The following is a 56,048-nucleotide window of genomic DNA, read 5'->3' as shown; positions in this document are numbered from 1 at the left end:
GGCGCGCAAGCTGTTCGTGTTCTCGATCTTCACCATCACCGCGCTCAGCGTGATGATGTCCCTGGATTTCCAAGTGCCGAAAGAGCTGTTGCTGACCTACGCTCACTGAGTGGTCTTGCAGTAAAAAAGCCCCGCCTTCGAAAGTCGCGCGGGGTTTTTTATTGAGCGCTGCGTTATCGTTGACGTTTTTCGCGAGCGAGCGCGCTCCTACCTCCCAATTCTACAAATGCAGGAAGCAATGCAATGAGTAAAAAAGCCGTAATGGTCTTCAGTGGCGGGCAGGATTCGACCACCTGCCTGATCCAGGCCCTGCCGCTGTATGACGAAGTGCACTGCATTACCTTTGATTACGGCCAGCGCCATGTGGCAGAAATCGAAGTGGCCCAGAAATTGGCCAAGCAGTTGGGTGCCACTGTGCACAAAGTGATGGATGTGTCCCTGCTCAATGAGCTGGCAATCAGCAGCCTTACCCGTGACAACATTCCGGTGCCGACCGTGAACAGCTCGGGTGAAAGCCTGCCGAGCACCTTTGTGCCGGGGCGCAACATCCTGTTCCTGACCCTGGCTGCGATCTACGCCTACCAAGTCAAGGCCGAGACCGTCATCACCGGCGTGTGCGAAACCGACTTCTCTGGCTACCCCGATTGCCGGGATGAGTTTGTCAAAGCGCTGAACCAGGCCCTCAAGCTGGGCATGGAATACGACGTGCGCCTGGACACGCCGTTGATGTGGCTGAACAAGGCCGAGACCTGGGCCCTGGCCGATTACCACGGCCAACTGGAGCTGGTGCGCGAGCAGACGCTGACCTGCTACAACGGCATCATCGGTACCGGCTGCGGTGAGTGTGATGCGTGCAACCTGCGCGCTCGGGGCTTGAATGACTACCTGCAGAACAAGACACCTGTCATGCAGAGCCTCAAGCACAAGTTGCAACTCAAATAACCCTTGTAGGAGCGAGCTTGCTCGCGAAAAACCTGAGAGCGCCGCGTTCCACCAGATGCGCTGCGTGATCGTTGACGTTCTTCGCGAGCAAGCTCGCTCCTACAGGATTATTGATAGCGTTTGAACAATGAGCGTGCGCCATAGGCAGGCAGGATGTTGAAGAACGCAAAGCCGACTTTGATCGCGATTTGCACGTAAATCATGCTGAGGATATCGCTGGTCTGCATCGCGCCGTAGAAGGCAATGAAGCAGAACAGGAAGCTGTCGATAATCACCGCGAAGAACGTACTGAGGAATATCCGCAAGTACAGGTACCTGGAGTTAGTCAGCTCCTTGATCTTGCACAGCAGGTAGGAGTTTATATTCTCCGACACCAGAAACGACACCGAAGAGGCCACCAGCACCGACGACACTTGCAGGATCACGTCGGTATAAGGCCCATCCAGCTTCCAGCCCGGCAGCCCCGGCAGGAACGTCGAGCCATACAGCAGGATGATAATCATCGCGTTGCTGGCAAATGCAAACAGAATGGCCCGCCTGGCCAGGCGCAAGCCGAAATTCTCGTTGAGCAAGTCCACGATCAAAAAGGTCAGCGGGTACAGGAACGTGCCCGGCGTGACGATGATGCCCAACGACTCCAGGTAAATCGGCTTGGTCGCGGCAATGCTGGTGAAGATATAGAAGGTGAACAGCAGCAAGTTCAGGATGATGTAGATCATCCAGGAGTTTTCATTGCGGTCGTTTATCTCGTAAGCGGTCAGTGCTCCGCCTTGGGAATAGAACTTCTTGTACAGGTTCTTGATTTCCATCTTGTTGAAGTTGTCCATCATTTCACTGCTGAGCACTTCACTCAGCTTGATCTTGAGGACCTTGCCCGTGGCGATCACCATGATCACCGCCAGGCGCTTGTCGTTTTCAAAGCCCAGCAACTTGTATTTGCTGTTTTCAACGGCGCCCTCAGACGTTGTCATTGAAGCGCTCCTCAAGGATGTCGCCGATGACACACAAACGCTCTGAGTTCCCACAGGGTTCGAGGGTGATGAACAGCTTCTTGGTGGCGCGGTCGTACACCAGCTTTTCTTTATCGTCGCTCGACGAGCCTTTCTGCACGATCAGCAAGTCCCCCGGTTCATTGAGGCCCGGAATTCCGTGCTCAAGGCGCACGCCGATCAAATTGCAGGCGCTGCCGAAGTAGTACGTCAGCGGGTGCAGCGTGGCCAGTTCACCGATGCGCTTGCCCAGGTTCTGCATGAGCAGGCTTTCCTTGAGCACAGGTACTGCTGCCGGGTTCTTGTTACCCAGCGGGGAAACATTGCTCTCGATGACTTCCTTGGCCTCAAAACTGATGGTCTCGATTTCTTCGTAGGAGACGCCAAAGAAGTCCGAGATCTTGCGAATCGTCGACTGCTGTACGTTAACGACCTTGCCTTCCAGGATGTTGTAGATGGTGGTCCTGGTCAGGCCGGCAGCACTGCTTAACGAAAGCTGGGTTTCGCCACGACTCTTGATCAAGTACTTGATGTTGCTCTTCAAGTGCTCGGTTTTTTCCCGTCTGTGTATCAAGTGCTCACCACTTCCATTTAGTCATCAGTCCATGCCGGCAGAACCCAATGTTGCGGGTTTGGCGGCAGTGAAAGTGTTGCATGCGCCCGCTATAACAATAAAGTACTGAGTGCAGGGATACGCCTTGGTGGTAAATCAGGCAACGGCTTTCTCGTCATACTCTTCTGAACGGCCCGCGCGAATCCCTCGCGCCTCTACAAGGAGTAGCCATCATGGTGCGTGTCAGTCGTCGATCCCTTCTCGCCCTGGGCGCGGCCCTGCCTGTGATGGGGCAGCTCAATTGGGCCCTCGCCAGCCCGGCGCCGACGAAATCTGACAAGGTGCTGCTCAATTACAACGAAAGCCCCTACGGCCCTTCAGACGCGGCTCGCCAGGCGATGCAGCGTGCGATTGCAGCCTCCGGGCGTTACCCTTACCCGGACATGTATGCATTGGCCGCGCTGTTCGCCCAACAACAGGGCATAGCCGAAGACAACGTCGGAGTGTTTGCCGGCTCGATGGCCGCCCTGCGCTACGCGGTGCTGGCGTTCACCAGCCAGACCCGCGGCCTGGTGATGGCCACGCCGTCCTACGAAGTACCGCGCCAGGCGGCCGAGTCGATCAAGGCGCCGGTGCAAGAAGTGAACCTCGACGCCCAGCATGCCCACGATGTGCCTGCCATGCTCGCGGCGGACCCACAGGCCGGCATGCTGTACCTGTGCAACCCCAACAACCCGACCGGTACGCTCACCTCGACCGAGGCCATCCGCCAGGCCCTGGCGCACAAACCCAAGGGCAGCGTGCTGGTAGTGGACGAGGCTTATATCGACTTCTGTGACGCCCCCAGTTGCGTGAGCTGGGTCAACGACCATGACGACCTGCTGGTGCTGCGCACGTTCTCCAAGATCTACGGCATGGCCGGTGCGCGCCTGGGCCTGGCAATCGGCCACCCGGCGCTGCTGGAGCGGTTGGCGGTGTTCGGTGGCGACAACGTCCCGGCCGGCGCCAGCTTGCTGGCCGCCCGTGCCAGCCTGGAAGATTCGCAGCTGGTGGGCCAACGCAAAGCGCGAAATGCCAGGTTGCGCGATGAGACGATCGCCTGGCTCAAGGGCCGGGGCTTTACCTGCACCGCTTCCCACAGCAATTGCTTCATGATCGACGTGAAGCGCCCGGCAGAGCGGGTGATCGAGCGGCTGGCAGCACAGAATGTGCTGGTGGGGCGGGTATGGAAGGACTGGCCGCAGTGGGTACGGGTGACCGTGGGCAACCCGCAGGAGATGCAGCGCTTTCGCGAGGCGTTCGCGGCGCAAGTCTAGCCCCTGTGTTTGTCATCCGCTGCCTGGACAGACAAGCCAGGCATGCTTCATGCTCGACCGGGTCGAATGCTCAAGGAAGATACCCGTGCGACCTAATGGCCAACCCGATAAGAAATCGCCCATGCTGCCCGAGGATATGCGCCGCTTGCTCGATGCCGAGCTGAGCCGCCGTGGCCTGGGGCACTTTGAGGTCTACCAGTGTGGGCCGTCGATGGACCAAGCGCAGATTGTGTCCAATTACCCAGAAGCCATGGAGCCTTCCGACACGGCCGACGATTTCTACCGGCGTGGCGAGCTGGTTTCATTGACCCGCACCCGGATCAAACCGTTTTTCTGGAGTGATGAACACCTGCTGGCCGTGGCCGATGAGGCGGTGCCGGTGCCGGGCCCCTACAAACCCGTTGGCGAGGGCGCCAGTTTTATCGTGCATGGCAATCGCGGTTTCTACTCGGTGCTCAATCTGTGCAGCTTCGGCGAGGACCAGCAATTTCGCGAGACCGTGCTGGCCCATCAAAGTGAACTGCAGATGCTGTTGGTCTCGATGTACGACGAGGCCCTGGAAGAGCACGCCGCGCCGGTCGCGCAACAGACGGTGCTGACCCCACGGGAAACCGAAGTATTGTCCTGGGTGAGCCTGGGCAAGACCTACAACGAAGTGGCGCTCCTGACCTCGATGACCTCCCATACGGTCAAGTTTCATATGAAGAATATCTTCGGCAAATTGCAGGTCACCAACGGCAAGTCAGCCATCGGCAAGGCCCTGCAATTGGGCTATATCCGTCACCCGGCCTGAGGCCGCAATCACCGCCTACCTGTCCAAATGGGTAGCTTGTTCGCCGCACAGTGCTGCATTAGGTTGCCCAGCTATGGAGTTTGGCGCCGGACACACCGGCGCCGCCATTGAGAAAGGACATCCGGATGAGCCGCTCTGTAGCTTTGCTCCACGCCTGTGCCAGCGTGTTGCGCTGATGGGCACTTTTCACGCCTTGCGCGGCCTTAATGCGCGGTTGCAAGCACTGTTCATGATCACGCTGGTGTTCCGCATGGGCACTCTGGCGTTTCCTTTCTACGCGGCGTACCTGATTCATCAACACGCGATATCGGCGGGCACGGCTGGCCTGTTGGTCGGCGTGTACGGCGCGGGCGCCCTGTGTACCGACCTGGTCATCGGCGCCGTGATCAAGCGGTTTTCGGCCAACCGGGTCATCCTCGGTTCGTTGGTGTTCAACGCGGTGTTGCTGCTGGTCATTCCCTCGGTGGAAAACCTGCTCGCGCTGTTCCTGTTGTCGTTTCTCTGGGGCGCTTGTTACGAAGCCTTCACACCGGCCGCGTTCTCCGAGACGGTGGCTCACAGCAGCCTTGAGTCGCGCAAGGTGGCGTTTTCCTGCAACCGGCTGGCGATCAACATAGGCATGGCCATCGGGCCGTTGCTGGGTAGCTTGATCTTTCTGCGCAATGCCGACGCGGTGTTCTACATCAATGCCGTGTTGTCCTTGCTGGCCTTCGCCGCATGCCTGCGGTTCGGACGGCCCCGGCCAGCCACCCAAGACGCGCCCTTCGCTGGCAAGGGCGAGGGCTTGCCCGAGGTGGCGGCTCATGAGCGTTCGCGACTGCTGGTGATCCTGTTGGCGGCGCTGCCGGTGCACGTGGCATACGCACTGCCGCCGACTTTTCTGTCGGCGTACATCATCAACTACACCCAATTGCCGGCCTATTACGTGGGCATCATTTTCTTTATCAATGCTTTGCTGGTGATTGTGTTTGAAGTGCCGATCAACCTGCGCATGGCGCACTTGTCGAGCAGCCGCTCGCTGATCATCGGCTTCTTGCTGGCAGGCAGCGGTTTCTTCTTGATGGGCTTTGGTCAGGTCGGCGCGCTGTTGATGCTTGCTACGGTGTTGTGGAGCCTGGGCGAGATGATTGTGTTCCCCGCGATCACCCACTATGTCAGCAGCATTTCCAGCCACGACAGCGTGGGCCGCAACCTTGGCTACTACTCGGCAGGCGTCAACATCGGCGTGATGATCGCGCCATCGTTGGCGTTCATGTTACTGGCCCGGCCCACCTTGCCGTCACCGTGGCTGCTGACAGGCTGCGTGTTGGTGCTGTTGGCCATCGCCGTGGGGATGATGAAAAGCTCGGCGATGTTGTGGAACAAATCGGCGTAGACGGCAACCGGCGCTGCGCCTTGCACGCGCGCCGGGTTGCGTCAGCTACTTACTGGGCGGCGATGGCGTAGCCGTCAAAGGCGCTTTGCTGTTGCAGCGCGGTCACGATGCTCTTGCGCGTGACCGGCTGCTCGGCACCGCTGTTGTCGATGAAGGTTTCGCTCGCAAGCTCCGCCTCGCTGCCTTCGCCCACAAAGGTGAAGCCCAGGAATTCCAGCGCCTCGCGGTCCACATTGAGCTTGGAGCGCGGGGTGCGCAGCGGCAGGGTGACGCTGATGCCATCTTTGCTGATCACAAACACTTCGTTGTCTTTCTTGGCGCGTGCAGCTTTGCCCTTGCCGGCGCTCGGGTTGCTGATGGCCTGGTGCGACTGGTTAAGCACCTTGAGGGCCAGGCCGTAGACCAGTTCCTGAAACTCTGGGTCGTCCTTGAAACTGGATAAGATGCGGCTGATCGAGAACTGGCTGCTCAGGTGTTCCAGGGCGGCGTTGTCTGCGGCTTCGGCGTCTTTCAATTGCTTGAGCTGGCCCATCAGCTCATAGGCTTTGTCATCATCGAAGGCATCGTGGGCCTGGCGGATGGCAACGCGCAGCTCGCGGATCTGGTCGCTTTCCTTGGAGGTGTGAAACGCGTCCAGCACCATCTCGCTGATGATCTTGGCGGCCGGCACATGCTGTGAAAGATTGATGGCGTTTTCGTATTCGGCTTTGGCGTGCAGGGCGACTACGGATTCTTCGGCGGATTTTTCGGTGTAGGAATCAGGCATTAAAATTTCACTGCGTAGTATGCGGAGAGACAAAAAAACGTCGGGCATTTTCAGCGGGTGGGGGGATCAGGTCAAGGTTGGCTCGGGCGTCAGAACAATTTCAGTAGTGGTAGCGGCACATCAATATTTGTACTTCATCATCCTCGATGCCATAAACCAGACGATGCTCCGCGGTGATTCGCCGAGACCAGAAACCACTCAGATTATGTTTGAGAGGTTCAGGCTTTCCCACGCCGTCGAAGGGGGCTCTCTGTATGGCCTTGATCAAGAGGTTGATGCGCTTGAGCCCGGCTTTGTCGTTCTGTTGAAACCAGAGGTAGTCGTCCCAGCCTTCAGGGGTAAAGAGTATGTTCATTCTTCAATCAACCGCCTTGGCTTGGCTTTGCCTGCTCGTAAGCTGTTGACTGAGTTAATGAGACGTTCGGCATTTTTAGGTGAGCGCAGCAGGTAAGCCGTCTCTTCCAGAGCATTGAACTCTGATAACGAGATCATCACCACGGGCTCGCCTTTTTGTCGAGTCAGTAGAAGTGGGACGTGATCATCGTTGACGCGGTCCATCGTTTCGGACAGATGGGCTCGGGCATTGGTGTAGTTGATAGTTTCCATGGGAACTCCTTGTTGGGTGGGTTTAACGTACAGAAATACGTACATATCCACAACGGGAATCTTATCAACGGTCATCCACCTCGCCCGGACTTCACGAACAAGCTCAACGACTGAGTGGAGCAGCGTCAAACCTGTTGATACATTTTACTCGTCCAGTTCTTCGAGACACGCCTGGAGAATATCCAGGCCTTCCTCCAACACCGCGGGTTCAATGGTCAGCGGTGCCAGCAAGCGCACAATGTGCCGCGACTTGCCGCTGGGCATCAGCAGCAAGCCGGCCTCTCGCGCCAGCTCCAGCAGTTGCGCCAGTTGCTTGGGGGCGGGTGTGCCGTCGGCATGGGCCAGTTCAATGCCTCGCATGGCGCCGACACCGGTGAGGCGGCCCAGGTAGGGCGACAGTTGCTGTGCGCGCCAGGCTTGATAGCGGCCCACAATCGCGGCTTCCTGCGCGGCGCCCCACGCGTGCAGATGTTCGTCGCTCATCACCTCAAGGGTCGCTAGCGCCGCGGCACAGGCGATGGGGTTGCCCGAGTACGTACCGCCCAGCCCACCTTTAGGCAGGTTGTCCATCAGCGCCTTGCGCCCGACCACCGCCCCCAATGGCATGCCGCCGGCGATGCTTTTGCCGAGCAGCAGCAGGTCCGGCTCGATGCCCAGGCGCGAGAAGGCGAAACGCTGGCCGGTGCGCCCAAAACCCGACTGGATTTCATCAATGATCAGCAGGATGTTGTGCTGGTCGCAGAAGCGCCGCAGCGCCTGGGCGAACTCAGTGTCCAGGGCGAGAAAACCGCCTTCGCCCTGCACCGGCTCGATGATGAAGCACGCCACGTCGTTTACGTCGATTTCAACGCTGAACAGACGCTCCATAGCCTTCAGCGCTTCGGCGCAGGTCACGCCGTTATCGGTACTGGGGTAGGGCAGGTGATACACAGGGCCGGGCAGTACACCGACCTTCTGCTTGTAGGGCGCGACCTTGCCGTTGAGGTTGAGGGTCGCCAGAGTGCGCCCGTGGAAAGCGCCGTCAAAGGCGATCACCGCCGTGCGCCCGGTGGCACCACGGGCGATCTTCAGGGCGTTTTCGGCCGCCTCGGCGCCGCTGTTGGTGAGCATGCCGCTGACCGGGTATTCCACCGGGATAAAAGCGCTGAGACGTTGCATCAACTCGATGTAGGGCGTATGCGGTGCGGCGTTGAACGCGTAATGGGTGAGCCGGGTGGCTTGCTCGCATATGGCCGCCACCACGGCCGGGTGGCAATGGCCCAGGTTGAGTACGCCGATACCGCCGACAAAGTCGATATAACGTTTACCCGCCGTGTCCCAGACTTCTGCGTTTTTACCGTGGCTCAGGCTGATGGGGTGAACGATTGAAATCGACTGGCTGATGCTAGCGTGGCTCATGACTCTTGGACTCGGCAGTGGTGGGCGCAGCGCTATCTAAGCCGCGCGCCTGGCCTTGCCGCAAACGAAATAAAGTTGCCGGGTCATTCCACCTTGGAAGGAGCTGCGGTCTATTCCGACACCCCATCCTTGCCCGCCGCCTTGGACCGATACAAGGCTTGATCGGCCCGCGCCATCAGCGCCGCCGGAGATTCCCCCATGCGCCGCTCTACTACGCTCAGGCTCAGGGTAACGTTCAACGCGCCCAAGGGGGCCGCCGCCTTGATTTTATGGCGAATCCTTTCGGCCAGCTCTTTGGCCGTGTCCAAGTTGCTTTTGGGCAGCACCACCATAAATTCATCGCCGCCCCAGCGCGCGAGCAAGTCGCTTTTACGTACGCAGGCTTCCAGGTGTTCCACTACCCGTATCAGCGTCTGGTCGCCGACGCCGTGGCCGTATTGGTCATTGATGGGCTTGAAGTCATCGACATCCATGGCCACCAGTGCCAGGGGCAGGCGGAAGCGCTCGGCGCGGTCGCATTCCTCCAGCAGCACTTTTTCCAGGCGGTACCGGTTGGCGATGCGCGTCAGGGCGTCGCGCTCGGCCAGGGAGCGGTTTTCGTCCAGCTGCAATTGCAGTTGCTGGTTGACGCGCGACAACTCAAGGGTGCGCTCTGCGACCAGCGCTTCCAGAGACTGGTTGCGTTTTTGCAACTGTTCGATGGAGCATTTGCGCGTATGAATATCGCGGTGTGCGCCGACCATGCGCGCCACTGAACCGTCGGGGTTACGGGCAATGACGTAGCCACGGTCCTCGATCCAGAGGTACGTACCGTCTTCTTTTCGGCAACGGTATTCGGCCCGGTAATGAGCGGCGCGTTGGCAGATGTAGTCATCAAACACCGCCATCACGCGGGGGTAATCCTCGGGGTGGATCACGTTCTCCCAAGTGAACACGCTGTTTTCCAGGGAGTGGTGGGAGTAGCCAAGCATTTCGTACCAGCCGGGATTGCGGTAGACGAAGCCGGTATTGGCGTTCCAGTCCCAGATGCCATCACTGACCAGTTCCATGATGGCGTGCAACAGGTCGACGTTAAGGTCGGACACCTCATTGCGTAGCGGTTCTTTGCCGGATGTATCGTCCATCTGCGCTTCCTGCGGGGGCTGGCGCCCAAGGCCAGTCATGGTTGACGCCGATACTCCGTGGCTGGCGCTACTGTACATCGGCGCTTGCGCGCTTTGAATAGGGCAGGTGTGCTGCTTTTGACGAGTGGCGAAACGCTATTTTTCTGGCGCCATCATCTTTGTCCGAGGCCTTCCATCCGCGTTGTGCTGGTAAATGGCCTGCGGTTGGCCCTGCTCATTGAAAAACACCTGGCCAATGCCTGCCGAGTTCCACAGCCGTTCGCCCGCTTCGGCGTGCTCGGGAATATAGGGCACCACCTGCATGGTGCGCCGGCGGGTAAACCAGTTGAGCGGCGAACGCGGGGAGTAGAGCCAGCGGTTGAGGCGGTCGAACCATTCCAGCAAGCGCGGCGGGAACTCGTTCTTGATGCCGCTGCTGGTGATTTGCCAGATCTTGGGGCCGCCGTTGCGGTGGCGGATCAGCACTTGGTAGACAAACGAGTAATGCACATCGCCGGAGAGGATCACGTAGTTACCCGGTGTGCGCGAGTGGCGGAAGATATTCAGAATCACCTGTGCGGCGCCGCGGTGGGCCATCCAGTTCTCCGCGTCCACCAGCAGGGGAAAACCGCACCAACTGAAGACCTTTTGCACCGTCTCGATCAGCTTGACGCCAAAGACCGGCGCGGGCGAGACAATGATGGCTGAAGGGTGATCCAGTAGGGCTTGTTGCAGCTCGCTCAAGGCCTCCCAGTCCAGCAGGCCGGAAGGTTGCTTGAGGGTAAATTCGCTGCGCCAGCGTCGGGTGCGGGTGTCGAGTACCACCAGCGCCGGGGTGGTGGGCAATACGTAGTGCCACTGCTGGAATTTCAGCAAGGCCTCCAGCAACGCGTCTTGCGCCGTCGCGTCGAGATGATTGGCCTGTACCTGGCCGGTCAGTGCCTGGGTCTGGTCCAGCAGTTCGCCAAACACCTGAGGCTGGTTGCCCCAGCCTTGGCATAGCAGATACGCCAGCAAGGCATTGCCGATGATGCGCTTGGAGAAGGGGTGGCCGTAGGCGGTTTCTTCCCACTGGGCGCTGAGGTTCCAGTCGTCGGTGATGTCGTGATCGTCGAACATCATCAACGTTGACAGGTGCGCGAATACCCGCGCCACCCCAGGCAGGCCGTCGCGGAACTGGTCGATATGAACCTGTTCGCGGGCGTAGCGTTGCTGTTCTTGCGCGCTCAGCGGCGGCGGTTCTGGCGTGATCAGTGCCCAGGGTGTCGGCGACCAGGCCAGCAGGTACATCGCGATCACTTCGGCAAAGGTCACCAGGTGATTGTCGGCGGTGCTGCTGGTGAAGATTGGTTTCTTCACGCCGCCGAAAAAGCGTTCGCGCAAGGTCTCGTTACTGTCCAGTGCGGGAAGCAGGTCGGCCCGGTGGTAGTAGCTGGCGCGATGCCCATAAAGGCTGGGGCTGTCGCTCACCACCGCGCCCTCCAGGTACTCATCGAACAGGCCCAGGCGCGTAATCAGCCCATGAATGGCCCGCAGCATGGGCCCTGCGACGTCGTCGGCGTAGATCTGGTCGCCATTCATCATCAACAAGGCTGGGCGTTCGAGCGGTGTGCGGGCGTCCGCCAACAGACGGTCGACACACAGCAAGCCTTCGTCGGCACGGTGGTGGGGTTTGCGGCACGAGCCATGCACCAAGTGATGGATGCGGCTATGCAGCACGAAGCTTGGCGTAGTCGCGTCGCCATACAGCAAGTGCGGTGCCCACTGTGCAATGCCGAGGCCGTCGATCAACAGGTCGTAACCGATGATTTCGTCCTGCGGCATGGCGTGGCTCAGGGCTACGTCGATCAGGTGGATAAAGGCATGGCGCCCTACGGGTACGACTTGACAGTGCGTCGCATCGAGCAGGATATCCAGCGCCTCGCCCGAGGGTAATTGCAGCGTCAAGGACATTGGCAGCGTACGGCTGCCCACCAACCAGATAACCAGGCGCTGCGGCTCCAGGCGCCTTAGGAGGGGGCCCGCAATGACCGCGGGCAAAGTGTCGGGTTGAAGCATCGACGGAGTGGCTCACACGAAATAGATCGTAAAGAGTAGCGCAGTGGATGTCGGTGTTTTGTCAACGCAGTGCAGCGTCGGATGTTAGTCAGGTCAGTCGGCCCTGTCCGAGGGCGTCCATGGAGGGGCGCCTTGGCCGCGGTGGCGGTTCGGTCTGGCTGTTTGTGTGGGGTGAAGGCTTGACGACCGCCTGCTGGGTTTGCGCGTTTTGGTGGGCGTAATAGGTGTAAAAGGCGTGGCTGATGATCATGGTGAACCCCTTACTCAAATGGAGGATTGTTTCCGCATCAATACTCCCTTTGAGTGCGCACTGTTTCAGTGGCATTGGCCGGATTGTTCGTTCCCGGCCAAAGGTATCCGCATGTTGGGTTTAGAGAGAGGTCGCGTTTCAGGCGGGCTTTGGCACCGTAAACCTGAACTCACTACCGCACCCCAACTCACTTTCGGCCTCGATGCGCCCACCATGGGCTTGGACAATCCCCTGTGTGATATACAGTCCCAGTCCGCTGCCGGTGGGGTTGTTTTCAGTCTGGGTCCAATAGCGATCGAACACATGGGGCAAATCGTCCGGCGCAATGCCTTCACCGGAGTCGCGCACCGAAAATACAATCTCCTCACCGTTGCTCATGGCGCTGATGCCGATGTTGCCTTGGCGAGGGGTGAACTTGATCGCATTGCCGATCAGGTTCGACAGCACCTGGAACAAGCGCTCCGGGTCGGCCTTGATCTGCAGGCCGGGCTCGACATTGAACGACAGGTCGATGCCTTTTTCCGAGGCCAGTGGGGCCAGCAACGAATACGCCTCTTCAAAGATCTGGCTGACGTCCAGCGCCACCGGCTTGACCACATAGCGCCCGGCCTCGATCTTCGAGGTGTCGAGCAAGTCTTCCAGCAACACATTCATGCGCCCGGCGGCCTGTTGCATGGTGTCGATCGCGGAAGAGATACGGCGTGAGGTGTGTGGGCCATCGGAGCTGAAGGCTTTTTGCATCATGCCGCACAGCATGGAGATGACCGTCATCGGGTTACGCAGGTCGTGAGAAACCACCGCCACCAGTTCGTCCCGCGCCCGTACCGCTTGTTGCTCGCGCAGCACCTGCCGGGACAGATCGTTCTCCAGGGCCGAGCGGCGCAAATCGTTGGCGGCAAACAGGTCGCCATGGCTCCACTTGGTGGAGATACCAGCCATTTCCACTTTCCAGATTTCAAACGAGGTGCGTGGGCGAAGGCGCATGCCCGCGTCGGATGTTTCCAGGTTCAGCGGCTTGTTCGGGTCGCCACTCCAGTGGATGTTCTTTTTGACTTCCGGGCGAAACCACAACACGCCGTTATCCACAGGCTTGGGCAAGCTCATGGCAAGCACACCGCTGGCCACGCCCTGATACTCGGCGGCAGGCGGATAAACCGAGGTCAGATTATGGCTGGAAAATACCGGTGCGCCGTGGCCCTGCAACCACTTGTGCAGCGCGCGTATCTGCGCCGGTTCCGGGCAATTGCCGTAGCGGTGCAGTTGTTTATCTTCGATGATCGCCACGCCGCCGGAGAGGGTCAGGTCCATCAGCATTCGGCCTTGTTGGGCCAGGCCGTCGAAGACGTTATTGGCAGAGGCTTTCATCGCCAGGTCCAGCAGCGCCAGCGCTTGGACTTTCTCGTCGCGCTGGCGGGTCAGCTCCAGGGCCTCCATGGCACTGATCTGCAATGACAGCACCTGGCCGATGGTCTGGCAGGCCATGCGCAGGTCATTAGGTACCAGCAGCGGCTCACGGTTGCCGCAGCTGATCAGGCCCCAGAGTTTGTCGCCCTTCATCAACGAAATACTCATGGACGACAACACGCCCATGTTCTGCATGTACTGGCAGTGAATCGGCGACACGCTGCGCAGGGTGGCGAAGCTCAGGTCCAGGGGCTGCCCGGTGTCCGGGCGCAATTTGGGCACCAGCGGTACCGGTTCGTAGGACGCATTCGGGATGATCCGTAGCCAGTTGGTGCGATACAGCTCCCGAGCCTGCTCGGGGATGTCGGACGCGGGGAAGAACAGCCCGTTGAACAATTCCATTGACGGCGCCGAGGCCTCCGCGATCACCTGGCCATGGCCTTCCTCTTCGAAGCGATAGATGAGCACCCGGTCATAACCGGTCATGGCCTGGATTTCGTTGACGGTGATGGCGTAGAGCGCCTCCAAGGTCTTTGCCGATTGCAGGCGGTGCAGCATCTTGCCCAGATCGCTGGTGCGGCCATTGTGCGCTCGGGGTTTGAAATCCTTGAGCCGTGGTTCGAATTCCAGCACTAACACGCCCTGGTGGCGATGCAACAGGCCTTCGAACTGCTCACCCTTGAAGGTGATCAGCAGGGGCGGCGAGTCCAGGAATGCGCTGTCCTCGGCCATGGTTCGCACGGCCTGGGCGTACTCCTCGCCAATCAATCTGTGCAACGGTTGATCCAACAGCGCCTCGGGGGCGTGGCCGAACAACGTACCGACGTTGGCACTTACCTGAATAATGTTCAGGCCAGGTTCCGACAAAGTCAGCAGCACGCCGTGGGGCTGGATGGCCCCCGGAAAACGAATGGGTTCGTCGGCGCAGTTGGCAAGCAGCTCTTCAAAATCTTCGGGTTTCATAGCAATACCTCCTGGCTGTCGAGCCATTGCTCAAAGCCGCTGAATGTCGAACGGGCCGCCATCACCGCGCGCGCGGCGGCATCTGTATCCAGTGGCTGGCGGCTCAGATAATCGAGGAAATCTTTCCAGCGCCGTCCGGTCTCGGCGCCGTATACATTGAGAAAGGCACCGCCGTTGTCGGCGTTCACATCCAGGCGCAGGGCCATTTCCCGGCGCAGCACTTGGCCACCCAGGGTGGCGCCTTCCAGCACATACAGGGCGCCGAGACACGCAGCCGGCGTGTTTAATACGGGGAGTTGGGTACAGCGAGGCAGGGCATGGATGGCGTGGTCAGTCAGGCCGAGTGCGTGCAGGTCATGGACCAGTGTTGGCGTTTTCACACGCAACACAGGCTCATATCCATCGGGAATCAAACCGCTGTCATACAGCGCCGCTTCCATCGGCTGATAAAAGCCGTAGTACGCTTGCAGCAGGCGCCGATACCACTGGGCATCCAGGCGCTCGGAAAAAAACGGCAGGCGCTGTTCCAACGCCACATGCAGCAGGCCCGTGCCCGTGCGCAACGTTTCCAACAAGGAGGGCGCACTAACGTCATGGGCCTGTGAATGCATTCAATGAGCTCGAACTGTGGGCCTGTCGGCCATGAATGACGCGTGAAAATGGGCGACGATTCTACACAACTCATTGTCGTCAGCTGAACGCAGAAGCGAAAAGGCTGACCAGCGGATCAGAAAAGTCGCTCCCTGCACCTTACATGACCGCAGAACTGGCCCTCAAGTTCGGTTGAAATGATATCGCGCTGCTATCCACGCAGGGGCAGGCCCTAGTGCGTCAATGCTGTCTGCACGCACTCAAGCAAGTGGTCGGTACTCCAGGGCTTGGGCAGAAACCGCACGGAACTGCCCAACTCGGCGGCGATTTTCGTATTACCTGAGGTCAGCACTACTTGTACTTCAGGCCAGCGGTGGGCGACCACACGGCTCAAGTCATAACCATTGAGCAAGCCGGGCATTTGAATATCACTGACAATCAAATCCACCGGGTCATCGCCGCGCTCCAGGTAAATCATCCCTTCGTCTGCCGATGCAAACGATGTCACCACCGCACCAAAGTCTTCCAGCACATCTACCATCAACGCCCGAATGATCTCGTCGTCTTCCAATACCAAAATCGATGGCTGAGCCATGATCCTTACTCCACCATCAGGGGGTTCAGTAAGGTGGAGTAGGGGTTGGGTATATAGGTTCGATTGGATGTTTTTTAAGCGATGGGTGGTCGTTTGGTCACTTGTGAGCCATGGGCACGACAATCCGTTAAGGTGAACGCCACCCTGTCGTCCAAGGAATGCCATGTTCAACCGTAACCCACTCGTGCCTGAACTGATCGTCACGCACCTCAGCGCCAGCCTCGCATTCTGGGTCGACCAGTTAGGCTTCGCCATTGCCTATCAGCGCGCTGAAGAAGGCTTTGCCTACCTCGACCTGCACGGCGCGCAAATCATGCTCGAACAATACGACCCCGATGCCGGCCAGTGGCTGACCGCACCGTTGCAGCCACCGTTCGGGCGCGGCATCAACCTGCAAATCGATGTGCCCGCCGTCGAGCCTATCCTGCTACGGTTGGCGCAAATCGGCTGGCCATTGTTCCGCAATGTAGAAGACGCCTGGTACCGAGCCGGTGACGTGGAGGCCGGGCAACGCCAGTTCATCGTGCAAGACCCGAACGGTTATCTGGTGCGCCTGGTGCAGCGGCTGGGGGAAAGGCCGGTCGAACAGGCATAATCCAAGGCAACAGCCGATAGGGAGACCTGAATGAAGTATGTGTTATTGACCCTCGCCCTCACCGTTATCGCTGCCCCCGCGCTCGCTGCGGGCGACGCCGAGGCGGGCGGCAAACTCTTCTCCAAGACCTGCGGCGGCTGCCACAGCATTGGTGAGGGTGCGCGGGGTGGTTTTGGCCCGGAACTGAACGGCATCATTGGCCGGCCTGCCGGTACCACCACGGACTACCAGTATTCGGATGCGATGAAGAACTCGGGCGTGGTGTGGACGCGGGAAAAACTGGCGGCCTACATTGAAGACCCGAAGTCGGTGGTCAGTGGCACGCGGATGATCTTCTGGGGGATCAGTGACCAAGAGAAGATTGAAAATATCCTGGCGTACTTAGCGACATTCCAGCCCAAGTGAGGCGCCCAGGCTGACGGCTACCACCGGGCACAACGCGATCAGAGGCGGGGGGCTTGCCTTCATGCCCGTCAGTTAAACGCAGCCCCTTGTGGGAGCGGGCTTGCTCGCGAAAGCGGTGGGCCGGTGACTGAATAGGTGACTGATACAAAGCATTCGCGAGCAAGCCCGCTCCCACATTGAGCTGGGTTCGGCTCAAGGTATATCTTTTTCAAAGTTTTTTGGCGCCGAGGGAATGAGACGTTTGGCAATCGCAGCGGTGACCACATTGACCTTTGGAATGGACGGCGGTTGACGGATTGGCTGAGTTATCCGCGTATCCAGCTGGGGTTTTCGATTGAGGGGACGTTCTCGGACTATCACGAGTCCAGGGAGATCTGGTTTTGGAAGGTCATATGAAGTTGATTAAGGGCGTGGTGTTTGTCGTCGGGGTGGTTGTAGTGGCGCTCGGAGTGTTTAACGGTTTGGTGGTGGTCGTGTCTGCGTATTTTGGGCCGTTTTATCAAGGGGATGCGGATCAGAGCAGGAATTTTGGGCTTTGGTTGGTTGGGAATGGGGTTGTGGTTTTGGGAGCAGCGTTCAGTGGGGCGGTTTGGTATTGCAGGCGTTTGAGTAGGTGGCGGGAATGAAAATGTGTCCGAGTATTAAGTGAATCAGCGGCTGTGATTTTTCCTTAAAGGGCATCGCAGGCAAGCCAGCTCCCACATTTTGAGCGATGTGTATCAGTTGAGCCGCAATAAAAAAGACCTTGAAGCACCAAGGTCTTTTTTGTGCCTGCGGATCAACTCAGCAGGTGCTTGGAAATCAGCCGGGAGATTTCCACGATCGAGGTCTTGCCGGTGAATTCAAATTTTACCTTCCCCAACGACGAAAAATAAATCTCCAACTCCGAATCCAAGTCAAACGACCCTGAAGTTTCCACCGAGTACGCCACGATGTTCTTGTACGGCAATGAGGTGAAGTCCTTCTTGCTGCCGGTAATCCCCTGCACGTTAACCGCGATGATGCGTTTAGTGGTGAACACGACGCCGTCGCGCATGGCCTTGTAGGCGTCGACCACTTCTTCGCCGTCCAGCAGCAGGGCTGCTACGCGTTCGGCGTATTCGTTGTTTTGCTTGAGTTTGAAGAAGCCTTTGTTGTTGAAGTCGATCATGTGCCTGTCCTGGGTAAGGGGTGCCGCCGGTGTATGACGTTTTGCTTGCGGATCTGTATCTAACGCCTGGGCCTTCAAGCCCCTAGCATGACGCTCAACACGACCATGTCGGCGAAGGGTTTCACGCTGGTAGCATAAAAAACAGGAGCCAATCCATGCCTGATATATCCAGCTTGCTCGCCTACGGCCTGATTTCACTCGGCATGGTACTGACACCGGGGCCGAACATGATCTACCTCATTTCCCGCTCCATCTGCCAGGGGCGCACGGCCGGGTTGATTTCCCTGGGTGGGGTGGCGCTGGGGTTTGTGGTGTATATGGTGTGCGCGGCGCTGGGTATCACGGCGTTGGTGATGGCTGTGCCGTTTGCCTACGACGCGCTGCGGCTCGGCGGGGCGTTGTATCTGGTGTACCTGGCCTGGCAGGCGGTCAAGCCGGGTGGGCGCTCGCCATTCCAGGTGCGCGACTTGCCCAAGGACAGCCCGCGCAAGTTGGTGACCATGGGCTTGGTCACCAACTTGCTCAATCCCAAAGTGGCGGTGATGTATTTGTCGTTGCTGCCCCAGTTCATCGACCCGAACGGTCATGGCAGTGTGCTGGTGCAATCCCTGGCGCTGGGCTCCCTGCAGATTCTTATCAGCGTGAGCGTCAACGCGGTGATTGCCTGCATGGCGGGTTCCATCGCGGTGTTCTTCGTCACCCGGCCGGGTTGGCAGGTGCTGCAGCGCTGGCTGATGGGGTCGGTATTGATGGGCTTGGCGGTGCGGATGGCGGTGGAAGGGCGCAAGTGAGTCCACGTCACAGGATGGCTTTCAGGTAATCCTTGAGTGCGTGGAGCGGGGCGTCGAGTGTTTCCAGGGTCTGTGCTTCGCGCACGTCCGCTGCGAGCCGCTGCAACTCGCGACCCATGACGGTATCGGCGCCACCCAGGGTGTCGAGTGCCAGATACAGGCATTCATCGAGCTTCACTTGGATCTCGGCCAGGTTTCCCTGGCGCACCAACAACCCAAACACCTCGCGATCATAGCCCTCCATCACGGGATCATCGCGCAGCAACGGGCTACCGTCGTCAGTCTCATGCACCAGCTTCAATGCAAACAACGCAACCGCTTCAAGCGTCAACTCCATGGTCCCGCTCCCTCCACTGCCACGCCTGGCACTTTTTTGCAGGCGAAAAAAAAGACCTTGAATTTCAAGGTCTTTTTTTAAGATGGTGCCCCGAGGGAGACTCGAACTCCCACTCCTTTCGAAAACGGATTTTGAATCCGCCGCGTCTACCAATTCCGCCATCAGGGCTCAATGGCGGCGAAGTATAGAGATGAGATTACCGTTGGTCAATCACGTTTCATGGTCTATTTTCACTATTTCCGCTAGACTTCCCGGCCCTGCTAGACGAACCCCATCATGCGCGTTGCTGACTTTACTTTTGAGCTCCCTGATTCGCTGATCGCTCGCCACCCTTTGGCCGAGCGTCGCGCCAGTCGACTGCTGACCCTGGACGGGCCCAGCGGTGCCCTCGCACACCGTCAATTCACTGATTTGCTTGAGCATTTGCGCCCAGGCGATCTGATGGTTTTCAACAATACCCGGGTGATTCCGGCGCGGCTGTTTGGCCAGAAGGCTTCCGGCGGCAAGCTGGAAATTCTGGTGGAGCGGGTGCTGGACAGCCACCGCGTGCTGGCCCATGTGCGCTCCAGCAAGTCGCCCAAACCGGGGTCGAGCATCCTGATCGAGGGCGGTGGCGAAGCCGAGATGGTCGCGCGCCACGATGCCTTGTTCGAGCTCAAGTTTGCTGAAGAGGTGTTGCCGCTGTTGGAGCGTGTCGGCCATATGCCGTTGCCTCCTTATATAGACCGCCCCGACGAAGACGCGGACCGCGAGCGTTATCAGACCGTGTACTCACAGCGCCTCGGCGCCGTCGCCGCCCCGACCGCCGGGTTGCACTTCGACCAGCCACTGCTGGATGCGATTGCCGCCAAGGGCGTCGACACCGCCTATGTAACCCTGCATGTGGGGGCCGGTACGTTTCAGCCGGTACGTGTGGATAACATCGAAGACCACCATATGCACAGCGAATGGCTGGAAGTCAGCCAGGATGTAGTGGATGCGGTGGCGGCGTGCAAGGCGCGGGGCGGTCGAGTGGTGGCCGTGGGCACCACCAGCGTGCGTTCGCTGGAGAGCGCAGCACGTGATGGCGTGCTCAAACCGTTCAGTGGCGACACCGATATCTTCATTTTTCCAGGGCGACCTTTTCATGTGGTCGATTGCCTGGTCACCAACTTCCATTTGCCCGAATCCACGCTATTGATGCTGGTGTCGGCATTTGCCGGTTACCCGCAAACCATGGCTGCCTACCAGGCCGCCATCGCTAACGAGTACCGTTTTTTCAGCTACGGTGATGCGATGTTTATCACCCGTAACCCGGCGCCGCGCGGCCCAGAGGAACAACTATGAGTCGTATGTCGTTTGAATTGTTGGCCACCGACGGCAAAGCCCGTCGTGGTCGCCTGACCTTCCCGCGCGGCACCGTGGAGACCCCGGCGTTCATGCCGGTCGGCACCTACGGCACCGTCAAGGGCATGTTGCCGCGCGACATCGTCGCCACTGGCGCCGAAATCATCCTCGGCAATACCTTCCACCTGTGGCTGCGCCCGGGCACGGAAGTGATCAAGAAGCATGGCGACCTGCATGACTTCATGAAGTGGCAAGGCCCGATCCTCACCGACTCCGGTGGTTTCCAGGTGTTCAGCCTGGGCGCCATGCGCAAGATCAAGGAAGAGGGCGTGACCTTCGCCTCGCCGGTCGACGGCGCCAAAGTGTTCATGGGCCCGGAAGAGTCGATGCAGGTACAGCGCGACCTGGGTTCGGACATCGTGATGATTTTCGACGAGTGCACGCCGTACCCGGCTGATGAAGAAGTGGCGCGTATTTCCATGGAGTTGTCGCTGCGCTGGGCCCAGCGTTCGAAGAACGCCCATGGCGATAACACGGCGGCGCTGTTCGGTATTGTCCAGGGCGGCATGCATGAAAGCCTGCGCAAACGCTCGTTGGAAGGCCTCGACAAGATCGGCTTTGACGGCCTGGCCATCGGCGGTTTGTCGGTGGGCGAGCCCAAGCACGAAATGATCAAGGTGCTGGATTATCTGCCAGGCCTGATGCCCGCAGACAAACCTCGTTACCTTATGGGCGTTGGCAAACCGGAAGATCTCGTAGAGGGTGTGCGCCGCGGTGTGGACATGTTCGATTGCGTGATGCCAACCCGTAATGCCCGCAATGGGCATCTGTTCATCGATACAGGCGTGCTGAAGATCCGTAACGCGTTCCATCGCCATGATGATTCGCCGCTGGATCCTACCTGTGACTGCTACACCTGCCAGAACTTCTCCCGTGCTTATCTGCACCATCTGGACAAGTGCGGGGAAATGCTGGGTAGCATGTTGAATACCATCCACAATTTGCGTCACTACCAAGTCCTGATGGCTGGTTTGCGCGAGGCTATTCAACAGGGTACATTGGCCGCCTTCGTCGATGCCTTCTATGCCAAGCGTGGCCTCCCTGTGCCGCCCTTGGACTGAGTTTTCCGACCCTAAGATTCACTATTTGCAACTGGAGTGCTAAATGAGCTTTTTTATCTCTAACGCCATGGCTGACGCCGCTGCGCCTGCTGCTGCCGGCCCTATGGGCGGTGGTTTCGAGTGGATTTTCCTGGTCGGCTTCCTGGTCATCTTCTACCTGATGATCTGGCGTCCACAGGCCAAGCGCGCCAAAGAGCAGAAAAACCTGCTGGGCAGCCTGCAAAAAGGCGACGAAGTCGTGACCACTGGCGGCATCGCCGGCAAGATCACCAAGGTTTCCGATGCTTTCGTGGTACTGGAAGTCTCCGACACCGTGGAAATGAAGTTCCAGAAGGGCGCCATCGCCGCCACGCTGCCTAAAGGCACGCTCAAAGCGATCTAAGTAACAACCTTTACCAATCGACGGGGCGCGCAAGGCGCCCCGCGTTATAAGCGGGCGGCGTGATGCTGAACAAATACCCTCTGTGGAAATACGTACTGATCCTGGCGGTGCTGGCGATCGGCTTTATTTATTCCGCTCCCAATCTCTATCCTGATGACCCGGCGATCCAGATCTCTGGCGCCAGCACTTCGCTGCAGGTCAATCAGGCTGATCTGGACCGTGCGAGCAAAGCGCTCAACGACGCGGGTATCCAGGTTAAAGCGGCAACCTTGGCAGCTGGTTCCAAAGGCGGCTTGTTGCGCCTCACCAAGCAAGAAGACCAATTGCCGGCCAAAGATGTCGTACGCAAGGCCATGGGTGATGACTACGTTGTCGCGCTCAACCTGGCCCAGACCACGCCACAATGGCTGCGCAGCATTGGCGCGCACCCGATGAAGCTGGGTCTGGACTTGTCCGGTGGTGTGCACTTCCTGCTGGAAGTCGACATGGACAAGGCCCTGGACGCACGTCTGAAAGTCTACGAAGGCGACGTGAAGAGCCTGCTGCGCAAAGAGAAGCTGCGCTATCGCAGCCTGCCGCAGCTCAACGGTGCCATTCAGCTGGGCTTTGCTGACGAAGCGTCCCGCGAACAGGCCCGTGCGCTGATCCGCAAGAACTTCAATGATTTCGACATCGTGCCTGCCGACCTCAATGGTCAAGCGGTACTGCGTCTGGCGATGAGCCCGGCCAAGATCGCCGAAATCCGCGAATACTCCATCAAGCAGAACTTGACCACGGTGCGTAACCGCGTCAACGAGCTGGGTGTGGCCGAGCCGATCGTGCAGCGCCAGGGCGCCAACCGTATCGTGGTTGAGTTGCCGGGCGTACAGGACACCGCTGAAGCCAAGCGTATCCTCGGCAAGACCGCCAACCTGGAGTTCCGTCTCGCGGCAGATCCAGGCGCTACGCGTGCCACTTCCGAAGAGTTCGAATTCCGTGAAGGCAACCGTCCTCCTGCGTTGATCGAGCGTGGTTTGATCATCACCGGTGACCAGGTGACCGACGCCAAGGCCGGTTTCGGCGAGCACGGTACGCCTGAAGTGAACATCCGCCTGGATGGCCATGGCGGCGAACTGATGAGCCGCGCCACGCGCAGCAACGTCGGTCGCAGCATGGCAGTGATCTTCATCGAGCAGCGCCCGGTGACCACCTACACCAAGCAGATGGTCAACGGCGTCGAGAAAGACGTGCCGGTGCAGACCTTCAAGGAAGAGAAGAAGATCATCAGCCTGGCGACCATCCAGTCGCCGCTGGGTGCTCAGTTCCGTATCACTGGCCTGAACGGCCAGGGCGAGTCGTCCGAGCTGGCGTTGCTGCTGCGTGCCGGTGGCCTGGCTGCACCGATGTACTTCGCTGAAGAGCGTACCATTGGCCCGAGCCTGGGTGCCGACAACATCACCAAGGGTGTCGATGCGGCGCTGTGGGGCATGTTGTTCGTGTCGCTGTTCATCATCGCCATCTACCGCTTCTTTGGTGTGATCGCGACTGTCGCCCTGGCGGGCAACATGGTGATGCTGCTGGCGCTTATGTCGTTGCTGGGCGCCACACTGACCCTGCCAGGTATCGCCGGTATCGTACTCACCATGGGTATGGCGGTGGACGCCAACGTGCTGATCTTCTCGCGGATTCGTGAAGAGATCGCCGCCGGCATGACCGTGCAGCGTGCAATCAACGAAGGCTTCGGCCGGGCATTTACCGCGATCCTCGACTCCAACCTGACCACGCTGTTGGTCGGCGGGATTCTCTTCGCCATGGGCACAGGCCCGGTGAAAGGCTTTGCGGTGACCATGTCCCTCGGGATCTTTACCTCGATGTTCACGGCCATCATGGTGACCCGCGCAATGGTCAACCTGATCTTTGGCGGGCGTGACTTCAAGAAGTTGTGGATTTAAGGGGCTGCCATGTTACGTACAATCAACTTCATGGGCGTTCGCAACGTTGCGTTCGGCGTCACCGTGCTCCTTACCGTTCTGGCGTTGTTCAGCTGGTTCCATAAGGGTCTGAACTACGGCCTGGACTTCACCGGCGGTACGCTCATCGAGCTGACCTACGAGAAGCCGGCCGACGTTACCCTGGTGCGCAGCGAGCTGGTCAAGGCCGGCTATCACGAAGCCGTGGTACAGAGCTTTGGTGCCACCACCGACCTGCTGGTGCGTATGCCTGGCGAAGACCCGCAACTGGGTCACCAGGTAGCCGAGGCCTTGCAAAAGGTCGGCGGCGATAACCCTGCGTCGGTCAAGCGCGTCGAGTTCGTCGGCCCGCAAGTGGGTGAAGAACTGCGCGACCAGGGCGGCCTCGGCATGCTGATGGCGCTGGTCGGCATCATGATCTACCTGGCGTTCCGCTTTCAGTGGAAGTTCGGTGTCGGCGCCATTGTGTCGCTGATCCACGACGTGGTCGTCACCGTGGGTATCCTGGCCTACTTCCAGATCACCTTCGACCTGACCGTATTGGCAGCTGTGCTGGCGATCATTGGTTACTCGCTCAACGACACCATCGTGGTATTCGACCGAGTTCGTGAGAACTTCCGTGTACTGCGCAAGGCGACGTTGATCGAGAACATCAACATCTCCACCACCCAGACCCTGCTGCGGACCATGGCGACGTCGATCTCCACCTTGCTGGCGATTGCTGCGCTGATGATCTTCGGCGGCGACAACCTGTGGGGCTTCTCCCTGGCGCTGTTTATCGGCGTTCTGGCGGGTACCTACTCGTCGATCTACATCGCCAACGTGGTGCTGATCTGGCTGAACCTCAACAGCGAAGACTTGATCCCTCCTGCCGCTACCGACAAGGAGGTCGACGACCGTCCTTGATGGGCGCTTGTTGATCCGCTGTTACAAGAAAGGCGCGAGTATTGAACTCGCGCCTTTTTTTTTGCTCCAAGGCTGGGTATAGCGCGGATCTTTCGGTCCGCTTGTGATGGTCAGGAGGTTCATGTGAACAAGTCGTTGCTGGTTGGTGCGGTATTGGGTGCTGTCGGTGTGACTGCCGGAGGCGCTGTTGCCACCTACAGCCTGGTAAAAAGCGGCCCTGAGTATGCGCAAGTGCTGGCGGTGCAGCCGGTGAAAACCCAGATTAAAACCCCTCGTGAGGTCTGCAAGGACGTCACTGTGACCCGGCAGCGTCCGGTGCAGGATCAACATCAAATCGCCGGTACCGTGGTGGGCGCCCTTGCGGGTGGCCTGCTGGGCAACCAGATTGGTGGCGGTAACGGTAAGAAGCTGGCCACCGTGGCTGGTGCAGTCGGTGGTGGCTACGCCGGTAACAAGGTTCAGGAAGGTATGCAGAACCGCGATACCTACACCACTACTCAAACTCGCTGTAATACCGTTAACGACATCAGTGACAAGGTGGTCGGTTATGACGTGCGTTACAACCTGGATGGCAAGGAAGGTACCGTGCGTATGGAGCGTGACCCTGGCAGCCAGATTCCGGTGGATAAAGAAGGTCGTCTGATCCTGGGTCAGAACCAGCAGTAATCCCCAGGTCTGGTTTCGATCCAAATGTGGGAGCAGGCAAGCCAGCTCCCACATTGGATTGTATTGAGTCAGTTGGAATTGGTTTTTTGCTAAATCCCAGGCATAAAAAAAGCACCCCGTGGGGTGCTTTTTTTTGCTCGCTCGCTTAACGCTTCAGCGAAGCCGGCAGGTGCGGCTGGATCGCCGTCAGTACTGCCTTGAAGCATTTGGTGTTGCCAGCCACGACGTGGCCTTTCTCCAGGAAGTCATGACCACCGGTGAAGTCGCTCACCAGGCCGCCCGCTTCCTGAATCAGCAGGGCGCCAGCAGCCATGTCCCACTCTGACAGGCCCGACTCCCAGAACGCATCAAAACGACCGGCGGCTACATACGCCAGGTCCAGGCTGGCTGCACCGGCGCGGCGGATGCCGGCGGTCTGGCCAACCAGGGCGCGGAACATGCCCAGGTAGTTTTCCAGGTTGTCCATCTGGTCGTCGCGGAACGGGAAGCCGGTACCCAGCAGGGCGCCGTCCAGGCTGGTGCGGCCGCTGACACGCAGGCGGCGGCCGTTCAACTGGGCACCACGACCACGGCTGGCGGTGAATTCTTCCTGGCGAACCGGGTCCAGCACAACGGCGTGTTCCAGGCGGCCACGGTATTTGCAGGCGATGCTCACGGCAAAGTGCGGGATGCCGCGCAGGAAGTTGGTGGTGCCATCCAGTGGGTCGATGATCCACAGGTAGTCTTCGCCTTCGCCGCTGCCTTTGTGCAGGCCGGTTTCTTCGCCGAGGATGCCGTGGGTAGGGTAGGCCTTACGCAGAGCGTCGATGATTTTCTGTTCGGCGGCGCGATCCACCTCGGATACATAATCCTTGGCGTCTTTTTCGTCGACCTTGATGGTATCCAGGCGCTCGATGGAGCGGAAAATCAATTCACTGGCGCTGCGGGCGGCGCGCAGCGCGATATTCAGCATGGGCTGCATGGATAGGTCACCTAAGGTTGTTAAAGAAAGCCGAGCATTCTAGCAGAAACTTTCTTCAGGTGAAGGACGACGTTCGCTTTCATGGCATAACCTTAGGCGGTTCTGTAAGATTTGCTCCCCTTTCCTGTGTCCGAGAGCGCCTCCCTTGCTGCAAAACATTCGTGTCGTCTTGGTCAATACCAGTCATCCCGGCAACATCGGCGGGGTGGCGCGAGCCATGAAAAACATGGGGCTGACGCGCCTGGTGCTGGTCGAACCGCGGATATTCCCGCACCACGAGGCTGATGCCCGTGCGTCCGGCGCCAATGACTTGCTTGAAAATGCCCAGGTGGTCGCCACCTTGGAGGAAGCCCTGGTCGGCTGCAATCTGGTGCTCGGCACCAGCGCCCGTGATCGGCGTATCCCTTGGCCGCTGCTGGATCCGCGTGAATGCGGCACCAAAGTGGTGGAAGAGGCTGCTGGCGGTGCTGAAATCGCCTTGGTATTCGGCCGTGAAGACTCCGGCCTTACCAACGAAGAGCTGCAGCGATGTCATTACCACGTGCATATCCCCTCAGACCCTGAGTTCAGTTCGCTGAACCTCGGGGCGGCGGTGCAGGTGCTGACTTATGAAGTGCGCATGGCCTGGCTGGCTGCTGCCGGCCAGCCGAGCAAAGTGGAAAAGGAAGAGGTTGCCTCAACCAAAAGTGGCGAGTTGGCCACCATGGACGAGCTGGAACGGTTCTATGAGCACCTGGAGCAAACCCTGGTCGCCATCGAATTCCTCGACCCTGAAAAGCCACGGCACTTGATGGCGCGCCTGCGTCGCTTGTACGGCCGCAGCTCGGTGAGCCGGGCTGAAATGAACATATTGCGTGGCATCCTCACGGAAACCCAGAAAGCGGCCCGTGGTGAGCTTCTTAAGCGGAAGGATTAAAAATGTTCGAGCGTTTGCGAGAAGATATCCAAAGTGTTTTCCACCGTGACCCGGCGGCGCGCAACGCCTTTGAAGTGCTGACCTGCTACCCGGGCATGCATGCGATCTGGATCCACCGCCTGTCCGGCGCCCTGTGGGGCATGGGCTGGAAATGGCTGGCGCGGCTGGTATCGAACTTCGGGCGCTGGTTGACCGGTATCGAGATCCATCCGGGTGCCAAGGTGGGTCGCCGGTTCTTTATCGATCACGGCATGGGCATTGTGATTGGCGAAACGGCTGAGATCGGCGATGACGTCACCCTCTATCAAGGCGTGACCCTGGGCGGCACCACCTGGAACAAGGGTAAGCGCCACCCAACGCTGGGCGATGGCGTGGTGGTAGGGGCGGGCGCCAAGGTGCTCGGGCCGTTTACCGTGGGTGCCGGCGCCAAGGTTGGCTCCAACGCGGTAGTGACCAAGGCTGTGCCGCCGGGTGCCACGGTTGTGGGCATTCCGGGTCGGATCATCGTCAAGCCACAAGTCGGTGATGAGCAAGAGGCCAAGCGCAAGGCCATGGCCGAGAAGATTGGCTTTGATGCCTATGGCGTCAGTGAAGACATGCCCGACCCGGTGGCTCGTGCGATTGGTCAATTGCTTGATCATCTGCAGGCGGTGGATGGCAAGCTGGAGGGTATGTGCGGGGCGCTGAAGGAGCTGGGCAGCCCGTACTGTGCCAAAGACTTGCCTGAGCTGCGCGAAGAGGATTTTGCTGAGATCAAGGACGAAACCGCTACCACCAAGGCAGGCTGAGCGTGGTCCACTGTGGGAGCTGGCTTGCCTGCGATTGCGGCGGGCCAGCAACCTATAAGCTAGCTGATAGATAGCTATCGCAGGCAAGCCAGCTCCCACATTTGATCTCCATTGGCTCAGTGGTCTTGCAGCAGGCCTGGTTGCGCTGTTCGATCCGACCCCATCCTGCTATGATTCGCGCGCCCTTTTTACGGGTAATCCTGACTAAAGTACTAGGTCTTATAGTTGACTTAAATACTCGGGAATCGCATACTTGCTCCCATTCTGAAACACCTTGGTACTTGTCCATGAGACTGACTACAAAAGGCCGATACGCGGTGACCGCCATGCTCGACTTGGCCTTGCACGCGCAAACTGGGCCGGTGTCCCTGGCCGATATCTCCGAGCGCCAAGGCATTTCCCTGTCCTACCTCGAGCAGTTGTTCGCCAAATTGCGCCGTAGCAATCTGGTTTCCAGCGTTCGCGGTCCGGGTGGTGGCTATCAGTTGTCCCGCGACATGCAGGGCATTCAGGTGGCTCAGGTGATCGACGCGGTCAACGAATCCGTCGATGCCACCAAATGCCAGGGTTTGGGTGATTGCCATGCCGGCGACACCTGCCTGACGCACCACTTGTGGTGTGACTTGAGCCTGCAGATCCATGAGTTTTTGAGTGGTATCAGCTTGGCTGATCTTGTGACTCGCCGTGAGGTGCAAGAAGTAGCCCAGCGTCAGGACCAGCGCCGTTGCAACACCAAGGCGCCGCGTCTGGACAAGATTGAAGCGTCCGCCGTCGAGTGACAGCCGAAGAGCTAACGGCACGCCAGCCAGCCTGATTTAGGAGAAAGTCCATGAAATTGCCGATTTACCTTGATTACTCAGCGACCACCCCGGTTGATCCGCGTGTCGCGCAAAAAATGAGCGAATGCCTGCTGGTCGACGGAAACTTCGGCAACCCGGCCTCCCGTTCCCACGTGTTCGGCTGGAAAGCCGAGGAAGCGGTCGAGAACGCTCGTCGCCAAGTCGCTGACCTGGTCAATGCCGACCCGCGCGAAATCGTCTGGACCTCCGGTGCCACCGAGTCCGACAACCTGGCTATCAAGGGCGCGGCGCATTTCTACGCGACCAAAGGCAAACACCTGATCACCACCAAGATTGAGCACAAGGCTGTCCTGGACACCATGCGCCAACTGGAGCGTGAAGGTTTCGAGGTCACCTACCTCGAGCCGACCACCGACGGTATCGTCACCCCGGCCATGATCGAAGCTGCGATGCGTGAAGACACCATCCTGGTTTCGGTGATCCACGTGAACAACGAAATCGGCACCATCAATGACATCGCCGCCATCGGCGAACTCACCCGCTCCAAGGGTGTGTTGCTGCACGTCGACGCTGCTCAGTCCACCGGCAAGGTCGATATCGACCTGTCCAAGCTGAAAGTCGACCTGATGTCGTTCTCTGCCCACAAGACTTACGGCCCTAAAGGCATCGGTGCTCTCTACGTAAGCCGCAAGCCTCGCGTGCGCATCGAAGCCACCATGCACGGCGGCGGTCACGAGCGCGGCATGCGTTCGGGCACCCTGGCAACCCACCAGATCGTCGGCATGGGCGAAGCCTTCCGTGTAGCCAAGGAAGACATGGCTGCCGAAAACGTGCGCATCAAGGCGCTGAGTGACCGCTTCTACAAGCAGGTCGAAAACCTTGAAGAGCTGTACATCAACGGCAGCATGACCGCCCGTGTACCGCACAACCTGAATTTGAGCTTCAACTACGTCGAAGGCGAGTCGCTGATCATGGCGCTCAAGGACCTGGCGGTATCGTCCGGTTCGGCCTGCACCTCGGCGTCCCTTGAGCCTTCGTATGTACTGCGCGCCCTGGGCCGCAACGACGAACTGGCACACAGCTCGATCCGCTTTACGTTCGGCCGCTTCACCACCGAAGAGCAAGTCGACTACGCCGCGCAGAAGGTCTGCGAAGCCGTCAACAAGCTGCGCGTTCTGTCGCCACTGTGGGACATGTATAAAGACGGTGTCGATATTTCCAAGATCGAGTGGGCGGCACACTAACTATAGAAGCCGCCACCCAAGCTCTGTAGGAACGTGGCGGAAAACGCAGGCGTTTCTACAGGGTTCCAGAGCGGCCCTGATGAGTGAGGATTCAGTACCATGGCTTACAGCGAAAAGGTCATCGACCACTACGAAAACCCGCGCAACGTCGGCAAGATGAACGCGGAAGATCCTGATGTCGGCACCGGCATGGTCGGCGCTCCGGCGTGCGGCGATGTGATGCGCCTGCAGATCAAGGTCAACGATGCTGGTGTTATCGAAGACGCCAAATTCAAGACTTACGGCTGCGGTTCGGCCATCGCCTCCAGTTCCTTGGCGACCGAATGGATGAAAGGCAAGACCTTGGATGAGGCTGTCACCATCAGCAACACCCAGCTGGCCGAAGAACTGGCGCTGCCGCCAGTGAAAATCCACTGCTCGGTACTCGCGGAAGACGCCATCAAGGCGGCCGTTCGCGACTACAAGCAGAAGAAAGGCTTGATCTAAGCATTTGGCGACGAGTAAGGAGTCAACGATGGCTATCAGCATGACAGAAGCGGCTGCGCAGCACATTCGCCGCTCCCTGAATGGGCGCGGTAAAGGTGAGGGGATTCGTCTGGGTGTACGCACCACGGGCTGTTCCGGCCTTGCCTACGTGCTGGAGTTTGTCGACGAGGTGGTTGCAGAGGATCAGGTGTTCGAAAGTCACGGCGAGAAAGTGATTATCGACCCCAAAAGCCTGACCTACCTGGACGGCACCGAACTCGATTTCGTCAAGGAAGGGTTGAACGAAGGCTTCAAGTTCAACAACCCTAACGTGCGCGGTGAATGTGGCTGCGGCGAAAGCTTCAACATCTGAGGCTACTCGTGGGTACTCCTTGTCATTTCGCTTTATTCGAGCTGCAGCCGAGCTTTCGGCTGGACCTTGAGCAGCTTGCCACGCGCTACCGTGAATTGGCGCGTGGCGTGCATCCGGACCGCTTTGCCGACGCTTCCGAGCGTGAGCAACGCTTGGCGCTGGAGCAATCGGCCAGCCTCAACGAAGCCTATCAGACGCTAAAAAGCCCCCCGAAACGCGCACGTTATTTACTGGCGATGACGGGCGGCGAGTTGCCGATGGAAGTCACCGTGCATGACCCGGACTTCCTGATGCAGCAGATGCAGTGGCGCGAAGAGCTCGAAGACTTGCAGGACGAAGCCGATGTGGCGGGTGTCGTGGTCTTCAAGCGCCGTCTGAAGGCGGCCCAGGATGAGCTCAATGAAAGCTTCGCAGCCTGTTGGGATGATGCGGCGCAACGTGAGCAGGCCGAACGCCTGATGCGGCGCATGCAATTCCTCGACAAGCTCACCTACGAAGTGCGCCAGCTAGAAGAGCGCCTCGACGATTAACCCAGTGCTGCCCGTGATGCACGCCTGATAGACAGATAAGACCTGATTACCATGGCTCTACTGCAAATCGCCGAACCCGGCCAAAGCCCTCAACCGCACCAGCGTCGCCTGGCGGTCGGGATTGACCTGGGCACCACCAATTCCCTGGTTGCTGCCTTGCGCAGCGGCCTGTCCGAGCCACTGCCTGACGCCGATGGGCAGGTGATCCTGCCGTCCGCCGTGCGTTATCACGCCGACCGCACTGAAGTGGGCGAATCGGCCAAATTGGCCGCGTCCGCAGACCCTTTGAACACGGTGTTGTCGGTCAAGCGCTTGATGGGTCGTGGGTTGTCCGACGTCAAGCAATTGGGCGACCAACTGCCGTACCGCTTTGTCGGCGGTGAATCCCATATGCCGTTCATCGACACCGTCCAGGGGCCCAAGAGCCCGGTGGAAGTGTCGGCTGATATCCTCAAGGTGCTGCGCCAGCGTGCAGAAAGCACCCTGGGCGGTGAGCTGGTAGGGGCGGTGATCACTGTTCCGGCGTATTTCGATGACGCCCAGCGCCAAGCCACCAAGGATGCGGCGAAACTTGCCGGCTTGAACGTGCTGCGCTTGCTCAACGAACCGACTGCGGCGGCGGTGGCCTACGGCCTCGATCAGCACGCTGAAGGTCTGGTCGCTATTTATGACCTGGGCGGCGGCACCTTCGATATTTCGATCCTGCGCCTGACCGGCGGTGTGTTCGAAGTGCTCGCGACCGGCGGCGACAGCGCCCTGGGTGGCGATGATTTCGATCACGCTATTGCTGGCTGGATCATCAGCAGTGCCGGCTTGTCGGCCGACCTGGACCCAGGCGCGCAGCGCAACCTGCTGCAAACTGCCTGCGCGGCCAAAGAGGCGCTGACTGACGCTGCTTCTGTTGAAGTGTCCTACGGTGACTGGTCGGCACAGCTGACCCGCGAAGCCTTTGATGCGCTGATCGAGCCGATGGTCGCCCGCAGCCTCAAAGCCTGTCGTCGTGCTGTGCGTGATTCCGGTATCGAGTTGGAAGACGTCGGTGCAGTGGTCATGGTCGGCGGTTCCACCCGCGTGCCGCGCGTGCGCGAAGCGGTCGCCGAAGCCTTTGGGCGCCAACCGCTGACCGAAATCGACCCGGATCAAGTCGTCGCCATCGGCGCTGCCATCCAGGCCGATACCCTGGCGGGTAACAAGCGCGATGGCGGCGAATTGCTGTTGCTCGACGTGATCCCGTTGTCCCTGGGCCTGGAAACCATGGGTGGCCTGATGGAGAAGGTGATTCCGCGCAACACCACCATCCCCGTCGCCCGTGCCCAGGACTTTACTACCTACAAAGACGGCCAGACAGCCATGATGATTCATGTGCTGCAAGGTGAGCGCGAGCTGATCAGCGACTGCCGTTCCCTGGCGCGCTTTGAATTGCGCGGCATTCCGGCGATGGTGGCCGGTGCCGCCAAGATTCGCGTGACCTTCCAGGTCGATGCCGATGGTTTGCTCAGTGTTGCCGCGCGCGAACTGGCGTCCGGGGTTGAAGCCAGCATCCAGGTGAAGCCGTCCTACGGTCTCACCGATGGCGAAATCGCCAAGATGCTCAAGGATTCGTTCCAGTATGCCGGTGACGACAAGGTCGCCCGCGTATTGCGCGAGCAGCAAGTGGATGCCCAGCGCCTGCTCGAAGCGGTGCAGGGCGCCCTTGAAGCCGACGGTGAGCGCCTGCTTGATGCCGAAGAACGCATGGTCATTGACCTGCAAATGCAGGAACTGGCCGAACTGATGAAAGGCAGCGATGGTTACGCCATCGAGCAACAGACCAAGCGCCTGTCGCAAGTGACTGATGCCTTTGCCGCCCGCCGTATGGATCAGACGGTTAAAGCCGCGCTGGCGGGCCGCAACCTGAATGAAATTGAGGAATAACTGATGCCGCAGGTCACTTTTCTACCGCACGCCGAACATTGCCCTGAGGGCATGGTCGTGGAGGCTGAGACCGGCAAGTCCCTGCTCGACGTCGCCCATGACAACCACATCGAGATCGAAAGTGCTTGTGGCGGCGTGAATGCCTGCACCACCTGTCACTGCATCATTCGTAAAGGTTTCGACAGCCTCAATGAGGCTGACGACCTGGAAGAAGACTATCTTGATCGGGCGTGGGGCCTGGAGCCGACGTCGCGCCTGAGTTGTCAGGCGAAAGTGGGGACTGAAGACCTCACCGTCGAAATCCCGAAATATTCGCTCAACCATGCAGCCGAAGCGCCGCATTGATTCAAGGAAATGTCATGAGCCTGAAATGGGTTGATGTACAAGAAATCGCTATACGACTTGCTGAAGCTCATCCTGAGGTCAATCCTCTTACGGTGAACTTCGTCAAGCTGCGCGACCTCGTAATGGCACTGCCGGATTTTGACGACATCCCTGACCGGGGTGGCGAAAAGGTCCTTGAGGCGATTCAAGGCCTGTGGATCGAAGAAGCAGACTGAGCCGCCTTTTTACGCAGTTAGGCAATACCCAATAACCCGCGTATAATTCGCGGGTTTAATTTTTCGTAAATTACCGTTTCTGGAGTTACACCATGGCTGTTCAACGTACTTTCTCCATCATCAAGCCTGACGCTGTTGCAAAAAACGTCATCGGCGAGATCACCACTCGTTTCGAAAAAGCCGGCCTGAAGGTTGTAGCTTCGAAACTCAAGCAACTGTCCAAGGCTGAAGCTGAAGGCTTCTACGCTGAGCACAGCGCTCGTGGCTTCTTCGGCGACCTGGTTGCCTTCATGATCTCCGGTCCTGTTGTTGTTCAGGTTCTGGAAGGCGAAAACGCTATCGCTCTGAACCGTGAGCTGATGGGCGCTACCAACCCTAAAGAAGCGGCTGCTGGCACCATCCGTGCTGACTTCGCTGAATCCATCGACGCCAACGCTGTTCACGGCTCGGACTCCGAAGCTGCCGCTGCTCGCGAAATCTCGTACTTTTTCGCTGCTACTGAAGTAACCGCTCGCTAAGCATCGGCTTAAAGAGTGAGGGTGAATCCATGACTACATCGACTGTTAAAACCAACCTGCTGGGTCTGACTCAGCCGGAAATGGAGAAATTCTTCGACTCAATCGGGGAGAAGCGTTTCCGTGCCGGTCAGGTAATGAAGTGGATTCACCACTTTGGCGTCGACGATTTCGACGCCATGACGAACGTCAGCAAGGCCCTGCGCGACAAGCTCAAGGCCATTGCCGAGGTGCGTGGTCCCGAAGTGGTCAGCGAGGACATCTCCAGCGACGGTACCCGTAAGTGGGTCGTGCGCGTGGCGTCCGGCAGCTGTGTCGAGACCGTGTACATTCCCCAGGGCAAACGTGGCACTTTGTGCGTTTCGTCCCAGGCAGGCTGTGCCCTGGATTGCAGTTTCTGCTCCACCGGCAAGCAAGGCTTCAATAGCAACCTCACCGCCGCCGAAGTTATCGGCCAGGTGTGGATTGCCAACAAATCCTTTGGCAGCGTCCCGGCGACCGTCGACCGTGCCATCACCAACGTGGTGATGATGGGCATGGGTGAGCCGCTGCTGAACTTCGACAACGTGATTGCGGCCATGCACCTGATGATGGACGACCTGGGCTACGGCATCTCCAAGCGCCGTGTGACCCTGTCGACCTCCGGCGTGGTACCGATGATCGATGAGCTGGCCAAGCACATTGACGTCTCCCTTGCGTTGTCGCTGCACGCACCTAATGACGCATTGCGTAACCAATTGGTGCCGATCAACAAGAAGTATCCGCTTAAGATGCTGCTCGAGTCATGCCAGCGTTATATGGCGACCCTGGGTGAAAAGCGTGTGTTGACCATTGAGTACACCATGCTCAAGGACGTCAATGACAAGCTGGAACACGCGGTCGAGATGATCGAATTGCTCAAGGACACCCCGTGCAAGATCAACTTGATCCCGTTCAACCCGTTTCCCCATTCTGGCTACGAGCGGCCGAGCAACAACGCCATCCGTCGTTTCCAGGATCAACTGCACCAGGCCGGCTATAACGTCACTGTGCGAACCACCCGTGGTGAAGACATCGACGCCGCGTGTGGCCAATTGGTAGGGCAGGTGATGGACCGCACCCGCCGCAGTGAACGTTATATCGCCGTGCGCGAACTTAACGCCGCTGAAGATTTGCCGCAAATCGCTGTGAATCGAATCTGAGAGAGGATCTCTATGCCCTTGCGCCTTGCGCTGCTTTTACTGTTTACCGGCCTCGTGGCCGGTTGCGTTTCATCGGGCCATGACAGCCCGTTGCGCACTGATAAAGGCCGTGATGAGGCGCGAGTTGCCTATGTGCAACTGGGTTTGGGGTACCTGCGCCAAGGCATGAGCGAGCAGGCCAAGGTGCCGTTGAAAAAGGCCCTTGAGCTGGACGCCGATGATGCTGATGCCAATGCTGCGCTGGCCCTGGTGTTTCAGGCCCAGGCCGAGCCCGAGCTGGCCGACCGCTATTTTCACAAGGCCCTGGCCTCCCGTCCTGCCGACCCGCGGCTGCTGAACAACTACGGCAGTTTCCTGTTCGAGCAGCAACGGTATGACCTGGCGTCACGTTATTTCCAGCAAGCCGCCACCGATACTCTCTACCCGCAGCGTTCGCGGGTGTTCGAGAACCTCGGTGTAACCTCGATGCGCCTCGGCCAACGCGACAGCGCCCGCCAGCAACTGGAAAAAGCCCTGCATTTGAACAGTCACCAGCCACGGGCATTGCTCGAAATGGCTGAGTTGTCTTACGAAGACAGGCATTATGTGCCGGCACGTGACTATTACGAGCGTTTTAGCCTGCTCAGCGGGCAAAATGCACGTAGTCTATTGCTCGGTGTGCGCCTGGCGACGGTTCATGAAGAACACGACACGGCCGCACGTTTTGGCCAGCAACTCGAACGACTCTATCCCGGTACGCCGGAATATCAGCAATACCTGTCGGAGCAATGATGAAAGCCGCGCACCCGGAAGATGTAGCAGCTAATCGCGTCAACCCAGGCGAAACCTTGCGCCAGGCCCGCGAAAGCAATGGTTGGTCGCTGGCGGAAGTGGCCCTCAAGCTCAATTTGACCAGCACCTCCCTGGCCAATCTGGAAGCCGGCGCGTTCGACAAGCTGCCTGGGCACACCTTTGCCCGCGGCTATATCCGCGCCTATGCCAAATTGCTGGGTATCGACCAGGCCGTGCTGGTCCAGGAGTTCGACCAGTTCACCGGTACCGACGCCCAGGGCAGTAATGTCCATGGGTTGGGGCGTATCGAGGAGCCAACGCGGGTTTCCCACACGATTTTGCGAATTGTCAGCCTGTTGTTGCTGATTGCCGTGGTCGGCGGCGGTTTTGTCTGGTGGCAGGACCAGACCTCCCAGCGCAACAAAGACCTGACCAGCAATGCCATGGAACATGTCGAAGTCGAAAGCGCCGACGGCACTACCCAGATTCACCCGTTGGACGAGCCGGAAGACCAGGCCGTGGTAGAAGGGCAAGCCGCGCCGCAAGCGCCGGCCACTGCCGAGCAACCCGCGCCAGACGCTGGCACGGCCCCGGCTGTGACGGCTGCGGTGCCGGCTCCGGCGGTTCCAACCGCTCCGGCAGCACCCGTGGCCCAGGCTCCGGTGGTTCCGACACCTGCTCCTGCGACCCCTGCGCCAGCCGCACCCGCAGCGCCGGCGATGTCGCCTCCCACCACCCCTGCGTTGATCGCCGGTGATGGGCGCGTACAGATTACCTTCATCGCTGACTGCTGGACGCAGGTCACCGATGGCAACGGCAAAGTGCTGTTCAGCGGTTTGAAGCGTAAGGGAGATACGCTTGACCAGGGCGGCAAGCCTCCTTTGACGCTGCGTCTGGGCTTTGCCCGTGGCGCGCAAGTGGCCTACAACGGCCAGCCTGTAGACGTGGCGCCGTTCACCAGTGGCGAGACTGCTCGCCTCAAGTTGGGACAATAGTCATGCACGGCGAATCTCCAATCAAACGTCGCGTATCGCGCAAGATCTGGGTCGGCTCGGTGCCGGTGGGTGGCGATGCCCCCATCGCAGTGCAGAGCATGACCAACAGCGACACCAACGATGTGGCCGCCACCGTGGCCCAGATCAACCGTCTGGAAGCTGCCGGCGTGGACATCGTGCGGGTGTCCGTTCCGGACATGGACGCAGCCGAGGCCTTTGGTCGTATCAAGCAGTTGGTCAAGGTGCCACTGGTTGCCGATATTCACTTCGACTACAAGATCGCATTGCGCGTGGCCGAACTGGGTGTGGACTGCCTGCGTATCAACCCCGGCAACATCGGGCGTGAAGATCGCGTGCGTGCCGTGGTTGATGCTGCCCGGGATCGTGGTATTCCAATCCGCATCGGCGTCAACGCCGGCTCCCTGGAAAAAGACCTGCAAAAAAAATACGGCGAGCCCACGCCCGCGGCCCTTGTTGAGTCTGCACTGCGCCACGTTGAACACCTTGAACGCCTGAATTTCCAGGACTTCAAGGTCAGCGTAAAGGCTTCCGACGTGTTCATGGCCGTAGAAGCCTATCGCCTGCTGGCCAAGGAAATCGTGCAACCGTTGCACTTGGGTATCACTGAAGCGGGCGGTTTGCGCTCAGGCACGGTGAAATCTGCGGTGGGTCTCGGTATGCTGCTCGCCGAAGGGATTGGCGATACTATCCGCATCTCCCTTGCGGCAGACCCCGTAGAGGAAGTGAAGGTCGGCTACGACATTCTCAAATCCCTGCGTTTGCGTTCCCGTGGTATCAACTTCATCGCCTGCCCGAGTTGCTCGCGGCAGAACTTCGACGTGGTGAAAACCATGAACGACCTGGAGTTGCGCCTCGAAGACCTGCTGGTGCCGCTGGATGTCGCAGTGATCGGTTGTGTGGTCAACGGGCCGGGTGAGGCCAAAGAGGCCCACGTGGGCCTGACCGGTGGTACACCGAACCTGATTTACATCGACGGCAAGCCGTCGCAGAAGCTAACGAATGACAATCTGGTGGATGAGCTGGAAAAGCTGATCCGCGAGAAAGCGGCCGAGAAGGTCGCCGCTGACGCAGCGCTGATCGCTCGCGGCTGATTGACCGAATTTAAGGATCTGATGTGAGCAAGTCTCTGCAAGCCATTCGTGGCATGAACGACATCCTGCCGGAGCAGACGCCACTGTGGCGCTACTTCGAGAGCACGGTCGCGCGCCTGCTGGATAACTACGGTTACAAGCAGATCCGCATGCCGATCGTCGAGTTCACCGAACTGTTCAAGCGCTCCATCGGTGAAGTGACCGACATCGTCGAAAAAGAGATGTACACCTTTGAAGACCGCAACGGCGACTCCCTGACCCTGCGTCCGGAAGGCACTGCCGCGTGCGTGCGCGCCGTACTGGAACATGGCATCACCGGTGGTGGCCAGACCCAGAAGCTGTGGTACATCGGCCCGATGTTCCGCCACGAGCGCCCTCAGAAAGGCCGTTATCGCCAGTTCCACCAGATCGGGTGCGAAGTTTTCAACCTGGACGGCCCGGACATCGACGCCGAGCTGATCGTGCTGACCTGGCGCCTATGGGGCCAGTTGGGCATTCGTGATGCGGTCAAGCTTGAACTCAACAGCCTGGGCACCAGCGAGTCCCGTGGGCGCTACCGCGAAGCCCTGGTCGAGTACCTGTCCGCCCACCTGGACAAACTGGACGAAGACAGCCAACGCCGTCTGAAATCCAACCCGTTGCGCGTCCTGGATACCAAGAACGCCGACACCCAGGCCGTGCTGGTCGATGCGCCGAAAATGGCCGATTACCTGGACGACGAGTCCCGCGTGCACTTCGAGGGCCTCAAGGCTCGCCTGGATGCAGCCGGTATTCCCTACGTGATCAACCCCAAGCTGGTGCGTGGCCTCGACTACTACAGCAAGACCGTGTTCGAGTGGGTCACCGACAAGCTCGGCGCCCAGGGCACCGTGTGTGCCGGTGGTCGCTACGACGGCTTGGTCGAGCAAATGGGCGGCAAGCCGACCACGGGCGTAGGCTTTGCCATGGGCATTGAGCGGCTGATCCTGCTGCTGGAAACCCTGGAGCAGGTCCCGCAAGAGATTTCCCGCCAGGTGGACGTGTACCTGTGCGCCTTCGGCGAGGCTGCCGAACTGGCGGCCCTGGCCTTGAGCGAAAAAGTACGTGACCAACTGCCGAGCCTGCGCCTGCAGGTCAATGCCGGCGCTGGTAGCTTCAAGAGCCAGTTCAAGAAGGCCGACAAGAGCGGTGCGCTGTACGCACTGATCCTCGGCGATGACGAGCTGGCCCAGCAAGTGGTAGGTTTCAAACCCCTGCGTGGCCAGGGCGAACAACAGAACATTGCCTTTGATGCGCTCGCTGCGCACTTGGCCACCTGCGTCGTGCAGGGTTGAAGCTGTCGAACAGCCGAATTTAGCGATTAAGGAGTATTGGGGTGTCGAGTACTGATGATGAGCAACTGGCCGAGTTCAAGGACTGGTGGCAGCGTAACGGCAAGCCCCTGGTTACGGGCGGTCTGCTGGCTTTAGTGGTGGTGTTCGGCTGGCAAGCCTGGACCAAGTATCAGGCCAACCAGTCCCAAGGCGCCTCGATCGTTTATCAGCAATTGCTGGAAACTACCCTCACACCGGACGGCAAGCCTGATCCTGCGCAGGTTGCAGACCTGGCCGGCAAGCTGAAAAACGAATTCGGCGGTAGCACCTACGCCCAATACGGCAGCCTGTTCGTCGCGAAAGTCGCGGTCGACACCGGCAAGCTGGATGACGCGGCCACCGAGCTGAAGGCCATCGCCGACAAGCCGACCAACCCGACCCTGGGTGAAATCGCACGTCAGCGCCTGGCACAGGTATTGGCGGCACAGAACAAGGCTGACGAAGCACTCAAACTGCTCGACGGCGATGCTGACAAGGCATTCGTGGCCACTCGCGAAGAGCTCAAGGGCGACCTTTTGGTCCAATTGGGTCGTACCGACGAAGCCCATGCTGCGTACCAAAAAGCCAAGGCGGCGCTGTCTGATGAAGCGGCGGTCGGTGGCTTACAAATCAAGCTCGACGACTTGGCCAAAGGGGATGCGTGACGTGATCCGTTGGAAACATGCAGCATTGCTGGCTCTGGCCGTTTTGGCCGCGGGTTGCAGCAGCAACAGTAAAAAAGAACTGCCGCCTGCCGAGCTGACCAGCTTCAAGGAAGAAGTGGTCCTGCAAAAACAATGGAGCCAATCCATTGGTGATGGGCAGGGCGACCTCTATAACCTGTTGCAGCCGGCGATTGACGGCGACAACATCGTGGCCACTGATTCCACTGGCGTTGTAGTTGCCATGGATCGCATGAACGGCGACGTCAAGTGGAAGAAAGACCTCGAACTGCCGGTTTCCGGCGGTGTGGGCGTCGGCTACGGCATGGTGCTGATCGGTACGCTCAAGGGTGACGTGGTCGCGCTGGACTCCAGCACCGGTGAAGAGAAATGGCGCGCTCGCGTGACCAGTGAAGTGCTCTCGGCACCGGCGACCAACGGCGATATCGTCGTGGTGCAAACCCAGGACGACCGCGTGATCGGCCTGGATGCCTCCACCGGCGACCAACGCTGGTTGTACGACAGCACCCCTGCGGTGTTGACCCTGCGTGGTACCAGTGGTCCGATTGTGACCAACAACCTCGCGGTTGCAGGCCTGTCGACCGGTAAAGTGGTTGCCCTCAATACCCAGAACGGCGTGCCGGCCTGGGAAACCCGTGTGGCTATCCCACAAGGTCGTTCCGAACTGGATCGCGTTGTGGACATCGACGGCGGCTTGCTGCTGTCGGGTGAAACGATCTACGTCGCCACCTACCAGGGCCGTGTTGCCGCGCTGGACCTGCAAAGCGGCCGCATCAACTGGCAGCGTGATGCTTCCAGTTATGCGGGTGTCGCCCAAGGGTTTGGCAGCGTCTATGTGAGCCTGGCATCCGGCACCGTTGAAAGTGTCGATGAGCGTTCCACCACTGCACTGTGGAGCAATGACTCCCTGGCTCGCCGTCAACTGTCGGCACCGGAAGTTTTCTCCAGCTACGTGGCGGTGGGTGACTTCGAAGGCTACCTGCACCTGCTGAGCCAGGTGGACGGTCGTTTTGTCGGTCGCCAGCGTATCGACAGCGACGGCCTGCGTGCGCGTCCGCTGGTGGTGGGTAACATGCTTTATGTGTATGGCAACGGCGGCAAGCTGGAAGCCCTGACCATCAAGTAAAGGTTTGACTATGCTTGGGGTAACCCCCAGGCGGCCCTGCTTCAATGCTCTGTGTAGGAGCGAGCTTGCTCGCGAAGGACGTCAACGATAACGCGGGTTTTCTGGATAAACGCGGCGTTCTCGGTTTTTTCGCGAGCAAGCTCGCTCCTACAGTAGTAGTGCCAGAGCAGGGCATGTGGCATTTCAAATGCCGCCCCGAGCACCAGCCGCTGCCCTGCAGCGGCTTTTGTATTTTCTGAAATAACGAAGTGGAGAGCCGCATGGTTCCCGTAATCGCCCTGGTGGGCCGACCTAACGTCGGCAAGTCCACCTTGTTCAACCGCCTGACCAGGACTCGTGACGCCATTGTCGGCGACTTGTCCGGTCTGACCCGTGATCGCCAATACGGTGAGGCAAAGTGGCAAGGGCGCTCCTACATTATTGTCGACACCGGTGGTATCTCCGGTGACGAGCATGGCATGGACGAAAAGATGGCCGAGCAGTCGCTGCTCGCTATCGAAGAAGCCGATGTGGTGCTGTTTCTGGTGGACGCCCGCGCGGGCTACACCGCTGCCGACCAGATGATTGGCGAGCACCTGCGCAAGCGCAACAAGCGTTCCTATCTGGTCGCCAACAAGATCGATAACATCGATCCTGAGGCGGCCCGTGCCGAATTCAGCCCGATGGGCCTGGGTGACGCGATCCCGGTCGCCGGTGCTCACGGTCGCGGTATCACCCAGATGCTGGAAATCGCCCTGCGCGACTTCCCCAAGGATGATGTCGAGGAAGAAGAAGGCGAAGAAGAGATCGTTGCTGAAGGCGAGGAAGCCAAGCGCATTCCGGGTCCGAGCGAAAAGGACGGTATCAAGATCGCCATCATTGGCCGTCCGAACGTCGGCAAGTCGACCCTGGTCAACCGTATGCTCGGTGAAGACCGCGTTATCGTCTACGACCAGCCCGGTACTACCCGCGACAGCATCTACATCCCGTTCGAACGCAACGAGGAAAAGTACACGCTGATCGACACGGCCGGTGTGCGCAAGCGCGGCAAGATCCACGAAGAAGTTGAAAAGTTCTCCGTGGTCAAAACCCTGCAAGCCATCAAAGACGCCAACGTGGTGATCTTCGTGATGGACGCCCGCGAAGGCGTGGTAGACCACGACCTCAACTTGCTGGGCTTTGCCCTGGAAGCCGGTCGCGCCCTGGTGATCGCGATCAACAAGTGGGACGGCATGACGCCGAGCGAGCGTGATTTCGTCAAGATCGAGCTGCAACGTCGCTTGTTCTTCGTCGAGTTCGCCGATATCCACTTTATCTCGGCACTGCACGGCACTGGCGTGGGCAACCTGTACGCGTCCGTCCAGAACTCGTTCAAGTCTGCGGTCACCCGCTGGCCGACCAACCGCCTCACCCAGATCCTGGAAGACGCGGTGGGCGAGCACGCACCGCCGATGGTCAACAACCGCCGGATCAAACTGCGTTACGCCCACTTGGGTGGTGCCAACCCGCCGATTATCGTGATCCACGGTAACCAGATCGAGAAGGTGCCCAAGTCGTATGTGCGTTACCTGGAAAACACCTACCGCCGTGTCTTGAAGCTGGTCGGTACGCCGATCCGTATCGAGTTCAAGGGTGGCGATAACCCATACGAAGGCAACAAGAACACACTGACCGACCGTCAGGTGAACAAGAAGCGTCGTTTGATGACTCACCACAAGAAGGCCGACAAGAAGCGCCGTGACAAGAAATAACGGCAGCTTTGAGTGGTAAGCAACACGCTGCAAAAAAGGGCTCCTTTGGAGCCCTTTTTTGTGCGCGACCGTTTGTGCCTTGACCCGATGCAATAGGCAGCTTAAAACTTGGGGCTCACCTGCAGGGGCTTTTGATGATCACCAGTAAGCTGCCAAACGTCGGCACGACCATTTTCACCACCATGTCACAACTCGCCGCTGAAACTGGCGCGCTCAACCTGTCCCAAGGTTTCCCGGATTTCAATGGCCCGCAAGGTTTGCTCGACGCAGTGGGCAAGCATATCGCTCTGGGTCACAACCAATACGCGCCCATGACCGGCTTGCCCGTGTTGCGTCAGCAGGTGGCCGCCAAGATTGCTCGCAGTTATGGCGCCACAGTCAATGCCGACAGCGAGGTGACCATCACCCCTGGTGCCACGGAGGCGATCTTCTGCGCGATTCAGGCGGTGATTCATCATGGCGATGAAGTCATCGTGTTCGACCCCAGCTACGACAGCTATGAGCCCTCGGTGGAGCTGGCCGGTGGTCGTTGCGTGCACGTGCAACTGAGCCTGGACGGTTTTGCCCTGGACTTCGAGAAGATCAAGGCGGCGCTGTCACCGCGCACCCGCATGATCATCATCAACTCGCCACATAACCCCACCGGCGCACTGATCAGCCGCGCCGAGCTGGACCAGTTGGCCGAACTGATCCGCGACCGTGATATTTATCTGGTCAGCGATGAGGTCTACGAGCACCTCGTATTCGACGGTGTACCCCACGTCAGCGTATTGGCCCATCAGGAACTGTATCAGCGCGCCTTTGTGGTCAGCTCATTCGGTAAGACCTATCACGTCACTGGCTGGAAGACCGGCTACGTGGTCGCGCCACCGGCCCTTAGCGCCGAACTGCGCAAGGTGCATCAATATGTCAACTTCTGCGGCGTGACCCCTTTGCAGTACGCTTTGGCGGACTTCATGGCCGAACACCCGGAACATGTCGAAGAGCTGCCGGCCTTCTATCAGGCCAAGCGGGACCTGTTCTGCGACCTGCTGGCGCCATCGCGCTTGAGCTTTACCCGGGTGACCGGCACTTACTTCCAACTGGTGGATTACTCGCAGATTCGCCCAGACCTGGATGACGTCGCCATGTCCCTGTGGATGACCCGCGAACATGGCGTGGCGACCATTCCGGTTTCGGTGTTCTACCAGCACCCACCCCAAGGCCAGCGCCTGGTGCGCCTGTGCTTTGCCAAGCGCGAGGAGACGCTGCGACATGCGGCGCAAAAACTATGCGTGATCTGAGTACATTGCCCAATCTGAACATTGCCCTGGTGCAGACAAGCCTGGCCTGGCATGACCGCCAGGCCAATTTCGAACACTTCGAGTTGCTGCTGGAGCAGGCCAAAGGCGCCGACTTGATCGTGCTGCCGGAGATGTTCACCACGGGGTTTTCCATGGAATCAGAAAGCCTCGCCGAGCCGGAAAACGGCCCCACCCATCATTGGCTCCAGGCCCAAGCGGCAAAGTATCAGGCCGTGATTACCGGCAGTGTGATCATCCAGGCCGCCGATGGCAGCCACCGCAACCGCTTGCTGTGGGCGCGGCCGGATGGCGAGGTGTTGCATTACGACAAGCGCCACCTGTTCCGCATGGCCGGTGAACATGACCATTACACCCCAGGCGAGCGCCAGGTGCAGTTCGAATTGAAGGGTTGGCGCATTCGTCCGCTGATCTGCTATGACCTGCGCTTCCCGGTGTGGAGCCGCGATGCCCAGGATACGGACCTGCTGCTGTACACCGCCAACTGGCCAGGTGCGCGGCGTCAGCATTGGAATCGGCTGTTGCCGGCGCGGGCGATTGAGAACCTGTGTTACGTGGCGGCGGTGAATCGGGTCGGCACGGACGGTAAGGGCTTTGCCTACACCGGCGATAGCCAGGTGCTGGATTTTCAGGGGGAGACGTTGCTGAGTGCGGGTGAGGCGGATGGGGTGTTCCAGGTGATCCTGGATGCGGCGGAGCTGGCGGCTTACCGTACGCGGTTCCCGGCGAACCTGGATGCCGATAGTTTTCAGTTTGTCTAAGGCTCTGAGATTGTTCCCACGCTCTGCGTGGGAACGCCTCTTGGGACGCTCTGCGTACCGCTTCTAAGGGCGGACGCAGAGCGTCCAGGGCTGCATTCCCACGCAGAGCGTGGGAACGATCAGGCCCCTGGATTCTCACCCAGGGGCCTTTTGCATTACGGCAATGCTTACGCCGCTTTGGCTTCCAACTGGCTCAACGAACGGTTCAACGCACTGAACAGCGCCTTGAAGCTGGCGGTAGTGATGTTTTCATCGATCCCCACACCATGCACCGGGCGTTCGCCGTTCACGCGCAGTTCAATATAGGCCGCTGCCTTGGCATTGGTACCCGCACCAATCGCGTGCTCGTTGTAGTCCATGATCTCCACGCCAATCGGCAGGCCCGCTACCAGCGCTTCCAACGCACCGTTGCCTTTGCCCTTCCAATGCAGGTTGGTTTCGCCCTGGCCTTTGCCGGAAACTTCCACCTCGACAAAGCTGTTGCCATTCTCTTCCTGCAGGCGGTGGCTGACCAACGCGTACGGCGTGTTGGCTTGCAGGTATTCACGCTGCAGCAAGGCATAGATCTGTGGTGCGGTCATCTCCAGGCCCACGCGGTCGGTTTCGGCCTGTACCACCTGGCTGAACTCGATCTGCATGCGACGCGGCAAGCTGATGTCGTATTCCTGCTCCAGCAGGTAGGCGATACCGCCTTTACCCGACTGGCTGTTCACACGGATCACCGCCTCGTAGCTGCGGCCAATATCGGCCGGGTCGATCGGCAAGTACGGCACTTCCCACAAGGCATCGTCTTTCTGCTGGGAGAAGCCTTTACGGATCGCGTCCTGGTGCGAGCCGGAGAACGCGGTGTGTACCAAGTCGCCGACGTATGGGTGACGTGGGTGCACCTGGATCTGGTTACATTCCTCGACCACTTTGCGTACGCCGTCGATGTCGGAGAAGTCCAACTGCGGGTCCAGGCCCTGGGTGTACATGTTCAGCGCCACGGTGACCAAATCGACGTTACCGGTGCGCTCGCCGTTGCCAAACAGGCAGCCTTCAACACGGTCGGCACCGGCCATCAGGCCCAGCTCGGTGGCCGCCACGCCAGTGCCACGGTCGTTGTGGGTGTGCAGGCTGATAATCACGCTGTCGCGACGGTTGATATGGCGACCGAACCACTCGATCTGGTCGGCATAGATATTCGGCGTGGCGCATTCAACCGTGGCGGGCAGGTTGAGGATCATCTTGTGCTCAGGCGTGGGGTTCCACACCTCGATCACTGCGTCACAGACTTCCTTGGCGAATTCCAGCTCAGTGGCGCTGAACGTCTCTGGGGAGTATTCGAACGTCCACTGGGTTTCCGGCTGCTGGGCAGCGTACTTGACGAACAGCTTGGCCGCGTTGACCGCGATGGCCTTGATGCCGTCCTTGTCCTGGTTGAACACGATGCGGCGGAACGACGGCGAGGTGGCATTGTACAAGTGCACAATGGCTTTCTTGGCGCCGCGCAGGGATTCGAAGGTGCGTGCGATCAAATCTTCACGGCCCTGGGTCAGCACCTGGATGGTGGTGTCCTCGGGGATGTGGTTGTCTTCGATCAGGGTACGCACGAAGTCGAAGTCGGTTTGCGAAGCAGCCGGGAACGAAGCTTCGATTTCCTTCACGCCAACGGCCACCAGGGTCTTCCAGAAGCGCAGCTTTTTCACCGCGTCCATCGGCTCGATCAGCGACTGGTTGCCATCACGCAGGTCGGAGCTGCACCAGATAGGCGCTTGGGTGATGGTCTTCGACGGCCAGGTACGGTCCGGGATGTCGATGGTCGGGAACGCGCGGTATTTCGAAGACGGGTCTTTGAGCATGCTCATCGGGAAATCCTTGGTTGTAGGGGCCGAGAAAAGGCGGCCTGCCGTAGAACTGTTATTGGGGATAAAACTTGAGGACGAGGCAGATCGATTCAGCCTGGCAGTCGTGCGCTGACTAGGCACAGGCTGCGGTGCTGGCGGAGCTGAATGAGGGTGTGAGAGGTTTTCATAAGCCCAACCCTAACCGTGGCCAAGTGAGATGGCAAGGTGGCCAGGAAAAATTGATAGATTTTCTGTGTAAAACAAGCTTTATAGATATTTATTGCTAATAATATCTTATGTTCTTCACATTGTTGCGCTGCTGTAGGTGGTGGCGCAATTTTGGTCATGAGGTTTTCACGTGTCCCAGCATGCGACAGTGAGAGGCTCACCATCGCGCAAACAACGCACGACGGTGATTGCTCAAGTGACTTTATGGAAGATCTGATAATCCCCTACCGTGAGGCTATTCGTGACGTTAGCCCCGGGATCTCTCGGGATTGATGGGCCGCTGATGGCAACACTTTTGTTGAATGTTGTGTCGGGGTACACGCCTATGCCCACCCCTCCATTGAGTTCCGCCAGACCTGGAACGTTTCGGGCCGTGTTCATATGGGCCCGGCCTACCAAGGCGAGTACTTTTTCGCCCGGCTTGCGTGTTTCCAAGATACGGCTCGCGAAGTAATTGAATTCTTGTAGGCGAGTAATACCTTCGTCGTTGTCCCCAACGTACTTATAGAAATCGGGCATATCCGATCGGCGGGTCAAGTAGTGGTGCTCGAGGGATTTGACGGTGATTCCATTGTCATTGGCAAGTTGAACCAGTTCCGAGAGCGTGGGAGACGCGCCTTGAGGACGGTGGGCCCCCATGCCCACATCCATGAGCTGGCCCGCGGCATTGGTTTCGACATTCTCAAGATAAAGTGTGGTAACCCCAGACTCTTTGAGGGCCTGCATATTCTCTTTGAGCATCTGGAAACTGGCGATTTCGTTATGGCGCTCGCCCAGTACCACCACATCAGTGATTTCGTAGGCCTTACGCAACAGGTCGGCCGGCGAGGTGCCGGGTGCGAGCTCCAGCCGGGGCGGGCGCGGCGGCATCTGGCCTTGAGTGAGCATGTTCTTGTAGAAGTTATACAAATCCCGCCTGAACCAATACCTGGCCACAGGCAAGGTTTTAGCGGTGAAGTCGGCTTCGACCAGCCGCCCTCTGTTGAGGCTGAAATACTCGGCGTCTGGTAACGCTGGTCTGGTAGGGGCCCCGGCGCCTGTCGTCGAAGTTCCCGGTGTCGGCGTGGGGGCTCCACCGGGCAGTTGATTCAGGCGCCATTCACCGTTGCCCGCATGTTGTACAGAGGCGACGATCCTGCTGCTTTTGGGCGCAGTTGATGGGACGTTCGGGGCGATGATATTGACCCAGCCACTGCGAGCGTGAAAGGCTGAATCGATCTGATAAACCCTGCTCACGCGGGTACTGTCGGTAAATCGGATGAACCACTCGTCGCCAACGTTATAGGTACCGTCACTCCTGAGCGTCCGACCGTTGATCATGTCGCCAGGCCTGGCGTACGCACTCAAGTCGCGCTCTGGAATGACGGCGTCGTTGGGCGTGCGTGAGCCGGCAATAGTGTTGCCGGTGCTGGCGAAGGGGCGCGCCGGCACTGGGCTGACGGGCGCAGGCAGTGCTCTTGGCCCAGGGCGCGGGGTAATCGCGCCTGTGGCCGTCGACGATTTGAATACCGGGCGCATGGGGGCCGCGCGAACATTGGAGATACCCGACGCAGACAGAGTGAAATCACTGTAGATCGCCCGTCCCAGGCCGGGTCTTTTGATCAGGTGTGGCAACACTCTGCTGTTGGCACGCAGTGCGCTGATGCCGGCTTTGCCCAGACGAAAACCCGCAGACACGCCCTTGCCAGCCACGGGTATCAGGTCAGTAAAGATCAATGCCACTTCAATGCCGAACTCGATTTTGTTCTTGAGCGATTGCCGTGCGACCTGCGCACTGCTTACGGACTGGTGATCCGCTCGGTCGATCGCCATCTGTACGTGTTGCTTGTACAGATGGTCTTGGAAATCACCTTTTATGGGCTCAAGGCGAGTGGCGCCTCCCAGCAGCTTGACCGACGAAACCACCAGTTCGGGGGACATCAATTTCGTTGGGTTGTACGCAACTTCTTTAAGCGCTCCCTTGAACTGATCGATCTCATCTTTACTGACCGGTGATTTTCTTTGCGCGATATAGGTTGCCCACTCTTTTTTCTCCAGGAGGGTGTTGAGGGCCGTGTGATCCGCCACTTCGCGATAAGTAATGCCGTCGGGAGCCTTGGGGGTGTACAGCACCAGTGATGGATCTGTCTGGTTGCCGATCACCATTACGCCCTGCACCGCTAGCCCCCTGTGGAGCAGGCTGTTGGCGACGATGGTTTTCCCATCGACTTGAGGGCGGGTGGCCGGGTCGGGGTGAGTCAGTACCGCATCCGCCCACTGCGCCGCGCGTTTATGGATGTTGTCGCTGGCCAGTTCCGTATAGGCGTCGGGGCTGAGTTCTGCCAGAAACGCCTCTTTGTCCATCGCGTCTGCCAGATGAGCTTTCCACGCTGTGCGCAAGTGCACAGCGTTCCCCGATTGGGCATCTGGGGCCATTTTCTGTTTGAGCAGTTTGGTGTATTCGCCCCCGACATCGGTGGTATTGACCAGTGCCTTGAGATCGTCGGTATCCAGGGTAACCGGCTTGCCGCTCAGGTCTCGCACAGGCTTGCCGTGCTTGTCGCGCAGAGGCAAGGTCATTTTCTCATCGGTGTATACACCTCTTTCGACGGCAGGGAAGCCACTGGGATTCTTCAGCGCCAAGTCGGTCAGGGACACCGCGTCTTGTTTCGAATAGAGGGGTTGGCCAGTCCCTCTCCCACCGTGGATGGCGGTGCGGGTGTGGACCTGCACCATGAGTTGATCCGCATCGATTTCTGCTGCCGGGTATCGCTGTTTGATGGCTGCATTCAGGCGATCACGGGCGAAGGTGTTCAGCGCCGGGATTTTTTCAAGCAGGGGCGTCAGCGCATCCAGGCTCTGTTCCTGCGCCTTTTCCAAGTGCAAAAACAAGGCTTCTTGAAAGGGGCTTAGATTCTTCAACCATTCGGGTTGGAGTTTGTCGGTCAGTTTGTCGTCCCGGGCCAGCATGGCGTTGGTGCCATCGATGAGGTACGACCAATCGGCCGCATTATCGATACCTTCCAATGTGGCACTGTCGAGAAGAGGGTTGACGGTTTTGCCTGGCGCCAATGCTGTGCTCAGGTGGGTATTAATGTCTGCCCGCTGGCGTTTGAGCATCCAGGGGATGGATTGGGCCAACACATCCCCGGCCGATGGCTCGACACTGGACATCAGATCTTTTCCGCTAATAGGATCGGGCCGGTTTTGCAGAGCCGGGGGCAGGCCTTGCAGGAGCAACTTGGCCTCGACACCGCCCTGGTCCAGGCGGCTGGCCAAAGCCTGGCGCGCCTGGGCCGGGGTTGCGAATTCCTCGAAACCTTCGCTGGGCGTGTACATCACGACGGGGCCATTGTCATCGTTGAGCGCAAGTGCGCGCCCATTCGGCCAGGTGGGCGGCGTAGCATATGAGCCGTCTTTTCGGGTGATGAGAAAGGCCCCTGGCAGCATCGCGCCATGTTCCGTTTGGTCATCCACAGTGACGGGGTACACCCCAAAGCGATCACCGTCGGTGAAGCGTTTTTCTCGGTCTTGCAGGGTGGGGTAGCGCAATGCGGAGTCGATCAGGTCTTTGCCGGTCGCGCTCAGGGTGCCATCGCTCAGGCGCAGTGAGGCGAGGATCGACAGCTGTTTTTTGTGCAGGAACAACAGTTGCTCTTGCGGCGGCATCTGGAGAGTCGGCTGATTTTCCACCGGCCGCGGTGTGCTCCAGTATTCTTCAAGCGCCTGCGGGTATTGCGTGGCAATGCTGCGAGCAATGGATTGCAGTGTGCCTTCGGTAAAGACCGGTACCGCCAGGTCGGCAATGGTTCGTCGATGAGTGAATTGAGTGCTTATGCCCCGCTCCGGGCGCATCAACGCATTCGGGTTGGCCTGGATGTCGCGGATCATCCTGGCCAGCGCAGTCATCAGGGGTTCTGAAGAGGCCAGTGATTCGCGTCCATCGCCCACGCGGTAGCGATTGAAACTGAGCATGTCGGTATCCAGCGGCCTGATCGCGGGGAACGCCTCCTCAAGTTGCGCCTGCACAAAGGCCTTGAAGCCGGGTTGCTGGCTGTGCAGGCGTTGCATGTCTTCAGTCAGCATCGCGTGTTCAGTGGTGAACTGTATTTCATTGCTGGGTTTGAAATGCTTCACCAACTGTTGGTATCGCATTTTCGCCGGGGTTATACCTGACGAGGCGGGAGTAGGCGGGTGATCGGGGGCGTAATTGGCGGCGGCGGGCAAGGGGACTGATGCAGGTTGTTGCAGAGTTGCGGGTGGTGTAGGCGGGCTGGTCGGGGGGGTACCGGGTGAGGCGTGAGATGAGGTCAAGAGGTTTTGCGAATGTCGCTCTGACAGTGCTGGGGTAAGGGACATGGAAAGAGTCTCATGGGAATTGGATCTCCAATGCTCAGGTCCTGCTCATTACGTCCGTGTAAATCGCTGGTTGAGTGAGTCTCGGGTGTCGGATGGTTCATCGCAAAAGTGTAAGAAGATCACAGTGCATTGCAGCGAACCTGCGGCAGATCAGGCGTCAGCGCAGGAAATCACTGACGCCCCTCACGGCCACGGTATTCAGGGTTGAAACGCGCCGATAAAAATCGCCGGATCTACCCGTGCATCGTTCAGGCTGACGTTCCAGTGCATATGCGGCCCAGTGGCCCGGCCTGTCGAGCCTACTTTGCCGACTACCGCACCGCGCACCAGTTGCTGACCCACCCTCACATCGATCTTCGACATATGGCAGAACATGCTGATAAAACCCTGGCCATGGTCGACAAACACGGTATTGCCGTTGAAGAAGTAATTGCCGACCAGAATCACCTTGCCATTGGCGGGTGTCTTGATCGGTGTGCCGGCCGGTACGGCGAAGTCCAGGCCCGAGTGCGGGTTGCGCTCTTCGCCGTTGAAGAAGCGTCGCACCCCGAACTTGCTCGACAGCGGCCCGTTCACCGGTTTATCCAGCACCAGATTGCTCGGCAAATTCGGGCTGAAGCTGCGGTAAGCCTTGAGCTGCACTGCCAATTCGCCTTCGATGCGCTTGAGCTGGGCCGGGTCGGGGTTGACCTGGCTTTTGTTCTTCAAGGTGATGCGTTGTTCCGGATACTTCTTGTAGCCGACGATAAACGGCAGGTTGCGCCCCCCGCTGCTGATGCGCTCGTTGCCAGGCTTGACCGTCAACGGGATGCCGACAATCGCCAGCCAGTTGTCCTGCTCCTTGACCACCAGCACCGGCTTGCCCTGGTAGGTGGCTTTTGGCGCCGTGGCCGAAGGGCCTAGTTCGACGACGGCCACGCCGCCAGGCACGGGTTTGTTCAGGGTTCGCGTGATGTAGCTGTCGGCGTGGGCGTTAAACGTGAGGCACAACAGCATCAACAGGCTCAGTAGGCGTGGCATCGATCAATCCAATAATGAAAGGGTGACGGGTGTCAGGTGGTTGTCTTCCACCCGCACTTGCAATTGGCCTTCGCCCAGGCGCGCGGTGAGGCGCTGGCCGGTATGGGTTTGCGCGGCATTGCGAATCGCCTGGCCGCGCTCGTCCAACAGGATGCTATAGCCTCGGCCCAGGGTCGCCAGGGGGCTGACCACCTGCAATGTCTGCACCTGGCTCTGCAGTTGCAGGCGTCGCGCCTTGAGACCTTCGCGCATGGCGCGGGGCAGGCGTTCGGCGAGGCTGTCCAGGCGCTGGCGCAAGAGGGCCAGTTGACGGCCCGGGTGCTGGCCGGCGAGGCGGGTCTCCAGGCGGATCAAGCGTTCGCGACGGGTATTGAGGCTGCGCTCAAACGCACGGCGCAAGCGCATGTCCAGGTCATCCAGGCGCTGGGCCTGTTGGCGCAAGCGCTCACCAGGGTGACGCAAGCGGCGGGCCATGCCTTCCAGGCGCAGGCGGCTGTGGCTCAGGCGGTTGCGCATCAGCATCACCAGGCGGCGCTGCAAATTTTCTACTTGGCGCACCAGATGGCTGGCGTCTGGGGCCAGCAACTCGGCGGCGGCGGAGGGGGTAGGGGCGCGCACGTCCGCCACGAAGTCACTGATGGATACATCGGTTTCATGGCCGACGGCACTGACGATGGGGGTAACACAGGCATCAATTGCGCGAGCCACCGCCTCTTCGTTGAAACACCAGAGGTCTTCCAGGGAGCCACCGCCACGGGCCAGGATCAGCGCGTCGAAACCGCGTGCGTCGGCGAGTTTCAGCGCCCGCACAATCTGCGCGATTGCTTCGCGGCCTTGCACGGCGGTAGGGATCAGGGTCAGTTCAACGTTCGGCGCACGGCGGCGGAACACGCTGATGATGTCGCGAATCACCGCGCCGGTGGGTGAGCTGATAATGCCGATGCGCCGAGGATGCACCGGCAGCGCCACTTTGCGTTCGGCACTGAACAGGCCTTCGGCGCTGAGCTTTTCCTTCAGTGCATCAAAGGCCAGGCGCAGCGCACCATCACCGGCCGGCTCCACGGTATCGAGGATCAGTTGGTAATCGCCACGGCCCTCGAACAACGAGACCTTGCCGCGCACCTTCACCGCCAGGCCGTCCTTCAACGCCTGGCGTACCCGCGCCGCGTTATTGCGAAACAGCGCGCAACGCACCTGGGCGCCACTGTCCTTGAGCGTGAAGTACACATGGCCGGAGGCCGGGCGGGCGAGGTTGGAGATCTCGCCTTCCACCCAGATATTGGTGAACACGTCTTCCAGCAACACCCGCGCACGGCCGTTGAGTTGGCTGACAGTCAGGACTTCGCGGTCCAGGCCCAAGCGGGCAAAAGGATCTTTAATCATGGGCGGCAGTTTATAGGCATTCGTGCAGGGTTTGACAGAATTGCTCCACCAGCGCGTTTGGCGCTTGCGCGCAGGCCAGGGCTACGGTGCTGTGGCAGTCCGGGTCGGCCAAGGGCAAAAAATGCACGTTGGGCGGGGCGATGTCCTGCATGGATTTTGGTAACAAGGCAATACCGAAACCAGCCTGGATCAGTTGCAACTGCGTGGTCTTGCGCGACATCACCCGCGCCGCCTTGGGGAAAAAACCTGCACGCATGCACAATTCGGCCGACAGATAACTCAGCCCGCCGCGCTGAGGATGGGGGATCGAGATAAACGCTTGGTCCTTGAGTTGCGCCAACTCCACCGCTGCGTCGCTGCGTGCCAACGGGTGACCTGTCGGCACCGCCAGCGCCAACGGCTCGGTGTACAACGGCACCACGCGCACGCCTTCGCGCTGGCGCAACACCGGCAACCGCAGCAGGCCGACGTCCAGTCGCCCCTCGGCGATTTCCTCCAGTTGGGCTTCGGAGGAGAGCTTGACGATATCCATCGACACACCCGGACAGCGCTCCAGCCACGTGCTGATGCCTTGCAGTAGCGCGCCGCTCATCGGCACGGTACTCGAGTGGCTCAGGCGCAGAGTGCCGAGTTGGCCCTGGCCCACTTGCGTCGCCAGGTCGCTGGCCTTGAGCAACTCACTCAGCAGGTTGCGCGCCCGTGGGTAGAAGGCTTCGCCGGCGGCCGTCAGCCGTGGCTGGCGTGCAGTGCGTTCGAACAGCGGGGTTTGCAGTTGTGATTCCAGCTCCTTGATCTGCCGGCTCAACGCCGATTGCGCCACGAACAGGCGTTCGGCCGCGGCACTGAAGCTACCGCTGTCGGTGATTTCGACGAAATAACGCAGTTGGCGAGTGGAGATCACAAGTCATGCCTTTTTGAGATAGGTAGTGAGCTTTGAAGATATTAGTCGCAACACTTGCCGATGGCTAAAGTGAACGGCATCTCACTAGAAGGAATAAGTCATGAGTCCGGTGGAGTTGATGAGCCAGTGGTCGTTCGGCGGTGTGGATTGGCTGGTGATCGGCCTGGGTGTGGCGGTGGCTTACATCGTGTTCGGCATTGCCGGGTTTGGCACCGCGCTGGTGGCGGGGCCGATCCTGATTCTATTCATGCCGCTGTCGAAGATCATCCCGTTGCTGGTGCTTCTGGACTTTGTCGCGGCGTTTGGTGGCCTGCTGCAAACGCGGCGCGATGTGAACAAGCCGGAACTGTTGCGGTTGCTGCCCTGCATGGCCATCGGCTGCACCCTGGGGGTGGTGTTTTTGCTCAACCTGCATTCGGACCTGCTGCTGTTGTTGATGGGGCTGTTTATCAGCGCCTACGCGATTTACAGCCTGGCGGTGAAAGCACGGCCCAGTCAGCTGGCGGCGGGGTGGTCGATTCCCATGGGCACTGTGGGTGGCCTGTTTGGTGCGCTATTTGGCAGTGGCGGCTTTTTATATGCGATCTATCTGAATAGCCGTTTGCCCAAGGACGCAGCGCGGGCTACGCAAAGTGCGCTGATCAGTTGCAGCACGGTTGTGCGTTTGAGTCTGTTCCTGATTGCCGGGGTTTATGCAGATTGGCCGTTATTGATGTTGGCGGTTTGCCTGTTGCCAGCGATGGCCCTGGGGCTGTGGTGTGGGCGCAGGCTGACGATGCGGCTGTCTCGTGAGGCGTTCGTGCGGTTGGTGACCTGGTTGGTATTGGCCAGTGGTATTGCGTTGATCGGGCGGTATGTGAGTACTTGACCTGATTTTTTCAGGGATTAAGCTGCCGTCCTCCCGGGCGTCATCGCGGGCAAGCCCGGCTCCCACACTGGAATGCGTTCCAAATGTGGGAGCCGGG

Annotated in this window: 58 protein-coding genes and 1 tRNA gene (1 of these 59 running past the window's edge); 39 read left to right on the top strand and 20 right to left on the bottom strand. The window is 59.3% G+C overall.

The genetic code is table 11. The features are described from left to right. Both cyoE and queC read left to right on the top strand, forming a co-directional pair. Positions 1-109, top strand: partial view of a heme o synthase gene (cyoE, locus tag E1K68_RS22975; protein ID WP_003194050.1) — the end only. 779 nt of this gene lie to the left of the window's left edge; 109 of the gene's 888 nt are visible here — the last part of the coding sequence; its start codon lies beyond the left edge, outside the window; its stop codon occupies positions 107-109. Positions 110-243: 134 nt separating this feature from the next. Beyond that, on the top strand, positions 244-942 hold the full coding sequence (gene queC, locus E1K68_RS22970) for a 7-cyano-7-deazaguanine synthase QueC (protein ID WP_044268318.1): 699 nt from the start codon (positions 244-246) through the stop codon (positions 940-942). A gap of 107 nt (positions 943-1,049) precedes the next feature. On the opposite strand, the gene E1K68_RS22965 is transcribed toward queC, so the two are convergent. Together E1K68_RS22965 and E1K68_RS22960 are read right to left on the bottom strand one after the other, a co-directional pair. After that, positions 1,050-1,913 (bottom strand): queuosine precursor transporter, encoded by an 864-nt coding sequence (locus tag E1K68_RS22965; protein ID WP_003194048.1) that lies wholly within the window; start codon positions 1,911-1,913, stop codon positions 1,050-1,052. Beyond that, the gene (locus tag E1K68_RS22960) at positions 1,900-2,505 is read right to left on the bottom strand and encodes a helix-turn-helix transcriptional regulator (RefSeq protein ID WP_003194047.1); all 606 of its coding nucleotides are present in this window, start codon (positions 2,503-2,505) and stop codon (positions 1,900-1,902) included. The genes E1K68_RS22965 and E1K68_RS22960 overlap by 14 nt, the downstream gene beginning before the upstream one ends. A gap of 212 nt (positions 2,506-2,717) precedes the next feature. Here E1K68_RS22960 and E1K68_RS22955 point away from each other — a divergent pair, with 212 nt between their 5' ends. The 3 genes from E1K68_RS22955 (at position 2,718) to E1K68_RS22945 (ending at position 5,968) form a co-directional block, all read left to right on the top strand. Beyond that, positions 2,718-3,800: a pyridoxal phosphate-dependent aminotransferase gene (locus E1K68_RS22955; RefSeq protein ID WP_003194046.1), complete on the top strand. Its 1,083-nt coding sequence runs from the start codon at positions 2,718-2,720 to the stop codon at positions 3,798-3,800. Between the two features lie 121 nt (positions 3,801-3,921). Next, positions 3,922-4,593, top strand: coding sequence for a LuxR C-terminal-related transcriptional regulator (locus tag E1K68_RS22950; RefSeq protein WP_186354260.1), 672 nt, complete (start codon positions 3,922-3,924; stop codon positions 4,591-4,593). Positions 4,594-4,768: 175 nt separating this feature from the next. Next, entirely contained in the window at positions 4,769-5,968 is a 1,200-nt protein-coding gene (locus tag E1K68_RS22945) for an MFS transporter (RefSeq protein WP_003194044.1), read from the top strand. Positions 5,969-6,017: 49 nt separating this feature from the next. On the opposite strand, the gene E1K68_RS22940 is transcribed toward E1K68_RS22945, so the two are convergent. From E1K68_RS22940 to E1K68_RS22900, 9 genes are all read right to left on the bottom strand, one after another. Beyond that, entirely contained in the window at positions 6,018-6,734 is a 717-nt protein-coding gene (locus E1K68_RS22940) for a hypothetical protein (protein WP_003194043.1), read from the bottom strand. A 100-nt stretch (positions 6,735-6,834) separates the two neighbouring features. Beyond that, positions 6,835-7,089 carry a Txe/YoeB family addiction module toxin gene (locus tag E1K68_RS22935; RefSeq protein ID WP_057710526.1) on the bottom strand — a complete coding sequence of 85 codons (255 nt, stop codon included), beginning with the start codon at positions 7,087-7,089 and terminating at the stop codon, positions 6,835-6,837. Beyond that, on the bottom strand, positions 7,086-7,340 hold the full coding sequence (locus E1K68_RS22930; protein ID WP_003194039.1) for a type II toxin-antitoxin system prevent-host-death family antitoxin: 255 nt from the start codon (positions 7,338-7,340) through the stop codon (positions 7,086-7,088). The genes E1K68_RS22935 and E1K68_RS22930 overlap by 4 nt, the downstream gene beginning before the upstream one ends. 144 nt (positions 7,341-7,484) lie before the next feature. Beyond that, positions 7,485-8,738 (bottom strand): aspartate aminotransferase family protein, encoded by a 1,254-nt coding sequence (locus E1K68_RS22925; RefSeq protein ID WP_003194038.1) that lies wholly within the window; start codon positions 8,736-8,738, stop codon positions 7,485-7,487. Between the two features lie 110 nt (positions 8,739-8,848). Next, on the bottom strand, positions 8,849-9,862 hold the full coding sequence (locus E1K68_RS22920) for a sensor domain-containing diguanylate cyclase (protein ID WP_212614694.1): 1,014 nt from the start codon (positions 9,860-9,862) through the stop codon (positions 8,849-8,851). A gap of 135 nt (positions 9,863-9,997) precedes the next feature. Further along, entirely contained in the window at positions 9,998-11,899 is a 1,902-nt protein-coding gene (locus E1K68_RS22915) for an alkaline phosphatase D family protein (protein WP_212614693.1), read from the bottom strand. A 388-nt stretch (positions 11,900-12,287) separates the two neighbouring features. After that, a complete protein-coding gene (locus tag E1K68_RS22910; protein ID WP_212614692.1) occupies positions 12,288-14,516 on the bottom strand; it encodes an ATP-binding protein in 2,229 nt (742 codons plus the stop codon). Then, positions 14,513-15,127, bottom strand: coding sequence for a biliverdin-producing heme oxygenase (locus tag E1K68_RS22905; RefSeq protein ID WP_003194034.1), 615 nt, complete (start codon positions 15,125-15,127; stop codon positions 14,513-14,515). The genes E1K68_RS22910 and E1K68_RS22905 overlap by 4 nt, the downstream gene beginning before the upstream one ends. Before the next feature lie 212 nt (positions 15,128-15,339). Continuing rightward, entirely contained in the window at positions 15,340-15,702 is a 363-nt protein-coding gene (locus E1K68_RS22900; protein ID WP_003194033.1) for a response regulator, read from the bottom strand. 163 nt (positions 15,703-15,865) lie between these two features. Here E1K68_RS22900 and E1K68_RS22895 point away from each other — a divergent pair, with 163 nt between their 5' ends. The 4 genes from E1K68_RS22895 to E1K68_RS22880 all read left to right on the top strand — a co-directional run bounded on the left by E1K68_RS22895 (position 15,866) and on the right by E1K68_RS22880 (position 17,328). Continuing rightward, positions 15,866-16,297 carry a VOC family protein gene (locus E1K68_RS22895; protein WP_003194032.1) on the top strand — a complete coding sequence of 144 codons (432 nt, stop codon included), beginning with the start codon at positions 15,866-15,868 and terminating at the stop codon, positions 16,295-16,297. Between the two features lie 30 nt (positions 16,298-16,327). Then, the gene (locus tag E1K68_RS22890) at positions 16,328-16,702 is read left to right on the top strand and encodes a cytochrome c family protein (protein ID WP_003194031.1); all 375 of its coding nucleotides are present in this window, start codon (positions 16,328-16,330) and stop codon (positions 16,700-16,702) included. A 201-nt stretch (positions 16,703-16,903) separates the two neighbouring features. Then, the gene (locus tag E1K68_RS22885) at positions 16,904-17,098 is read left to right on the top strand and encodes a T6SS effector amidase Tae4 family protein (protein ID WP_235369362.1); all 195 of its coding nucleotides are present in this window, start codon (positions 16,904-16,906) and stop codon (positions 17,096-17,098) included. After that, entirely contained in the window at positions 17,095-17,328 is a 234-nt protein-coding gene (locus E1K68_RS22880) for a hypothetical protein (protein WP_057710522.1), read from the top strand. Before E1K68_RS22885 ends, E1K68_RS22880 begins: the two co-directional genes overlap by 4 nt. A 152-nt stretch (positions 17,329-17,480) precedes the next feature. Here E1K68_RS22880 and E1K68_RS22875 read toward each other — a convergent pair whose 3' ends face one another. After that, positions 17,481-17,852, bottom strand: coding sequence for a PH domain-containing protein (locus E1K68_RS22875; protein ID WP_003194030.1), 372 nt, complete (start codon positions 17,850-17,852; stop codon positions 17,481-17,483). A 155-nt stretch (positions 17,853-18,007) separates the two neighbouring features. Between E1K68_RS22875 and E1K68_RS22870 the strand changes: the two genes are divergently transcribed. Beyond that, positions 18,008-18,643, top strand: a complete 636-nt coding sequence (locus tag E1K68_RS22870; RefSeq protein WP_038451453.1) for a LysE family translocator — start codon at positions 18,008-18,010, stop codon at positions 18,641-18,643. A 7-nt stretch (positions 18,644-18,650) separates the two neighbouring features. Here E1K68_RS22870 and E1K68_RS22865 read toward each other — a convergent pair whose 3' ends face one another. Both E1K68_RS22865 and E1K68_RS22860 read right to left on the bottom strand, forming a co-directional pair. Next, positions 18,651-18,980: a hypothetical protein gene (locus E1K68_RS22865; RefSeq protein ID WP_057710520.1), complete on the bottom strand. Its 330-nt coding sequence runs from the start codon at positions 18,978-18,980 to the stop codon at positions 18,651-18,653. Between the two features lie 83 nt (positions 18,981-19,063). Next, positions 19,064-19,148: transfer RNA gene (locus E1K68_RS22860), tRNA-Leu, on the bottom strand. Between the two features lie 108 nt (positions 19,149-19,256). Between E1K68_RS22860 and queA the strand changes: the two genes are divergently transcribed. The 6 genes from queA (at position 19,257) to E1K68_RS22830 (ending at position 25,330) form a co-directional block, all read left to right on the top strand. After that, entirely contained in the window at positions 19,257-20,306 is a 1,050-nt protein-coding gene (gene queA / locus E1K68_RS22855; protein WP_212614691.1) for a tRNA preQ1(34) S-adenosylmethionine ribosyltransferase-isomerase QueA, read from the top strand. A gap of 5 nt (positions 20,307-20,311) precedes the next feature. Continuing rightward, positions 20,312-21,427 (top strand): tRNA guanosine(34) transglycosylase Tgt, encoded by a 1,116-nt coding sequence (tgt, locus tag E1K68_RS22850; RefSeq protein ID WP_164692241.1) that lies wholly within the window; start codon positions 20,312-20,314, stop codon positions 21,425-21,427. Positions 21,428-21,470: 43 nt separating this feature from the next. After that, positions 21,471-21,809 (top strand): preprotein translocase subunit YajC, encoded by a 339-nt coding sequence (gene yajC, locus E1K68_RS22845; RefSeq protein WP_003175975.1) that lies wholly within the window; start codon positions 21,471-21,473, stop codon positions 21,807-21,809. A gap of 62 nt (positions 21,810-21,871) precedes the next feature. After that, positions 21,872-23,740: a protein translocase subunit SecD gene (gene secD, locus E1K68_RS22840; RefSeq protein ID WP_003194025.1), complete on the top strand. Its 1,869-nt coding sequence runs from the start codon at positions 21,872-21,874 to the stop codon at positions 23,738-23,740. Positions 23,741-23,749: 9 nt separating this feature from the next. Further along, positions 23,750-24,664, top strand: a complete 915-nt coding sequence (gene secF, locus E1K68_RS22835; protein ID WP_003194024.1) for a protein translocase subunit SecF — start codon at positions 23,750-23,752, stop codon at positions 24,662-24,664. A gap of 123 nt (positions 24,665-24,787) precedes the next feature. Then, positions 24,788-25,330, top strand: a complete 543-nt coding sequence (locus E1K68_RS22830) for a glycine zipper 2TM domain-containing protein (RefSeq protein ID WP_003194023.1) — start codon at positions 24,788-24,790, stop codon at positions 25,328-25,330. A 145-nt stretch (positions 25,331-25,475) separates the two neighbouring features. Here the strand turns inward: E1K68_RS22830 and suhB are convergent, their stop codons facing one another. Further along, a complete protein-coding gene (gene suhB, locus E1K68_RS22825) occupies positions 25,476-26,291 on the bottom strand; it encodes an inositol-phosphate phosphatase (RefSeq protein ID WP_003175971.1) in 816 nt (271 codons plus the stop codon). Positions 26,292-26,436: 145 nt separating this feature from the next. Here suhB and trmJ point away from each other — a divergent pair, with 145 nt between their 5' ends. From trmJ to E1K68_RS22715, 22 genes are all read left to right on the top strand, one after another. Then, positions 26,437-27,207: a tRNA (cytosine(32)/uridine(32)-2'-O)-methyltransferase TrmJ gene (gene trmJ / locus E1K68_RS22820; RefSeq protein WP_003194022.1), complete on the top strand. Its 771-nt coding sequence runs from the start codon at positions 26,437-26,439 to the stop codon at positions 27,205-27,207. A 2-nt stretch (positions 27,208-27,209) separates the two neighbouring features. Further along, positions 27,210-27,995 carry a serine O-acetyltransferase gene (gene cysE, locus E1K68_RS22815; RefSeq protein ID WP_003194021.1) on the top strand — a complete coding sequence of 262 codons (786 nt, stop codon included), beginning with the start codon at positions 27,210-27,212 and terminating at the stop codon, positions 27,993-27,995. A 287-nt stretch (positions 27,996-28,282) separates the two neighbouring features. Beyond that, positions 28,283-28,774 (top strand): Fe-S cluster assembly transcriptional regulator IscR, encoded by a 492-nt coding sequence (gene iscR, locus E1K68_RS22810; protein ID WP_003194020.1) that lies wholly within the window; start codon positions 28,283-28,285, stop codon positions 28,772-28,774. 50 nt (positions 28,775-28,824) lie between these two features. Then, the gene (locus E1K68_RS22805) at positions 28,825-30,039 is read left to right on the top strand and encodes an IscS subfamily cysteine desulfurase (protein ID WP_003194019.1); all 1,215 of its coding nucleotides are present in this window, start codon (positions 28,825-28,827) and stop codon (positions 30,037-30,039) included. Between the two features lie 99 nt (positions 30,040-30,138). Beyond that, positions 30,139-30,525 (top strand): Fe-S cluster assembly scaffold IscU, encoded by a 387-nt coding sequence (gene iscU, locus E1K68_RS22800; protein ID WP_003175965.1) that lies wholly within the window; start codon positions 30,139-30,141, stop codon positions 30,523-30,525. A 28-nt stretch (positions 30,526-30,553) separates the two neighbouring features. After that, a complete protein-coding gene (gene iscA, locus E1K68_RS22795; protein ID WP_003175963.1) occupies positions 30,554-30,877 on the top strand; it encodes an iron-sulfur cluster assembly protein IscA in 324 nt (107 codons plus the stop codon). Positions 30,878-30,885: 8 nt separating this feature from the next. Continuing rightward, a complete protein-coding gene (gene hscB, locus E1K68_RS22790) occupies positions 30,886-31,407 on the top strand; it encodes a co-chaperone HscB (protein ID WP_003194018.1) in 522 nt (173 codons plus the stop codon). A 51-nt stretch (positions 31,408-31,458) separates the two neighbouring features. Next, a complete protein-coding gene (gene hscA / locus E1K68_RS22785) occupies positions 31,459-33,321 on the top strand; it encodes a Fe-S protein assembly chaperone HscA (protein WP_034133610.1) in 1,863 nt (620 codons plus the stop codon). A gap of 3 nt (positions 33,322-33,324) precedes the next feature. After that, positions 33,325-33,666, top strand: a complete 342-nt coding sequence (gene fdx / locus E1K68_RS22780) for an ISC system 2Fe-2S type ferredoxin (protein WP_032895388.1) — start codon at positions 33,325-33,327, stop codon at positions 33,664-33,666. A 14-nt stretch (positions 33,667-33,680) separates the two neighbouring features. Further along, positions 33,681-33,881, top strand: a complete 201-nt coding sequence (iscX, locus tag E1K68_RS22775) for a Fe-S cluster assembly protein IscX (protein WP_094774546.1) — start codon at positions 33,681-33,683, stop codon at positions 33,879-33,881. 92 nt (positions 33,882-33,973) lie between these two features. Next, positions 33,974-34,399: a nucleoside-diphosphate kinase gene (gene ndk, locus E1K68_RS22770; RefSeq protein WP_003175956.1), complete on the top strand. Its 426-nt coding sequence runs from the start codon at positions 33,974-33,976 to the stop codon at positions 34,397-34,399. A gap of 29 nt (positions 34,400-34,428) precedes the next feature. Next, positions 34,429-35,577 carry a 23S rRNA (adenine(2503)-C(2))-methyltransferase RlmN gene (rlmN, locus tag E1K68_RS22765; protein WP_003194014.1) on the top strand — a complete coding sequence of 383 codons (1,149 nt, stop codon included), beginning with the start codon at positions 34,429-34,431 and terminating at the stop codon, positions 35,575-35,577. A gap of 12 nt (positions 35,578-35,589) precedes the next feature. Further along, a complete protein-coding gene (pilW, locus tag E1K68_RS22760) occupies positions 35,590-36,348 on the top strand; it encodes a type IV pilus biogenesis/stability protein PilW (RefSeq protein WP_003194013.1) in 759 nt (252 codons plus the stop codon). Further along, positions 36,348-37,343, top strand: coding sequence for a RodZ family helix-turn-helix domain-containing protein (locus E1K68_RS22755; protein ID WP_034133609.1), 996 nt, complete (start codon positions 36,348-36,350; stop codon positions 37,341-37,343). Before pilW ends, E1K68_RS22755 begins: the two co-directional genes overlap by 1 nt. 2 nt (positions 37,344-37,345) lie before the next feature. Further along, positions 37,346-38,455, top strand: a complete 1,110-nt coding sequence (gene ispG, locus E1K68_RS22750; RefSeq protein WP_003175952.1) for a flavodoxin-dependent (E)-4-hydroxy-3-methylbut-2-enyl-diphosphate synthase — start codon at positions 37,346-37,348, stop codon at positions 38,453-38,455. A gap of 23 nt (positions 38,456-38,478) precedes the next feature. Beyond that, positions 38,479-39,768 (top strand): histidine--tRNA ligase, encoded by a 1,290-nt coding sequence (gene hisS, locus E1K68_RS22745; RefSeq protein WP_003194011.1) that lies wholly within the window; start codon positions 38,479-38,481, stop codon positions 39,766-39,768. Positions 39,769-39,809: 41 nt separating this feature from the next. Continuing rightward, a complete protein-coding gene (locus E1K68_RS22740) occupies positions 39,810-40,451 on the top strand; it encodes a YfgM family protein (protein WP_003194010.1) in 642 nt (213 codons plus the stop codon). Further along, positions 40,444-41,595, top strand: a complete 1,152-nt coding sequence (bamB, locus tag E1K68_RS22735; RefSeq protein ID WP_003194009.1) for an outer membrane protein assembly factor BamB — start codon at positions 40,444-40,446, stop codon at positions 41,593-41,595. Before E1K68_RS22740 ends, bamB begins: the two co-directional genes overlap by 8 nt. 65 nt (positions 41,596-41,660) lie before the next feature. Continuing rightward, positions 41,661-41,834 (top strand): hypothetical protein, encoded by a 174-nt coding sequence (locus tag E1K68_RS27950; protein ID WP_158497562.1) that lies wholly within the window; start codon positions 41,661-41,663, stop codon positions 41,832-41,834. A 21-nt stretch (positions 41,835-41,855) separates the two neighbouring features. Beyond that, positions 41,856-43,325, top strand: coding sequence for a ribosome biogenesis GTPase Der (der, locus tag E1K68_RS22725; protein ID WP_003194008.1), 1,470 nt, complete (start codon positions 41,856-41,858; stop codon positions 43,323-43,325). Between the two features lie 134 nt (positions 43,326-43,459). Further along, positions 43,460-44,608: a pyridoxal phosphate-dependent aminotransferase gene (locus E1K68_RS22720; protein ID WP_169856297.1), complete on the top strand. Its 1,149-nt coding sequence runs from the start codon at positions 43,460-43,462 to the stop codon at positions 44,606-44,608. Then, on the top strand, positions 44,596-45,387 hold the full coding sequence (locus E1K68_RS22715) for an amidohydrolase (protein ID WP_003194006.1): 792 nt from the start codon (positions 44,596-44,598) through the stop codon (positions 45,385-45,387). Before E1K68_RS22720 ends, E1K68_RS22715 begins: the two co-directional genes overlap by 13 nt. A gap of 167 nt (positions 45,388-45,554) precedes the next feature. On the opposite strand, the gene leuA is transcribed toward E1K68_RS22715, so the two are convergent. The 5 genes from leuA to E1K68_RS22690 all read right to left on the bottom strand — a co-directional run bounded on the left by leuA (position 45,555) and on the right by E1K68_RS22690 (position 55,083). Beyond that, entirely contained in the window at positions 45,555-47,234 is a 1,680-nt protein-coding gene (gene leuA / locus E1K68_RS22710; protein ID WP_014719812.1) for a 2-isopropylmalate synthase, read from the bottom strand. 399 nt (positions 47,235-47,633) lie between these two features. Further along, positions 47,634-51,506, bottom strand: coding sequence for a membrane-targeted effector domain-containing toxin (locus E1K68_RS22705; protein WP_212614690.1), 3,873 nt, complete (start codon positions 51,504-51,506; stop codon positions 47,634-47,636). A gap of 471 nt (positions 51,507-51,977) precedes the next feature. Next, complete coding sequence (locus tag E1K68_RS22700) at positions 51,978-52,799, bottom strand: M23 family metallopeptidase (protein ID WP_003194003.1); 822 nt, start codon at positions 52,797-52,799, stop codon at positions 51,978-51,980. Between the two features lie 3 nt (positions 52,800-52,802). Then, a complete protein-coding gene (gene xseA / locus E1K68_RS22695) occupies positions 52,803-54,182 on the bottom strand; it encodes an exodeoxyribonuclease VII large subunit (protein WP_003194002.1) in 1,380 nt (459 codons plus the stop codon). Between the two features lie 10 nt (positions 54,183-54,192). Further along, positions 54,193-55,083 (bottom strand): LysR family transcriptional regulator, encoded by an 891-nt coding sequence (locus E1K68_RS22690; RefSeq protein WP_212614689.1) that lies wholly within the window; start codon positions 55,081-55,083, stop codon positions 54,193-54,195. A gap of 100 nt (positions 55,084-55,183) precedes the next feature. Here E1K68_RS22690 and E1K68_RS22685 point away from each other — a divergent pair, with 100 nt between their 5' ends. Continuing rightward, entirely contained in the window at positions 55,184-55,951 is a 768-nt protein-coding gene (locus E1K68_RS22685; protein ID WP_003194000.1) for a sulfite exporter TauE/SafE family protein, read from the top strand. Positions 55,952-56,048: the final 97 nt, after the last annotated feature.

This window comes from Pseudomonas sp. B2021 (assembly GCF_018135665.1).
GTDB lineage: Bacteria > Pseudomonadota > Gammaproteobacteria > Pseudomonadales > Pseudomonadaceae > Aquipseudomonas > Aquipseudomonas lactis.
Note: the sequence above shows the minus strand (reverse complement) of the source record. Positions and strands in the feature narration are given on the sequence as shown.

Bases quoted from the DNA above. Each gene is read 5' to 3' on its own strand.
- queC (WP_044268318.1), top strand. From the start codon at position 244: ATGAGTAAAAAAGCCGTAATGGTCTTCAGTGGCGGGCAGGATTCGACC.
- E1K68_RS22965 (WP_003194048.1), bottom strand. From the start codon at position 1,913: ATGACAACGTCTGAGGGCGCCGTTGAAAACAGCAAATACAAGTTGCTG.
- E1K68_RS22955 (WP_003194046.1), top strand. From the start codon at position 2,718: ATGGTGCGTGTCAGTCGTCGATCCCTTCTCGCCCTGGGCGCGGCCCTG.
- E1K68_RS22950 (WP_186354260.1), top strand. From the start codon at position 3,922: ATGCTGCCCGAGGATATGCGCCGCTTGCTCGATGCCGAGCTGAGCCGC.
- E1K68_RS22945 (WP_003194044.1), top strand. From the start codon at position 4,769: ATGGGCACTTTTCACGCCTTGCGCGGCCTTAATGCGCGGTTGCAAGCA.
- E1K68_RS22940 (WP_003194043.1), bottom strand. From the start codon at position 6,734: ATGCCTGATTCCTACACCGAAAAATCCGCCGAAGAATCCGTAGTCGCC.
- E1K68_RS22935 (WP_057710526.1), bottom strand. From the start codon at position 7,089: ATGAACATACTCTTTACCCCTGAAGGCTGGGACGACTACCTCTGGTTT.
- E1K68_RS22930 (WP_003194039.1), bottom strand. From the start codon at position 7,340: ATGGAAACTATCAACTACACCAATGCCCGAGCCCATCTGTCCGAAACG.
- E1K68_RS22925 (WP_003194038.1), bottom strand. From the start codon at position 8,738: ATGAGCCACGCTAGCATCAGCCAGTCGATTTCAATCGTTCACCCCATC.
- E1K68_RS22920 (WP_212614694.1), bottom strand. From the start codon at position 9,862: ATGGACGATACATCCGGCAAAGAACCGCTACGCAATGAGGTGTCCGAC.
- E1K68_RS22915 (WP_212614693.1), bottom strand. From the start codon at position 11,899: ATGCTTCAACCCGACACTTTGCCCGCGGTCATTGCGGGCCCCCTCCTA.
- E1K68_RS22910 (WP_212614692.1), bottom strand. From the start codon at position 14,516: ATGAAACCCGAAGATTTTGAAGAGCTGCTTGCCAACTGCGCCGACGAA.
- E1K68_RS22905 (WP_003194034.1), bottom strand. From the start codon at position 15,127: ATGCATTCACAGGCCCATGACGTTAGTGCGCCCTCCTTGTTGGAAACG.
- E1K68_RS22900 (WP_003194033.1), bottom strand. From the start codon at position 15,702: ATGGCTCAGCCATCGATTTTGGTATTGGAAGACGACGAGATCATTCGG.
- E1K68_RS22895 (WP_003194032.1), top strand. From the start codon at position 15,866: ATGTTCAACCGTAACCCACTCGTGCCTGAACTGATCGTCACGCACCTC.
- E1K68_RS22890 (WP_003194031.1), top strand. From the start codon at position 16,328: ATGAAGTATGTGTTATTGACCCTCGCCCTCACCGTTATCGCTGCCCCC.
- E1K68_RS22880 (WP_057710522.1), top strand. From the start codon at position 17,095: ATGAAGTTGATTAAGGGCGTGGTGTTTGTCGTCGGGGTGGTTGTAGTG.
- E1K68_RS22875 (WP_003194030.1), bottom strand. From the start codon at position 17,852: ATGATCGACTTCAACAACAAAGGCTTCTTCAAACTCAAGCAAAACAAC.
- E1K68_RS22870 (WP_038451453.1), top strand. From the start codon at position 18,008: ATGCCTGATATATCCAGCTTGCTCGCCTACGGCCTGATTTCACTCGGC.
- E1K68_RS22865 (WP_057710520.1), bottom strand. From the start codon at position 18,980: ATGGAGTTGACGCTTGAAGCGGTTGCGTTGTTTGCATTGAAGCTGGTG.
- queA (WP_212614691.1), top strand. From the start codon at position 19,257: ATGCGCGTTGCTGACTTTACTTTTGAGCTCCCTGATTCGCTGATCGCT.
- tgt (WP_164692241.1), top strand. From the start codon at position 20,312: ATGTCGTTTGAATTGTTGGCCACCGACGGCAAAGCCCGTCGTGGTCGC.
- yajC (WP_003175975.1), top strand. From the start codon at position 21,471: ATGAGCTTTTTTATCTCTAACGCCATGGCTGACGCCGCTGCGCCTGCT.
- secD (WP_003194025.1), top strand. From the start codon at position 21,872: ATGCTGAACAAATACCCTCTGTGGAAATACGTACTGATCCTGGCGGTG.
- secF (WP_003194024.1), top strand. From the start codon at position 23,750: ATGTTACGTACAATCAACTTCATGGGCGTTCGCAACGTTGCGTTCGGC.
- suhB (WP_003175971.1), bottom strand. From the start codon at position 26,291: ATGCAGCCCATGCTGAATATCGCGCTGCGCGCCGCCCGCAGCGCCAGT.
- cysE (WP_003194021.1), top strand. From the start codon at position 27,210: ATGTTCGAGCGTTTGCGAGAAGATATCCAAAGTGTTTTCCACCGTGAC.
- iscR (WP_003194020.1), top strand. From the start codon at position 28,283: ATGAGACTGACTACAAAAGGCCGATACGCGGTGACCGCCATGCTCGAC.
- E1K68_RS22805 (WP_003194019.1), top strand. From the start codon at position 28,825: ATGAAATTGCCGATTTACCTTGATTACTCAGCGACCACCCCGGTTGAT.
- iscU (WP_003175965.1), top strand. From the start codon at position 30,139: ATGGCTTACAGCGAAAAGGTCATCGACCACTACGAAAACCCGCGCAAC.
- iscA (WP_003175963.1), top strand. From the start codon at position 30,554: ATGGCTATCAGCATGACAGAAGCGGCTGCGCAGCACATTCGCCGCTCC.
- hscA (WP_034133610.1), top strand. From the start codon at position 31,459: ATGGCTCTACTGCAAATCGCCGAACCCGGCCAAAGCCCTCAACCGCAC.
- fdx (WP_032895388.1), top strand. From the start codon at position 33,325: ATGCCGCAGGTCACTTTTCTACCGCACGCCGAACATTGCCCTGAGGGC.
- iscX (WP_094774546.1), top strand. From the start codon at position 33,681: ATGAGCCTGAAATGGGTTGATGTACAAGAAATCGCTATACGACTTGCT.
- ndk (WP_003175956.1), top strand. From the start codon at position 33,974: ATGGCTGTTCAACGTACTTTCTCCATCATCAAGCCTGACGCTGTTGCA.
- rlmN (WP_003194014.1), top strand. From the start codon at position 34,429: ATGACTACATCGACTGTTAAAACCAACCTGCTGGGTCTGACTCAGCCG.
- pilW (WP_003194013.1), top strand. From the start codon at position 35,590: ATGCCCTTGCGCCTTGCGCTGCTTTTACTGTTTACCGGCCTCGTGGCC.
- E1K68_RS22755 (WP_034133609.1), top strand. From the start codon at position 36,348: ATGAAAGCCGCGCACCCGGAAGATGTAGCAGCTAATCGCGTCAACCCA.
- ispG (WP_003175952.1), top strand. From the start codon at position 37,346: ATGCACGGCGAATCTCCAATCAAACGTCGCGTATCGCGCAAGATCTGG.
- bamB (WP_003194009.1), top strand. From the start codon at position 40,444: ATGCGTGACGTGATCCGTTGGAAACATGCAGCATTGCTGGCTCTGGCC.
- der (WP_003194008.1), top strand. From the start codon at position 41,856: ATGGTTCCCGTAATCGCCCTGGTGGGCCGACCTAACGTCGGCAAGTCC.
- E1K68_RS22720 (WP_169856297.1), top strand. From the start codon at position 43,460: ATGATCACCAGTAAGCTGCCAAACGTCGGCACGACCATTTTCACCACC.
- E1K68_RS22715 (WP_003194006.1), top strand. From the start codon at position 44,596: ATGCGTGATCTGAGTACATTGCCCAATCTGAACATTGCCCTGGTGCAG.
- leuA (WP_014719812.1), bottom strand. From the start codon at position 47,234: ATGAGCATGCTCAAAGACCCGTCTTCGAAATACCGCGCGTTCCCGACC.
- E1K68_RS22705 (WP_212614690.1), bottom strand. From the start codon at position 51,506: ATGCTGACTGAAGACATGCAACGCCTGCACAGCCAGCAACCCGGCTTC.
- E1K68_RS22700 (WP_003194003.1), bottom strand. From the start codon at position 52,799: ATGCCACGCCTACTGAGCCTGTTGATGCTGTTGTGCCTCACGTTTAAC.
- xseA (WP_003194002.1), bottom strand. From the start codon at position 54,182: ATGATTAAAGATCCTTTTGCCCGCTTGGGCCTGGACCGCGAAGTCCTG.
- E1K68_RS22685 (WP_003194000.1), top strand. From the start codon at position 55,184: ATGAGTCCGGTGGAGTTGATGAGCCAGTGGTCGTTCGGCGGTGTGGAT.